The organism is Bacillus sp. YBWC18 (assembly GCF_002998775.1).
Classification (GTDB): Bacteria; Bacillota; Bacilli; order Bacillales; family Bacillaceae; genus Bacillus.
The window spans coordinates 57,672-115,342 of record NZ_PVRI01000005.1; the positions used below are offsets into that span (position 1 = coordinate 57,672).

The 57,671-nt window shown below is 42.7% G+C and carries 60 protein-coding genes and 1 other RNA gene (2 of these 61 cut by a window edge); 53 read left to right on the forward strand and 8 right to left on the reverse strand.

The features are described 5' to 3' along the window. From C6348_RS14040 to C6348_RS14120, 17 genes are all read left to right on the forward strand, one after another. Window positions 1-276 carry the 3' end of a polysaccharide biosynthesis protein gene (locus C6348_RS14040; protein ID WP_034660046.1) on the forward strand. 1,599 nt of this gene lie to the left of the window's left edge, so the window shows 276 of its 1,875 coding nt (coding positions 1,600-1,875); its start codon lies off the left edge, out of view; the stop codon is at window positions 274-276. Beyond that, window positions 242-1,381, forward strand: a complete 1,140-nt coding sequence (locus C6348_RS14045) for a glycosyltransferase family 4 protein (RefSeq protein WP_106043553.1) — start codon at window positions 242-244, stop codon at window positions 1,379-1,381. Before C6348_RS14040 ends, C6348_RS14045 begins: the two co-directional genes overlap by 35 nt. Before the next feature lie 2 nt (window positions 1,382-1,383). Next, window positions 1,384-2,223, forward strand: coding sequence for a glycosyltransferase EpsE (gene epsE, locus C6348_RS14050; RefSeq protein ID WP_106043554.1), 840 nt, complete (start codon window positions 1,384-1,386; stop codon window positions 2,221-2,223). After that, on the forward strand, window positions 2,216-3,346 hold the full coding sequence (locus C6348_RS14055) for a glycosyltransferase family 1 protein (protein WP_106043555.1): 1,131 nt from the start codon (window positions 2,216-2,218) through the stop codon (window positions 3,344-3,346). The genes epsE and C6348_RS14055 overlap by 8 nt, the downstream gene beginning before the upstream one ends. A gap of 14 nt (window positions 3,347-3,360) precedes the next feature. Continuing rightward, a complete protein-coding gene (locus C6348_RS14060) occupies window positions 3,361-4,464 on the forward strand; it encodes an EpsG family protein (protein ID WP_106043556.1) in 1,104 nt (367 codons plus the stop codon). Window positions 4,465-4,491: 27 nt separating this feature from the next. Then, a complete protein-coding gene (locus tag C6348_RS14065) occupies window positions 4,492-5,514 on the forward strand; it encodes a glycosyltransferase family 2 protein (protein WP_106043557.1) in 1,023 nt (340 codons plus the stop codon). 5 nt (window positions 5,515-5,519) lie between these two features. Continuing rightward, window positions 5,520-6,548: a polysaccharide pyruvyl transferase family protein gene (locus C6348_RS14070; RefSeq protein ID WP_106043558.1), complete on the forward strand. Its 1,029-nt coding sequence runs from the start codon at window positions 5,520-5,522 to the stop codon at window positions 6,546-6,548. A gap of 28 nt (window positions 6,549-6,576) precedes the next feature. Next, window positions 6,577-8,091: an MATE family efflux transporter gene (locus C6348_RS14075; protein ID WP_106043559.1), complete on the forward strand. Its 1,515-nt coding sequence runs from the start codon at window positions 6,577-6,579 to the stop codon at window positions 8,089-8,091. A gap of 20 nt (window positions 8,092-8,111) precedes the next feature. Then, a complete protein-coding gene (locus tag C6348_RS14080; RefSeq protein ID WP_034660037.1) occupies window positions 8,112-8,705 on the forward strand; it encodes a sugar transferase in 594 nt (197 codons plus the stop codon). Further along, on the forward strand, window positions 8,668-9,354 hold the full coding sequence (locus C6348_RS14085) for an acetyltransferase (RefSeq protein WP_066030348.1): 687 nt from the start codon (window positions 8,668-8,670) through the stop codon (window positions 9,352-9,354). Before C6348_RS14080 ends, C6348_RS14085 begins: the two co-directional genes overlap by 38 nt. Next, window positions 9,354-10,532: a DegT/DnrJ/EryC1/StrS family aminotransferase gene (locus C6348_RS14090; RefSeq protein WP_060597334.1), complete on the forward strand. Its 1,179-nt coding sequence runs from the start codon at window positions 9,354-9,356 to the stop codon at window positions 10,530-10,532. Before C6348_RS14085 ends, C6348_RS14090 begins: the two co-directional genes overlap by 1 nt. A 149-nt stretch (window positions 10,533-10,681) precedes the next feature. Next, the gene (gene nikA, locus C6348_RS14095) at window positions 10,682-12,304 is read left to right on the forward strand and encodes a nickel ABC transporter substrate-binding protein (protein WP_060597333.1); all 1,623 of its coding nucleotides are present in this window, start codon (window positions 10,682-10,684) and stop codon (window positions 12,302-12,304) included. Between the two features lie 18 nt (window positions 12,305-12,322). Next, on the forward strand, window positions 12,323-13,267 hold the full coding sequence (gene nikB, locus C6348_RS14100; protein ID WP_095285770.1) for a nickel ABC transporter permease subunit NikB: 945 nt from the start codon (window positions 12,323-12,325) through the stop codon (window positions 13,265-13,267). Next, window positions 13,264-14,097: a nickel ABC transporter permease subunit NikC gene (gene nikC, locus C6348_RS14105; RefSeq protein WP_034660032.1), complete on the forward strand. Its 834-nt coding sequence runs from the start codon at window positions 13,264-13,266 to the stop codon at window positions 14,095-14,097. Before nikB ends, nikC begins: the two co-directional genes overlap by 4 nt. A gap of 4 nt (window positions 14,098-14,101) precedes the next feature. After that, entirely contained in the window at window positions 14,102-14,917 is an 816-nt protein-coding gene (locus C6348_RS14110; protein WP_170938419.1) for an ABC transporter ATP-binding protein, read from the forward strand. A 13-nt stretch (window positions 14,918-14,930) separates the two neighbouring features. Beyond that, a complete protein-coding gene (nikE, locus tag C6348_RS14115) occupies window positions 14,931-15,746 on the forward strand; it encodes a nickel import ATP-binding protein NikE (RefSeq protein WP_106043560.1) in 816 nt (271 codons plus the stop codon). Between the two features lie 62 nt (window positions 15,747-15,808). Beyond that, window positions 15,809-17,134 carry an MATE family efflux transporter gene (locus C6348_RS14120; RefSeq protein WP_106043561.1) on the forward strand — a complete coding sequence of 442 codons (1,326 nt, stop codon included), beginning with the start codon at window positions 15,809-15,811 and terminating at the stop codon, window positions 17,132-17,134. Between the two features lie 24 nt (window positions 17,135-17,158). On the opposite strand, the gene yvfG is transcribed toward C6348_RS14120, so the two are convergent. After that, window positions 17,159-17,374 (reverse strand): protein YvfG, encoded by a 216-nt coding sequence (yvfG, locus tag C6348_RS14125; protein WP_003213121.1) that lies wholly within the window; start codon window positions 17,372-17,374, stop codon window positions 17,159-17,161. Window positions 17,375-17,444: 70 nt separating this feature from the next. Here yvfG and rpoN point away from each other — a divergent pair, with 70 nt between their 5' ends. After that, window positions 17,445-18,743, forward strand: a complete 1,299-nt coding sequence (gene rpoN, locus C6348_RS14130; protein ID WP_106043562.1) for an RNA polymerase factor sigma-54 — start codon at window positions 17,445-17,447, stop codon at window positions 18,741-18,743. A gap of 172 nt (window positions 18,744-18,915) precedes the next feature. Further along, window positions 18,916-19,653: a FadR/GntR family transcriptional regulator gene (locus C6348_RS14135; protein WP_034660028.1), complete on the forward strand. Its 738-nt coding sequence runs from the start codon at window positions 18,916-18,918 to the stop codon at window positions 19,651-19,653. Window positions 19,654-19,680: 27 nt separating this feature from the next. Here C6348_RS14135 and C6348_RS14140 read toward each other — a convergent pair whose 3' ends face one another. Then, on the reverse strand, window positions 19,681-21,123 hold the full coding sequence (locus C6348_RS14140; protein ID WP_106043563.1) for a sigma-54 interaction domain-containing protein: 1,443 nt from the start codon (window positions 21,121-21,123) through the stop codon (window positions 19,681-19,683). Between the two features lie 209 nt (window positions 21,124-21,332). On the opposite strand from C6348_RS14140, the gene C6348_RS14145 reads away from it, so the two are divergent. The 13 genes from C6348_RS14145 to C6348_RS14205 all read left to right on the forward strand — a co-directional run bounded on the left by C6348_RS14145 (window position 21,333) and on the right by C6348_RS14205 (window position 34,846). Then, the gene (locus tag C6348_RS14145) at window positions 21,333-22,526 is read left to right on the forward strand and encodes an ornithine--oxo-acid transaminase (protein ID WP_066030356.1); all 1,194 of its coding nucleotides are present in this window, start codon (window positions 21,333-21,335) and stop codon (window positions 22,524-22,526) included. A gap of 139 nt (window positions 22,527-22,665) precedes the next feature. Then, window positions 22,666-24,051, forward strand: coding sequence for an amino acid permease (locus tag C6348_RS14150; RefSeq protein WP_223251584.1), 1,386 nt, complete (start codon window positions 22,666-22,668; stop codon window positions 24,049-24,051). A 314-nt stretch (window positions 24,052-24,365) separates the two neighbouring features. Further along, window positions 24,366-25,403, forward strand: a complete 1,038-nt coding sequence (locus tag C6348_RS14155; protein WP_034660026.1) for a sugar-binding transcriptional regulator — start codon at window positions 24,366-24,368, stop codon at window positions 25,401-25,403. A 31-nt stretch (window positions 25,404-25,434) separates the two neighbouring features. Further along, entirely contained in the window at window positions 25,435-26,442 is a 1,008-nt protein-coding gene (gap, locus tag C6348_RS14160) for a type I glyceraldehyde-3-phosphate dehydrogenase (protein WP_012011304.1), read from the forward strand. Window positions 26,443-26,655: 213 nt separating this feature from the next. Then, complete coding sequence (locus C6348_RS14165) at window positions 26,656-27,840, forward strand: phosphoglycerate kinase (protein WP_106043564.1); 1,185 nt, start codon at window positions 26,656-26,658, stop codon at window positions 27,838-27,840. Window positions 27,841-27,870: 30 nt separating this feature from the next. Further along, window positions 27,871-28,632 carry a triose-phosphate isomerase gene (gene tpiA / locus C6348_RS14170; protein ID WP_106043565.1) on the forward strand — a complete coding sequence of 254 codons (762 nt, stop codon included), beginning with the start codon at window positions 27,871-27,873 and terminating at the stop codon, window positions 28,630-28,632. Beyond that, entirely contained in the window at window positions 28,625-30,160 is a 1,536-nt protein-coding gene (gpmI, locus tag C6348_RS14175; RefSeq protein ID WP_106043566.1) for a 2,3-bisphosphoglycerate-independent phosphoglycerate mutase, read from the forward strand. Before tpiA ends, gpmI begins: the two co-directional genes overlap by 8 nt. A 29-nt stretch (window positions 30,161-30,189) precedes the next feature. Continuing rightward, window positions 30,190-31,482, forward strand: coding sequence for a phosphopyruvate hydratase (gene eno / locus C6348_RS14180; protein WP_003212752.1), 1,293 nt, complete (start codon window positions 30,190-30,192; stop codon window positions 31,480-31,482). Between the two features lie 256 nt (window positions 31,483-31,738). Then, entirely contained in the window at window positions 31,739-32,008 is a 270-nt protein-coding gene (locus C6348_RS14185) for a hypothetical protein (protein ID WP_034660022.1), read from the forward strand. Between the two features lie 58 nt (window positions 32,009-32,066). Next, window positions 32,067-32,834 carry an ATP-binding cassette domain-containing protein gene (locus C6348_RS14190; RefSeq protein ID WP_034660021.1) on the forward strand — a complete coding sequence of 256 codons (768 nt, stop codon included), beginning with the start codon at window positions 32,067-32,069 and terminating at the stop codon, window positions 32,832-32,834. Then, window positions 32,806-34,203 carry a hypothetical protein gene (locus tag C6348_RS14195; protein WP_106043567.1) on the forward strand — a complete coding sequence of 466 codons (1,398 nt, stop codon included), beginning with the start codon at window positions 32,806-32,808 and terminating at the stop codon, window positions 34,201-34,203. Before C6348_RS14190 ends, C6348_RS14195 begins: the two co-directional genes overlap by 29 nt. Then, the gene (locus C6348_RS14200; RefSeq protein WP_106043568.1) at window positions 34,200-34,568 is read left to right on the forward strand and encodes a zinc metalloprotease; all 369 of its coding nucleotides are present in this window, start codon (window positions 34,200-34,202) and stop codon (window positions 34,566-34,568) included. The genes C6348_RS14195 and C6348_RS14200 overlap by 4 nt, the downstream gene beginning before the upstream one ends. After that, on the forward strand, window positions 34,565-34,846 hold the full coding sequence (locus tag C6348_RS14205; RefSeq protein ID WP_106043569.1) for a hypothetical protein: 282 nt from the start codon (window positions 34,565-34,567) through the stop codon (window positions 34,844-34,846). The genes C6348_RS14200 and C6348_RS14205 overlap by 4 nt, the downstream gene beginning before the upstream one ends. 22 nt (window positions 34,847-34,868) lie before the next feature. Here the strand turns inward: C6348_RS14205 and C6348_RS14210 are convergent, their stop codons facing one another. Continuing rightward, window positions 34,869-35,333 (reverse strand): GNAT family N-acetyltransferase, encoded by a 465-nt coding sequence (locus C6348_RS14210; RefSeq protein ID WP_106043570.1) that lies wholly within the window; start codon window positions 35,331-35,333, stop codon window positions 34,869-34,871. A gap of 236 nt (window positions 35,334-35,569) precedes the next feature. After that, a complete protein-coding gene (locus C6348_RS19085) occupies window positions 35,570-35,728 on the reverse strand; it encodes a hypothetical protein (protein WP_223251577.1) in 159 nt (52 codons plus the stop codon). A 180-nt stretch (window positions 35,729-35,908) separates the two neighbouring features. Here C6348_RS19085 and C6348_RS14220 point away from each other — a divergent pair, with 180 nt between their 5' ends. Further along, window positions 35,909-36,541, forward strand: a complete 633-nt coding sequence (locus C6348_RS14220) for a MarC family protein (protein ID WP_106043571.1) — start codon at window positions 35,909-35,911, stop codon at window positions 36,539-36,541. 56 nt (window positions 36,542-36,597) lie between these two features. On the opposite strand, the gene C6348_RS14225 is transcribed toward C6348_RS14220, so the two are convergent. Further along, window positions 36,598-37,134 carry a GbsR/MarR family transcriptional regulator gene (locus tag C6348_RS14225; protein ID WP_034660700.1) on the reverse strand — a complete coding sequence of 179 codons (537 nt, stop codon included), beginning with the start codon at window positions 37,132-37,134 and terminating at the stop codon, window positions 36,598-36,600. Window positions 37,135-37,403: 269 nt separating this feature from the next. Here C6348_RS14225 and C6348_RS14230 point away from each other — a divergent pair, with 269 nt between their 5' ends. Genes C6348_RS14230 through C6348_RS14245 form a run of 4 tightly spaced genes read left to right on the forward strand, consistent with a single transcriptional unit; the run spans window position 37,404 to window position 40,861 of the window. Next, window positions 37,404-38,552: a betaine/proline/choline family ABC transporter ATP-binding protein gene (locus C6348_RS14230; protein ID WP_034660016.1), complete on the forward strand. Its 1,149-nt coding sequence runs from the start codon at window positions 37,404-37,406 to the stop codon at window positions 38,550-38,552. A 13-nt stretch (window positions 38,553-38,565) separates the two neighbouring features. After that, a complete protein-coding gene (locus tag C6348_RS14235; RefSeq protein WP_060698329.1) occupies window positions 38,566-39,219 on the forward strand; it encodes an ABC transporter permease in 654 nt (217 codons plus the stop codon). A 13-nt stretch (window positions 39,220-39,232) separates the two neighbouring features. Next, on the forward strand, window positions 39,233-40,150 hold the full coding sequence (locus C6348_RS14240) for an osmoprotectant ABC transporter substrate-binding protein (protein WP_034660015.1): 918 nt from the start codon (window positions 39,233-39,235) through the stop codon (window positions 40,148-40,150). A gap of 21 nt (window positions 40,151-40,171) precedes the next feature. After that, entirely contained in the window at window positions 40,172-40,861 is a 690-nt protein-coding gene (locus C6348_RS14245) for an ABC transporter permease (protein ID WP_034660014.1), read from the forward strand. An 80-nt stretch (window positions 40,862-40,941) separates the two neighbouring features. Here C6348_RS14245 and catR read toward each other — a convergent pair whose 3' ends face one another. The 3 genes from catR to C6348_RS14260 all read right to left on the reverse strand — a co-directional run bounded on the left by catR (window position 40,942) and on the right by C6348_RS14260 (window position 42,281). Beyond that, window positions 40,942-41,262: a catDE operon transcriptional regulator CatR gene (catR, locus tag C6348_RS14250; RefSeq protein ID WP_106043572.1), complete on the reverse strand. Its 321-nt coding sequence runs from the start codon at window positions 41,260-41,262 to the stop codon at window positions 40,942-40,944. Between the two features lie 82 nt (window positions 41,263-41,344). Next, complete coding sequence (locus tag C6348_RS14255; protein ID WP_034660012.1) at window positions 41,345-41,746, reverse strand: helix-turn-helix domain-containing protein; 402 nt, start codon at window positions 41,744-41,746, stop codon at window positions 41,345-41,347. A gap of 130 nt (window positions 41,747-41,876) precedes the next feature. Then, window positions 41,877-42,281, reverse strand: a complete 405-nt coding sequence (locus tag C6348_RS14260; RefSeq protein WP_034660010.1) for a helix-turn-helix domain-containing protein — start codon at window positions 42,279-42,281, stop codon at window positions 41,877-41,879. Between the two features lie 152 nt (window positions 42,282-42,433). On the opposite strand from C6348_RS14260, the gene C6348_RS14265 reads away from it, so the two are divergent. The 16 genes from C6348_RS14265 to C6348_RS14345 form a co-directional block, all read left to right on the forward strand. Next, window positions 42,434-42,667 carry a helix-turn-helix domain-containing protein gene (locus C6348_RS14265; protein WP_106043573.1) on the forward strand — a complete coding sequence of 78 codons (234 nt, stop codon included), beginning with the start codon at window positions 42,434-42,436 and terminating at the stop codon, window positions 42,665-42,667. Window positions 42,668-42,693: 26 nt separating this feature from the next. Next, window positions 42,694-42,984 carry an AbrB/MazE/SpoVT family DNA-binding domain-containing protein gene (locus C6348_RS14270; RefSeq protein ID WP_106043574.1) on the forward strand — a complete coding sequence of 97 codons (291 nt, stop codon included), beginning with the start codon at window positions 42,694-42,696 and terminating at the stop codon, window positions 42,982-42,984. A 186-nt stretch (window positions 42,985-43,170) separates the two neighbouring features. Continuing rightward, complete coding sequence (secG, locus tag C6348_RS14275; protein ID WP_003212746.1) at window positions 43,171-43,404, forward strand: preprotein translocase subunit SecG; 234 nt, start codon at window positions 43,171-43,173, stop codon at window positions 43,402-43,404. Between the two features lie 124 nt (window positions 43,405-43,528). Further along, entirely contained in the window at window positions 43,529-44,275 is a 747-nt protein-coding gene (locus tag C6348_RS14280; RefSeq protein ID WP_060597313.1) for an alpha/beta hydrolase, read from the forward strand. 19 nt (window positions 44,276-44,294) lie between these two features. Further along, complete coding sequence (gene rnr, locus C6348_RS14285) at window positions 44,295-46,637, forward strand: ribonuclease R (protein ID WP_106043575.1); 2,343 nt, start codon at window positions 44,295-44,297, stop codon at window positions 46,635-46,637. 139 nt (window positions 46,638-46,776) lie between these two features. Then, window positions 46,777-47,247 carry an SsrA-binding protein SmpB gene (smpB, locus tag C6348_RS14290; RefSeq protein ID WP_060597311.1) on the forward strand — a complete coding sequence of 157 codons (471 nt, stop codon included), beginning with the start codon at window positions 46,777-46,779 and terminating at the stop codon, window positions 47,245-47,247. A gap of 176 nt (window positions 47,248-47,423) precedes the next feature. Next, window positions 47,424-47,786, forward strand: a transfer-messenger RNA (tmRNA) gene (gene ssrA, locus C6348_RS14295). A gap of 501 nt (window positions 47,787-48,287) precedes the next feature. After that, a complete protein-coding gene (locus tag C6348_RS14300; protein ID WP_080869546.1) occupies window positions 48,288-48,467 on the forward strand; it encodes a tryptophan RNA-binding attenuation protein in 180 nt (59 codons plus the stop codon). 255 nt (window positions 48,468-48,722) lie between these two features. After that, the gene (locus C6348_RS14305; protein ID WP_106043576.1) at window positions 48,723-49,643 is read left to right on the forward strand and encodes a terpene synthase family protein; all 921 of its coding nucleotides are present in this window, start codon (window positions 48,723-48,725) and stop codon (window positions 49,641-49,643) included. A gap of 1,113 nt (window positions 49,644-50,756) precedes the next feature. Further along, window positions 50,757-52,367, forward strand: a complete 1,611-nt coding sequence (locus tag C6348_RS14315) for a histidine kinase N-terminal 7TM domain-containing diguanylate cyclase (protein WP_034660002.1) — start codon at window positions 50,757-50,759, stop codon at window positions 52,365-52,367. A 254-nt stretch (window positions 52,368-52,621) separates the two neighbouring features. After that, the gene (locus C6348_RS14320; protein WP_034660001.1) at window positions 52,622-53,077 is read left to right on the forward strand and encodes a DUF6376 family protein; all 456 of its coding nucleotides are present in this window, start codon (window positions 52,622-52,624) and stop codon (window positions 53,075-53,077) included. A 101-nt stretch (window positions 53,078-53,178) separates the two neighbouring features. After that, on the forward strand, window positions 53,179-53,484 hold the full coding sequence (locus C6348_RS14325) for a metal-sensing transcriptional repressor (protein WP_034659999.1): 306 nt from the start codon (window positions 53,179-53,181) through the stop codon (window positions 53,482-53,484). Between the two features lie 84 nt (window positions 53,485-53,568). Further along, the gene (copZ, locus tag C6348_RS14330; RefSeq protein ID WP_095285778.1) at window positions 53,569-53,775 is read left to right on the forward strand and encodes a copper chaperone CopZ; all 207 of its coding nucleotides are present in this window, start codon (window positions 53,569-53,571) and stop codon (window positions 53,773-53,775) included. 81 nt (window positions 53,776-53,856) lie between these two features. After that, window positions 53,857-56,292 carry a heavy metal translocating P-type ATPase gene (locus tag C6348_RS14335; RefSeq protein ID WP_106043577.1) on the forward strand — a complete coding sequence of 812 codons (2,436 nt, stop codon included), beginning with the start codon at window positions 53,857-53,859 and terminating at the stop codon, window positions 56,290-56,292. Next, window positions 56,289-56,423, forward strand: a complete 135-nt coding sequence (locus C6348_RS19180) for a hypothetical protein (protein WP_258182048.1) — start codon at window positions 56,289-56,291, stop codon at window positions 56,421-56,423. The genes C6348_RS14335 and C6348_RS19180 overlap by 4 nt, the downstream gene beginning before the upstream one ends. Before the next feature lie 175 nt (window positions 56,424-56,598). Then, a protein-coding gene (locus C6348_RS14345; RefSeq protein ID WP_003213370.1) for a cation:dicarboxylate symporter family transporter crosses the window boundary here: on the forward strand, window positions 56,599-57,671 show its 5' portion. The gene runs 205 nt beyond the window's last position; 1,073 of the gene's 1,278 nt are visible here — the first part of the coding sequence; its start codon is at window positions 56,599-56,601; its stop codon lies off the right edge, out of view.

A 57,671-nucleotide genomic window follows, 5' to 3' on the forward strand; every position in this document is an offset into this window, starting at 1 on the left:
ATTCGTCCTGGGGAGAAAATGTATGAAGAATTACTCAACCAGCATGAAAAAGCACAGGAACAAATTTTCCCGAAAATTCATATCGGCCATGCGCTGGATGGTGATCCATATGTGCTGAACCGCTTTATCCATGAATTTGACATGATGAGTGAAGAGCAAATGAGAGAAGCATTGTTTGCTGCCATCGAATCGCATGATTTGTTGTCTGAACAGATGACCAGAGAGGAGGAAGCGCTTGCCAATGAAGAAAAAAGTCTTGTTTTGCGCAACGGTTGACTATCATTTTAAGGCATTTCACCTTCCATATTTCCGGTGGTTTCAGGAACAAGGATGGGAAGTGCATACAGCAGCAAATGGTCAGCTGGAGCTGCCCTATGTGGATCAAGCGCACTCAATTCCGATTCAGCGCTCCCCTTTTCATGTGCACAACCGGTTTGCGTATGTGGAGTTGAAGAAGCTGTTAGCGAAAGAGCACTACGACTTCATCCATTGTCACACACCAATGGGAAGTGTCATTGGCAGACTTGCAGCCAAAAGCACGCGCAAAAAAGGGACGAAGGTTCTTTACACAGCACATGGCTTTCACTTTTGGCAGGGGGCGCCGCTTCAAAACTGGCTGCTCTATTATCCAATTGAGCGATGGCTCGCCCGCCATACAGACGCTCTGATCACCATTAATGGAGAGGATTTTAAAAGAGCAGATCGTCTATCAAAAGAGCGTTCATCTGTCTATTATGTTCCGGGTATGGGTGTGGATATGAAACGATTTGCACCAGTTAATCAAAAAGAGAAGCAGCGTCTTCGTGCAGTCTATGGCTTTTCTTCGGAAGATTTTATTGTGCTGTGTGCTGGCGAATTAAATGCGAATAAAAACCAAGGGATGCTCATCAAAGCATGTGCCCAGCTATATAGGAAAATATCAAATGTGAAGATCGTGTTTGCCGGGGAAGGCACAATGAGGCCGATGTATGAAAAGCTGGTTTGCGGGCTCCATCTTGAAAAGCATGTCCACTTTGCTGGTTTTTGCAAACAAATTGAGGAATGGATGCATATGAGTGATGTATGTGTGTCGACTAGTCTGAGAGAAGGCCTCGGCATGAATCTGCTTGAAGCGATGTCTGCGGAAAAACCAGTCATTGCAACAGAGAATAGAGGGCACTGTGAGCTTATCAGACATGGCGTGAATGGTTTTTTAGTCAAACCGCATGATGTAAATGGCTTGGCTGAATATTTGCACCAGCTCTATCACAAAAGGGATCAGCTGCCCCTCATGGGAAAAGCGGGACGCTCCTTAGCGCATGCATTTGCACAGGAGCAGGCGGTGAGTGCTATGGAAGAAATTTATACAACCTATATGGATCAAGCAGAGAAGGTGATGTGAGCATGCGTAAGCCAAAGGTGTCTATCATCATGGGCGTCTACAATTGCCAAGACACAGTAGAAGAAAGTATTGAATCCATTCTTCATCAAACATATGACAATTGGGAGCTCATCATATGTGATGACGCATCAACAGACGACACCTATGAAAAAGTGCTGTCTTATACAAAACGAGACCCTGAAAGAATTCGCCTTATCCGCAATGAGCATAATCAAAGGCTTGCTGCCAGTCTGAATCGCTGTCTAGCTGAAGCAAGGGGAGACTTGATTGCACGGCAGGATGGCGACGATGTATCAGTATCAGTTCGTTTAGAAAAACAGGTTCATTTCCTAGAAACACATCCTGAATATGATGTGGTGGGTACGGCGATGACGGTGTTTGATGAATCGGGTACAAAAGGTGTACGTGCACTTATTTCAGAGCCTGATCGGAAGGTGCTGGCAAAAGGGACTCCTTTTTGTCATGGAACCATTATGATGAGGGATGCTGCATACAAGGCTTTACATGGGTATCGCTCTGTGAAAACAACAAGGCGGATGGAAGATATCGATCTGTGGATCCGTTTTTTTGCTGCGGGGAGAAAAGGCTTTAATTTACAAGAGCCGTTATACCTTGTGAGAGAGGATGAAGCGGCCTTTAAGCGCCGTAAGTTTCAATATTCGATAGATAATGCCTGGCTCGTTTTAAAAGCATGCTGGTTATTAAAATTGTCGCCGGTTCATTATCTGTTTGCAATAAAGCCGGTGGTTCGCGCCTGTTTATCACCGAAGATCATGAAATTTTATCACCAGCGGAAGCTGGAGGCGTCTTTGTTGAAAAGGAGGACGATTCGGGATGAGTGAGCCAAAGCGTGTACTCCATATTGTGGGCGGGATGAACCGCGGCGGGGCTGAAACGATGATCATGAACATCTATCGTGCACTCGATAGAAATGTCCTTCAATTTGACTTCATTACCCACCGAAAGGATGTCTGTGATTATGATGAGGAAATTCAGAGGCTCGGGGGACGTATCTTCTACGTCCCAAGTATTGGGGCATCCTCTCCTTTGGCATTTGTGAAAACATTGACAAAGACAATCAAACGAACAGGACCGTATCAGGCAGTGCATGCCCATACGGATTTTCAAACAGGCTTCTCCGCACTTGCTGCGAAACTGGCGGGTGTGAAGGTGCGTATTTGTCATTCTCATAATACAGCTTGGAAACAGTCGCCAAACTGGGTTGACCATATAATGCTCAAAGGGTTTCGCCAGCTGATCTTTGCATTTTCTACACAGCTTGTTGCATGCGGTGAGGATGCCGGTTCCTTTTTATTTGGGCAGAAAAAAATGAAGAATGGACAAGTTGAGGTGCTGCCGAATGGGATTGATTTATCCCTTTTCTTTCAGCCTGATCCAGACGAAAAGGTGAAGATCAAAAAGCAGCTGGGTCTTCACGAAAAGAGCATGATTATTGGTCATATTGGCCGGTTTCATGAGCAAAAAAATCACGTTTTTTTTATGGAACTGGCACAGACCTTAAAGAAGCAGGGGGTCTCATTTCAACTTGTCCTTGTAGGGGATGGACCGCTGAGGCAGGTGGTTGAATCATATGCGGAGAAGGCAGGCTTGTTAGACGACATTGTCTTTACAGGCGTCGTATCAGACGTTCCGCAGTATATGAAAGCATTTGATGTATTTGTGATGCCATCTTTGTTTGAAGGACTTCCGCTTGTATTAGTGGAAGCACAGGCATCTGGATTGCCTTGTGTGATTTCAGATCATATTACAGAGGAAGTGGATTTAGGCTGCGGTCTTGTGAAAAGAATGTCGCTGCGGGATTCTGCGCATGAATGGATGAAGGCGGTGCTTGAAGAATATCATGCAGAGCCTCCTCTTCAAGAGACCATTACGTCCCAGCTTGAACAAAGAGGATTTGATGTCAAACAGAACATCACACGTGTGATGAATGGATATGGACTGTAAGGAAGGAATGGCAGATGGCGGTTTATTTGGTGAACATGATTTTGGTCTATTTATGGTCGAGCTTTGCCGCATTTTACGGCAGGCGTGATGATACCATTCAAAGCGGATGGCGGCCTAACAAGATTCTGGTGTTATTTCCGTTTTTGTTTCTTTGTATTGTCGCTGGTATTCGGTACAAAGTAGGAACCGATTTTGTCACATATGGACAGATGTATGAGTTCTCCGTCAATTATGAAAAGCCTTGGCATATATTCGGATTTGGTGTGGACAAGGCGGCCACTGACCCAGGATTTACGTTTATTTTATGGATGCTCAATCAACTGTCCCGTGATCCGCAAATCATGTATATCTCGGTTGGGGCGATCACCTATTTTTTTATCATCAAGACGCTCATTCAATATGGCCGTCCCTTTGAGCTGAGTATGCTGCTTTTTCTCGGCACTTTTCATTATTACGCTTCGTTTAATGGCATGCGTCAGTATATGGTGGCTGCGGTTCTTTTTTATGCCATCCGTCTTGTGATCAATGGTCAGTGGAAATTGTATTTTCCGCTTGTCCTCGTATGTTCATTGTTTCATTCATCGGCTCTCATCATGATTCCTGTGTATTTTATCGTGAGAACAAAAGCATGGTCTTGGATGATGCTGGTCTTATGCATGATTTTCTTAGGGTTAACTGCTCTTTATGACCGCTTTGTTTCCGTGTTTGTCGTGATGCTGCAAGGCAGTTCATATGGGCATTACGAGGAATGGCTCACAACGAATACGAATGGAATGAATGTGACAAAAATTGGTGTGTTGGTTTTGCCGCTTTTGCTTGCTTTCCTTTATCGAAAACGACTTCGTGAGCTGACGCCTGAGAGTGATTACGTTGTGAATTTTTGTTTGCTCGGTTTCTTGTTTGGCATCCTTGCTACAAAGGATGTCATTTATGCAAGATTTCATATCTATTTTGGCTTGTATCAGCTTATTTTACTGCCATATTTCACACGTATTTTTGATCAGCGGTCTAATGTCTTTATCTATGTAGGGATTGCTGTTTGCTATATTCTGTACAGCATCATGCTGATGCCGTTCGATTCATCTGTGTTACCGTACAGGACGATATTTACAAAGTAGATTTGGAGAAAGGTGGGGCATGTTGTAATGCCAGCTATCAGTCTATTGGTCGCAGTCTACAATACGAGTCAATATGTGGAGCAATGCCTTCAATCAATTGCAGATCAAAGTTTTTCAGATATAGAGGTCATTCTCGTGAATGATGGATCGACGGATCACAGCGGAGAATATCTTGAAGCGTTTGCTGCGCAAGATCAGCGCTTTCGGGTCATTCATCAAACCAATCAAGGGTTAGGCGCTGTGAGGAACCGGGGCATCGAAGAAGCAAAAGGGACGTATATCGCCTTTATTGATTCAGATGATATTCTCGCGCCTCATTACTGTGAAGCCTTGTATGAAAAAGCTGAAATGACCGGCGCAGATCTTGTTGTCAGTGAGTACTGGATTCAATTTGAACAGTCAAAGCGAACCATACCAACGACGCTGTTAGCCGAGCGATCAGCCGAAAAGACGAGTTTAATTGAAGCGTTATTGCACGGAGACATTACGGGGTTCTCATGGAATAAGCTGTATCGGCGTGCCTTTATCGAAGAACATCACATTCGATTTCCGCTGCGGGGAGAACTTGAGAACATAGAAGATCAATATGTGACGCTGCGCTGTTTTTCTTTATCACGCAGCATCGCCTTTGTTCATGAACCTCTTTATTACTACAGGGTTCATCTGTCATCTATTGTGCAGCGATATCAGAAGCAGTATTTTCATCATGGACTGACCTTTTATCATGCGCAGCGCTTGTTTTTGAAAGAATATGATGACATCTCTCTGTATGAGAAGGCACTTGATTTTTTTATTGTCAATCATACTCTTCATTGTATGCTCAACGAATGGAAGAGCCAAAATGCCCTCTCTATTCGGGAAAAGCTTGATCACATGCGGGAAATGGTGACACACGAGGCCTTTCTGCATGCCGTCAAACAAGTGGAACCATCGAAGCTCACCGCTCGAAAGCGAATGATTTTATTCCTTGCTAAGTGCCGGCTGGTTTATCCGCTTTCTGCCGCCGCTTCAAGCTATCAAAAATGGATCGAATATCAAACAAGGAAATAGGGGTGATGAGATTGACATTGCAGCAATTGAAGGCGCACGCCGCAGAGTGGCTGCTTTTAAAGGTTAAATATCCGCTTGAGTATCGACTGAGCCGCCAAAGCCTGCCAGAGCTGAGTCATCAGAAGAAAATCATTCTCACGCTGCTGCCAGGGCATGATAATTTAGGGGATCATGCGATTGCCTATGCGAGTTATTGTTTTTTAAAAGAGCACTTTCCCGCCTACGACATCATGGAAGTGGACATGAAAGAGATCTATCGCCTCGCCCGTCCGTTAAAGCGTATGCGGCACCCAGAAGACATCGTCTGTATCATCGGTGGGGGCAATATGGGGGACTTATACCGTTATGAAGAATGGACGAGACAATTTATCATGAAGACCTTCAAGTCCTATCCGGTGATTCAACTGCCGGCCACTGCCCATTTTACAGAAACAAAGAGAGGAAAAAGAGAGGAACGCCGCGCCATTCAGACATACAAACATCATCCAAGGCTGCTTCTCATGGCAAGAGATCAAACAACCTATACTTGGATGAAGCAGCACTTCCCTGATCAAGATGTGTGGAAACAGCCTGATATGGTGCTGACATTAGACGAAGCATCAAAGGAACAAAAACGTGAAGGGGTTCTGCTTTGTCTGCGTGAGGATAAGGAAGCCTATCTCACCAAGGAGAGGCGGCAGCAGCTGCAGCAGCATATTCAAGACACGTATGATCAAGTCGGTTTCATCACAACGACAATTGGCAAACGAGTTGATCGAACGACTCGCTTAGATGAATTATCTGCCTTATGGACAGAGTTAAGAAAGGCGCAGGTCGTCGTGACAGACCGGCTTCATGGCATGATCTTTTGTGCGATTACGCATACACCATGTGTTGTCCTCAGGTCGTTTGATCATAAGGTGATGGAAGGGTATGAATGGGTGGCTCATCTTCCGTTTTTGACGCTATTAAAAGAACCGAATGAGGCGGCTGTGAAAGAGGCGATTCATCAGCTGATGAAAACGAGCGGACAAAAGGGAGAGGAAGCTGGATGAAAGCTTTTAAACGCTGCGTGAAAACAAAATGAATCGAGCGTTTCTTTACAATGCCAGTGCAAACTTCATGACGTTTGTCTTGATGATGCTTATGTCTGTTTGTTTAACACCGTACATCGTTCATACACTTGGAGTGGAAGCATTCGGCTTAATTCATCTGACGCAAAATATGATCAACTATTTATCGGTTATTACGGCTTCATTAAGTGCTGTTGTGGTGCGCTTTTTTTCTGTGGCGGCTCATAAAGGAGAAATGGAGAAGGCGCAGCGCTATCTCTCATCTTATTTCGTTAGTTCCATTTTTTTATCGATCAGTCTTTTTCTGTTTTGTCTGTTCATGTCCCGTCAGCTGGTAGAGTGGCTTCATGTGCCTGTTCATCTCGCAAAAGACACACAGACCGCTTTTATATTAGGGGGTCTTTTATTTATGCTCAATTTTGTCATGTCCGGCATTGGGGCTGCGCCGTTTTATGCGAATAAGTTATATGTATCAAGTGTTGGTCAGGCCATTCAGATGTTTTTGAGGGCATTTATGATTATGATGCTGTTTACATGGACGGCACCAGCCATCTGGCATATTCCGCTTGCGGCCGTCATAGGAAGCTTGGCGGCTATGGGAATCGGTATCTATTATTTTAAAAAACTCATTCCTTGGTTTTCGTTTAAGTGGCGGCACGTCTCATTATCTTCTAGTCTCACACTTGTTCGATCAGGGGTCTGGCATTCTTTTGAGCAAATGGGGATTTTGTTGTTTTTACAAATTGACTTATTGATGACCAACCTGCTCATTGGAGCGGAAGCGACGGGACAGTATGCGGCGATTTTACAATTCCCATTATTATTACGCACACTCGCAGGGACACTGGCGGTTGTATTTGCCCCAACGATCACGAAATTTTACTCGAATCAAGATGAAGAAGGTCTCATCCAATATGCAGCCAGTGCCATTAAATGGAGCGGTTTATTTGTCGCGTTCCCAGCCGCTCTACTAGGAGGGCTCGCCGGTCCGCTCATGCTTTTATGGCTTGGACCTGCCTTTGAAGAGCTGAAATGGCTTCTCATGATTCATGCAGCTTATTTATGTTTGACCTTGATGTTTTTACCGCTGACATATGTGCCGACCGCTTTTAATCGATTGAAAGTTCCAGCGGTGGTCACGCTCATATTAGGAGTATCCAATGTGCTTTTTGCCTATGGATTGACTCATATGCTTCAGCTTGGCTTATATGGCATTGCCTCAGCAGGAGCGATAGTTTTATTGATGAAAAATATCGTGTTTCTGCCATTTTATACGGCCCGCATCACGAATCAGAAACGCACCATCTTTTACAAACATACATTGGTTCCACTTGCAGGAGCACTCATGATTTGGGGCGTCTGTGCAGGGATTCAGGCGTTTTATGACGTGAACTCATGGTTGGAGCTGTTTTGTATTGGTGGTCTTTGTTTCATTATCTATATGGGCTACTTGTATCAATTTGCAGGAACAAAACGAGAGCGGCAGCAGCTGGTGCATAAGGTAAAACAAGCTGTTTCCCGCTAGTGAGATAAGGAGATTTAATGATGAAAAGAATGTTAGATGTGATGGTGGCATTGACGCTGCTCATCGCAGGCAGTCTTCTTTTTCTTCTGATTTATGGGCTGATTCGGTGGAAAATTGGGACGCCTGTGTTGTTTCGGCAGAAGCGGCCTGGTCTGTATGGCCGGCCATTTATGCTATATAAATTTCGGACGATGACCGATGAACGCGACGAGCACGGGGGGCTCCTGCCAGATCATCTTCGATTAACAAAAACCGGCGCCTTGATTCGCAAGCTCAGTCTTGATGAATTGCCGCAATTAGTCAATGTCCTAAAAGGAGAGCTCAGTCTCGTTGGACCAAGGCCTCTTCTGATGGAGTATCTGCCGATGTATACAGAGGAGCAAGCAAGGCGCCATCTTGTAAAGCCTGGCATTACTGGATGGGCACAGGTGAATGGAAGGAACACGATCTCCTGGGAGGAGAAATTCACCTATGACCTCTGGTATGTCGAGCATCAATCATTTTGGCTTGATATGAAAATTTTATGGATGACCTTGCTGAAAGTCATCAAAACAGAGGGGGTGCAGCAGCCGCATCATGCCACAGCTGAAAAATTCAAAGGAACCGATATGTAAAGAGCAACCCATAGGTTTAATTGGGGCTGGCGGGCATAGCAAAGTCATTCAGGAAATGATTGTTGCACATCCCGATTACTCATTATGTGCCGTATTAGATGATCAATTTGAAGAGGAGGCCACTCAAAGCGGCATCTTGTATGGACCGATCTCCATGAGTCAACAGCTGAGAGAGACAATGCCTCATATGAAATGGCTGATTGCTATTGGGCAAAATGAGATGAGACAGCTAGTAAAGGAACGCCTCTCATTTGAAAACAAGGCGTTTGCCACACTCATCCATCCAGAGGCGGTCATAAGTCCATCAGCGGTGATTGGAGGGGGAACTGTCGTGATGGCAAGAGCAGTGGTTCAAGCAGATGCAGCAATCGGTGAACATGCGATTATCAACACAGGATCTATCGTAGAGCATGACTGTATACTCGAATCGTTTGTGCACCTATCACCAGGAGCAGTGTTAACTGGCTGTGTGTCTGTACGAATGGGTACCCATATTGGGGCAGGTGCTGTTGTGATACCCGGGATATCGATCGGAAGCTGGACAATCATTGGCGCAGGAGCCGCAGTAACAAAAGATATACACGATCAGAAAGTCGCTGTAGGCATTCCTGCAATAGAAATCAAAGATCGGAGAGAAGGTGGGAAATGATGCAAGAAAGGAAACGAATTTACTTATCACCACCGCATATGAGCGGAAAAGAGTATCTGAAAATAGAGGAAGCTTTCAAGAGTAACTGGATTGCACCGCTTGGACCTCTTGTGAATGAATTTGAGCAGGCAGTCGCACGCTATGCAGGAGTGAATGCAGGAGCGGCTTTATCTTCTGGAACAGCAGCAATTCACCTTGCATTAAAGCTTATTGGCGTTCAAAAAGGTGACATTGTCTTTTGTTCCACCCTCACATTTGTTGCAACTGCAAATCCGATTTTATACGAACAAGCCACACCCGTTTTTATTGATTCTGAAAGAGATACATGGAATATGTGCCCGCTTGCTTTAGAGAAAGCCTTTGTGGAATCAAAACGACTTGGAAAAAGACCCCGTGCTGTTATTGTCGTGCATTTATATGGACAAAGCGCAAAAATGGACGAGATTCTGGCGTTGTGTGAAGCATATGATGTACCAGTCATTGAGGATGCGGCTGAATCGTTAGGTGCTCTATATAAAGGGAAAAAAAGCGGCTCAATGGGCAGGTTCGGTGTCTATTCGTTTAATGGAAATAAAATCATTACAACATCAGGTGGCGGTATGCTTGTGAGTGATGATGAAGCTGCGATCGAACGCTGCCGCTTTCTCGCTTCACAGGCTAGAGAACGCGCCATGCATTATGAGCATCAAGAGATAGGATACAACTATCGCATGAGCAACCTGCTAGCAGGCGTCGGGATTGCTCAGATGGAAATATTGGACGAGCGTGTTGAACAGAAGCGACGCATTTTCAAGCGTTATCAGGATGCTTTATCTAAGGTAGAGGGCCTGTATTTCATGCCAGAATATCAAGGCACCAAGTCCAACCGCTGGCTGACGACATTGACTATTGATCGTGATAAGAGAACGTCTCCAGTGGACATCATTGCTGCACTAGAAAAAGAACAGATCGAAGCAAGGCGTGTATGGAAGCCGCTGCACCAGCAGCCGCTCTTTCGTGATTGTCCTTTTTATTCAGCAGCGAAAGGCACTCCCGTATCTGAGTTGTTATTTGAAACAGGGCTTTGTCTCCCCTCTGGAACAAGTATGACAGAAGCTGAACAGGATCGTATCATTGACACACTTCGTAATGCCCTGCGAGAAAAAACATTCACCTCTTCACAGGCTGCTCATTCGTAAGCAGCCTGTCTCTCTTTCTATCAAATTCATCAATTAATGGAATAAATAGGTATATGTATTGTCAATTCGTTTTAAATATGATATTGACAAAGGGGTCCTTCCTCCTTAAAATGAAAATGATTATCAGCGTCAATTAGGAGGAACATCTTATGTCTATTTGGAGTAAATTTTTTCCGAAAATTAAAATAAATACAGTATTACCTTTCCTGCTAATCTTTTTATTAGTAGGCTGCTCTCAAGCAAACAATGGAGCAGAAGGAAACAAGGATCATCCTGACATGATCACGATGGCTTGGCCGAGAGATATTGGCGAAATGAATCCGCACGTATACAACCCATCGCAATTGTTTGCACAATCAATGATTTATGAGCCATTGGTCAGCTATCAAAAGAATGGAAAGCTAAAACCTGAATTAGCGAAATCATGGGATGTTTCAAAGGATGGCAAGGTGTATACTTTTCATTTAAGAGACAATGTGACGTTCTCAGATGGATCTGAGTTTAATGCTAACATTGTGAAAAAGAACTTTGATTCCATCTTAAAAAACAAGGATATACATAGCTGGTTAGGTGTTATAAAAAAAATCAAAAAGACAGAAGCAGTAGACAAGAAAACGTTTAAACTCACATTAACAGAGCCATATTATCCAACTGTTCAAGAATTAGCAGTTGTCCGCCCGGTTCGTTTCTTAGGCGAAGCAGGCTTCCCTAAAAACGGAGATACGTCAAAAGGAATTGAAAAACCAGTGGGGACAGGCCCTTGGGTATTAAAAACATACCAAAAAGATGACTATGCCATTTTCGAACGAAATGATCATTATTGGGGAGAAAAACCAAAGGTTAAAGAAATTAAAGTCAAGGTGATCCCAGATGCGGAAACGAGAGTCATGGCATTTGAAAAAGGCGATGTAGATGTCCTTTACGGAGAAGGAACCATTAGCCTTGATGCCTACAAACAGCTAGAGGCGAGCGGCAAGTATGAAACAAAAATGTCAGAGCCTGTAGCAACGAGACAGCTTGTCATGAACACAAAAGTGGATCAGCTGTCAGATGAGAAAGTGCGTCATGCCCTTCAATATGCTATTAATAAGAAATCAATGGTAGAAGGTGTCACCTCTGGCTTAGAGGATGAAGCAGATCACATATTGCCGACCAACATGCCTTACACATCTGATATTAAGGTGAAGTCTTTCCAGTATGATGTAGACAAAGCGAAAGCATTGCTGGATGAAGCAGGCTGGACACTTCCAAAAGGAAAAACCGTTCGTGAAAAAGATGGAAAAGCGCTTGAATTTAGTATGATGTATGACTCAGCAGAATCGATTCAAAAAGCGATGGCTGAGACGCTTCAAGCAGAATGGGGAGCCATTGGCGTTGGCGTCAAACTTGAAGGTGTGGAGCTGGCAACACAGGTGCAGCGCTTTAAAGCCAACAAATTTGATATGAACTTCTTTAGCAACTACGGAGCGCCTTATGATCCGCATACATTTATGAACGTCGTCTCATCAGATGGTTTTGGATTCAAAGAAGCCATCTCAGCCTATCCAAATAAGGACAAGCTGATCAAAGAAATGAGCGAAATTCCATCAACAACCAATGAAAACAAACGAAAAGCACTTTATTCGTCTGTGTTATCTTCATTACAGGATCAAGGGGCGATTGTGCCAATCTCTTATTTTAAAAAGACAGCCGTTTATCAAAAAAATGTGAAGGACTTTGAGTTCCCAGCAAATCGCGATGAACATCCATTCACAGGCATTAAGCTGAAGTAATAGAAGGAAGGTAAGGAAATGGGCCGCTATATCGTCAAACGCATGCTATCAATCATCCCTGTATTTTTATTAGCCACACTTTTTACGACTGGTATGATTCACCTTTCACCAGTTGACCCGGCTGAGGCATATTTAGCAGCGGCTCATATCCAGCCTACGGATGAAATTTTAGCGCAAAAACGAAGTGAATTTGGTTTAGACCAACCGTTTTATATGCAGTATCTTCACACCATTGAAAAAGTCATTCACCTTGATTTTGGCCAGTCGTATATGTCGAACCAGCCTGTGCTCAATGAGGTGATCTATAGAATACCAGCGACGATTCAATTGGCGCTGACTAGTCTGCTGATAGCTATTTGTGTCAGCATTCCGCTCGGCTTTTTCAGCGGCATGAGGAAAAATGGCGTCGTTGATCATATGAGCCGGCTTATTTCTTTTTTAGGAGCATCTATCCCGACGTTTGTCTTGGGGTATTTGCTCATCTTCTTTTTTTCAGTGAAGCTCGATCTTTTACCAGTTGAAGGGGTCGGAACATGGGAGCATCTCATCCTGCCGTCGATCACACTGGCCGTCCCTTTAATTGCTACGTATACAAGGCTATTACGATCAAGTGTGAGTGAGGCGCTTCAAGAGCCTTTTGTTCAATATGCGAGAATCAGAGGATTAAAGGAACGGTCGATCATGTTCAAGCATGTATTGAGAATCGCGATATCGCCAATGCTGACAGGGCTTGGGGTGAATCTTGGCAAGCTGCTGACAGGAACCATTATCGTAGAGGCGGTTTTTTCATGGCCGGGGTTTGGGCGCTTCTTTATTGAAGCGATCTTTAACCGGGATCTGCCGGTCATTCAATTCTATGTCCTCATGGCAGCATGTATCTTTATCTTGAGCAGCTTGATTGTGGACTTGCTCCAGCTGATCATTGACCCCCGTATTTCCAGAAAGGAAGGCCGCCACCCATGATGACAAAAGGAAAATATCTCTTCTCTCATCAAAAGATGATCTCGATCTGTGTGGTGCTCCTTGGTCTATTGCTGATTGTGACAGTATGTGCACCGTGGATCGCTCCACATGATCCGGCGGCTGTCAATCTAGCGATGAAGCTAAAGGGGTCTTCGTGGGAGTATCCTCTTGGGACAGATCAATTAGGCCGATGCAATTTATCTCGAATTTTATATGGTGCACGTGTTTCACTAGGCTGTGCGTTATTAATCTTTCTCTCTTCTTTATTGATTGGGTTAATCGTTGGTTTGTTGTCAGGTTATAAAGGCGGCTGGATCGATCACGTCTTGATGAGAATCTGTGACGGGATCATGGCATTCCCGAACCTGGTGCTGATTCTTGGATTAGTCGGCATCTTCGGTCCTGGACTTTCTCAAGTAGTGCTTGCCTTGATGCTGGTACAATGGGTATACTATGCTCGCGTCTTTCGAGGAATGGTGCTGAGTTTAAAAGAACAGAACTTTATTGCTGCCGCAAAAATCAGCGGGACGTCCCACTGGAACATCATGAGAAAGCATATGATTCCAAATGTCCTGCCGCCGCTCGCGGTCATAGGTACACTCGAAATGGGCTGGGCGATTATGGACATTTCTGCGATGTCCTTTCTCGGATTAGGCGTTCAGCCTCCTATGCCTGAATGGGGAGCAATGATCCATGAAGGGAAGTCGTACATTCAAACGAATCCTCAGTTGATGCTGTACCCAGGTCTTGTGATTATGGCTGTCGTGGTCCTCTTTAATTTACTAGGAGAGGCCCTCTCAGAGAAATATGGTATCAAACGCCGTGTGTAAAGGAATGATCGATGTGCAAGAGTCCATTTTACAAATAGAGAACCTGCATGTGCAGACGAAAACGCCTCATGGGACAACCTCTCTTATTCAGGACGTATCGTTTGAAGTAGGGCGTGGTCAAATCGTTGGATTAATAGGTGAGAGCGGCTGCGGGAAAACGGTGACAAGTATGTCGATCTTACATATGCTTGACCGGAAAACAACGGAAGTCACTGGCAGCATCACATTACAAGGACGAGAATTGATCGGTATGAGTGAAAAGGATATGCGCTCTATTCGGGGCAAAGACATCTCATATATTATGCAAAATCCAATGAACAGCTTTACACCAGTATGGTCGATCGGTCATCAGCTGATTGAAACCATCCGCCGGCATACCGCTGTCAGTAAAAGGCAGGCACAAGCGAAGGCAATGGATGCGTTAGCGCAGATGAATCTGCCGCAGCCAGATAAGCTGTTAAACAAGTATCCCTTTGAACTAAGCGGCGGTATGCTGCAGCGTGTCATGATTGCCATGGCTGCCTGCATGCACCCGCCTCTTCTCATAGCAGATGAACCAACAACTGCTTTAGATGTACACACGCAGAAGCTGGTGCTTGAGCACCTAAACCAAATTCGTCATGAGTATGGAACTGCCATTTTGCTCATTACTCACGATCTTGGCGTCATTGCAGAAATGGCAGATCAGGTTGTCGTCATGAGACAAGGAGAAATGGTTGAAAAGGCAGAAGTGCTTGAGCTTTTTGAAAACCCCAAGCATGATTATACAAAGAAACTATTAGCAGCTCGTCCATCCATCCCAGCTGTTTGCCCGATTTGAGGTGAGAAGGCCCTTGAATTTATTAGAAGTGAAAGCAGTTAGTCATTCATACAACAGCCGGTCTTTTCTGATGAGAAAAAAAGGCGCAGACCAAGTCTTAAGCGGCGTCAATTTAATCATTGAAGAAGGCACATGCCTCGGATTGCTGGGGCAAAGCGGCGCAGGGAAAAGTACACTAGGCCGCATCATACTTGGTCTAGAGAAACCAAGAGCCGGTCAGGTCCTTTTTGAAGGGCAGGATATATATTGTGCAGATCAGCGAACACGCAAACATTATCGCCGGCATGTGCAAGCGGTGTTTCAAGATTCATATTCGGCGGTGAATCCAAGGTGGACAGTCGAACAAATTTTATCCGAGCCGCTTGAAAACTATGAAGCTATGAGCCGACAAGAACGCAAAAACGTGTTGATTCACTGGCTGGAAAGAGTCGGGCTCAGTGAAAAGGACTTGTCTAAATATCCGCATCAATTCAGCGGCGGCCAGCTGCAAAGGATCAACATCGCAAGAGCCTTATTGCTGCAGCCAAAGCTCGTCGTACTGGATGAATCCGTCAGCAGCTTAGACATGGTTACACAGGCTGTCATTTTAGATTTATTAGTAGAATTAAAGAAGGAACTGGGTGTCGCTTACTTATTTATTACACATGATATGACGGCAGCCTATCATGTAAGTGATCAATTGGCGATATTGGATCAAGGTGAACTTGTTGCTCAATTTCAATCAAAGGATGATTTCTTTTCATCAGAAGAGACAGCGGTGCAGAAAATGAGAGATGCAATGCTCGCAGACCATCCTTTGTCCCGAACAATTGGCAGACCGGTTCGGTAAATCTTCATTTCATCAACGCCTCTTTTAGAAGAGGCTATTTTTCATGAAAGGCAGGTGGCATCGTGAACCATCGAGCGTATTTAGCTTTGGCCATTCCTTTAACCATCTCAACGATGACCACTCCATTACTTGGAGCTGTTGATACAGCAGTTGTCGGTCAGCTCGCCAATCCCGCTTATATTGGAGGCGTCGCGGTTGGCAGTCTCATTTTCAGTACACTATATTGGCTCTTTGGTTTTTTGCGGGTGAGTACATCTGCTTTTGCCGCCCAGGCAAACGGGGCGCAGAGTGAGGAGCAGGGCGTACTTGCTTTTCTAAGACCTTTTTTAATCGCCATCATTGTCGGCCTTTGTTTTATTGCCCTGCAATGGCCAATTATTCAATCTGCTTTTCTAGTGATTTCTCCCGCTGCGGATGTCCGGCAATTTGCAGCAGATTATTTTCATATTCGTATTTGGGGTGCCCCGTTTACCTTGATGAATTATGTGATATTAGGGTGGCTGATGGGAATGGCAAAAATGAAAGAAGCCCTCTCTTTACAAATCTTGATCAATGTCATGAATATGGTCCTTGCCCTTCTGCTTGTTCATGTGTTTTCGTTTGCAGTCAAAGGGGTGGCGGCTGCGACATTGATATCTGAATTAACCGCCTTTGTGCTAGGCGCATGGATCATCATGAAGCATTCAAAAAACGGGTTCCAGATGCCTTCTCTTAAGAAAATCATGGATACACAGGCAGTTCAGAAAATGTTTCATGTGAATAAAGATTTGTTTATTCGGACGATTTGTCTGCTAGTGGTGATTAACATGTTTACAGCAAAAGGTGCTTCTTTTGGAACAGAGATGCTGGCGGCCAATGCCATCTTATTTCAAATTCACTACATCATGGCTTATTTGTTCGATGGTTTTGCCAATGCATCCAGCATCCTTGTGGGCAGATCAGTTGGTGCAAATGACCGTACCCTTTATGAAAGAACTTTAACTCTTTCGAGACAGTGGGCACTTGTCATGGCATGCGTCATTGCGTCGGTTTATTTTCTCTTAAAAGAGCCGATCCTGAGCTTGTTTACAAATCTTCCCCGGCTTCTTGATGTGACATTAGGCTATGCAGACTGGCTCGTTCTCTATCCGTTTGCCGCTTGTTTCGGTTTGGTCATATACGGCGTATTTACAGGTGCGACAGAAATTGCCCCTGTCAGAAATTCGATGCTGTTTGCGATGATCTTGTTTATCGTTGTTCAAGCAGCGGTCACGCCTATTTGGCACAATCACGGATTATGGTTTGCCTTTATCATCTATACTGTCGGACGGTCTGGGTTTTTGATGATGTACAAATCAAGGCTGGATCAGCAGCTTTTCGCAAATGAAAAACACCCTTTGCCATCATGACAAAGGGTGCTCTTTTTCGTTCATTCATTCGCTTTCTTTTTTCACTTTTTGATATGCTTCATCAAGATGCTGAATACGCTTCAAGACCACAGCGTTTTTGGTCAGCTGGTCTTGTACAAGTGTGGACACCACTGAGCGGTAATAGGCATTCATGGCATGAATCTTGTCTTCATTTTGATTCATGGCGATGTGCTGTTTCAAGTTGTCAACAAAGTATGGAACGGAAAAAAGTTCAGACATGGAAATCACTCCTATTTCGTATATACGGTCCGTCAATCTTCATGTAAAATGATGAGAGGGAGGGGAGACAATGAGCCTTAATCTGCAACAAGAACAAGTATTAAAGCAGGTGCTCACACAAGAACTCAGGCAGGCCATTACGCTGCTCCAGCTGAATAGCGCTGAGCTTGGCGAGTATCTTGACCAGTTAGCGCTTGAGAACCCTCTGATTGAGCGGAAAGACACGGACAGCTATCAACCAGTTTATCATAAAAAATCTCAAGATCGAATGACAGAGCCGTATCGAACGCATCAAAAAGAAAGCCTGCAAATGTATTTAAAGAAACAAGCTATTGATTTGAATCTAAGTGAAAAGAATCAAAGGATCTTTCACTTTATGATCGAGTCCATTGATTCCAATGGCTATTTAAATGATTCGGTTGACGAAATGGCAGCTGTCTTAGAGGTGTCAGCTGAAGAAGTAGAAGCCGTCCTTCATCAGCTTCAATCGCTAGAGCCTGCCGGTATTGGCGCAAGATCATTACAAGAATGCATTCTGCTTCAGCTGAGAAGAAAAAAGGAGCGCTGGTATGAAGCCGAGCTGATCATCGACGAGCACTTCTTTCTCTTTGCAAGAAAGGCTTGGAAGGAAATCGCGGCGAAAACAGGCGTTTCAATGAAAACACTTCAAGCGGTACAAGATGAGGTGTCGCAGCTGGAACCAAGACCGGGCATACATTTCTCATATGAAGAGGACCCTGTGTATATAGAGCCAGATGTGACGATTACTGTCGTGCAGGACCACATCACATTTGAGCTGAATCAGCGCGCTTTTCCAGACGTTGAAATGAATGAAGGATACTTCGCCATGATTCAAGACCAGAAGCGGCATGAAGCATATGTGTATCTAAAGGAAAAAGAGCAGCAATACAATTGGCTTGTCCAAGCGCTGAAGCAAAGAAAACAAACGATGACCCATGTCGTTCGTGAGATTATCTTCCATCAGACAGATTTTTTCCTTACAGGGAAACATAAAATGAAACCGCTTACGATGAAGCGGATCGCAGATATATTGCAAGTGCATGAGTCAACAGTCAGCCGAACGGTGAAAGGGAAAATGGTGCAAACCCCTTATGGTCTCATGGAAATGAAACAATTTTTCCAAGCAAAACTAGAAGGACCTTCGCTGGAAGAGGCGTCCAGCTACACAGTCAAGACGCACATCGCAGAGCTGATCCAAACGGAAAATAAGAAAAAACCGTATTCAGATCAGCAAATGATGACGCAGCTTCAGCAAACCTTTGGTATCCGTGTGTCGCGCAGAACCATTGCGAAATATCGTGAACAAATGAATCTTCCATCATCTACACTGCGGAAGCGCTATGATTGAAAAGAAGTACTTGCCAGAAACAAGGCAGGTGCTTCTTTTTTGTTGAAAGCAAGGCACACAGAAGATTTTTTGGAAATTAAATCGGGGAGACGTCTGAACGGAAATTTTGGGGTAAAGTATAAGATAGGGCATGAGCCGATAAGGATAGACAACAGTGATGAGGTGAGACCAATTGAAATATAAACAAATCAAAACCAAAAAAATATATGAAGAAATTGCGGATGCATTAATCGAATTCATTCGTACAGGTGAGCTTCTTCCGGGGGAAAAATTAGATTCGGTTCAAGCGCTCTCAGAAAGCTTTCAAGTCAGCCGTTCCGCTGTAAGAGAGGCGCTGTCTGCTCTCAAAGCGATCGGATTAATAGAGATGAAGCAAGGGGAAGGCACGTATGTGAAGCAGTTCGATCCTGAACAGCTCGCATTTTCTTTATCTCCTGCATTTTTAATGAAGCAGCATGATGTCAGGCAGCTCCTTGAAGTGAGAACCATCATTGAAACAGGTGCTGTTAAAAAGGCGGCGCTGCTTCGGACGGACGATGACCTTCATCAGCTGCGTGATGCACTCGAACAAATGAAGCTGGCAGAAGCACATGAAGAAATTGGTGAAGAGGCAGATCTCACCTTCCATCTCGCCTTAGCCAAAGCCTCGAAGAATGATGTATTAAAGGTGTTAATGAATCAAGTCTCAACCTTGTTAGTAGAAACGATGCGGGAAACGAGAAAAGTCGTATTATTCTCAACGAAAGCCTCCATTCGGCAGCTTTACGAAGAACATGAACAAATTTACAAAGCCGTCATGGCAAGGCAGCCAGAAGAAGCAGAGAAAGCGATGCTTACGCATTTGAAAAATGTAGAAAATCTGCTGGGTGATGTGCTGCAAGAACCAGCAGAACAGTCAGATACACAATAAGCTGTGCCGAATGATGGCACAGCTCTATTATTGACGAGAAATATGTAGCTTTTTCATTCGATATTGCAGACTTTGCCTGCTCATGCCCAATAACTTTGCAGTCTGTGAAATATTATCGTCCATTTTTTCTAAGTAATGGACGATGTATTGTTTTTCGAATCGCTCCATTTGGGTTTGGAAATCAGTCGTATGTTCTGGGCTTGTATAGACAAAGGTGTCAGCAGCGGCGGTTTGCTGCAGAGAATTTGTTTGCAATTGCGCCTTAGGACGGCCTTCCCCGTGCTTAAATCTAAAATGATAGGGAAGGTGATGCATGCTTAAGTCGTCTTCATCCATCATCATATTCATCCCCGCCTCAATCACATGCTCCAGTTCTCTTACATTGCCTGGCCAATGATACGCTTGGAAAAGGGCAAGTACCTCTTCGTCAGCCGTCTTCACCTTCATTTGAAACAGCTCATTATATTTTTGAATAAAATGATTTACAAACGTAGGAATGTCCTCTTTTCGCTCAGAAAGCGGCGGGATAAATAAGGTGACAATACCGAGCCGATAAAATAAATCCTTGCGCATGCGTCCACCTGCGATCGCATCCACAGGGTCCTCATTCATATTGGCAATGACTCTTACATCAACAGCGATTTCTTTTGTGCTGCCTAGCCTTCTCACGCGTTTCTCCTGTAAGACGCGCAGCAGTTTTGCTTGAAGAGGAGGATTTAATGAGTTGATCTCATCTAAAAGCAATGTTCCTCCTTGCGCCTGTTCAAATAAACCAGGCTGATCAGTTGCCCCCGTAAAAGCCCCTTTTTGTGTACCAAAGAGCAGACTTTCAATCAGATTATCAGGCAGTGCCGCACAATTTTGGGTAATAAATGGTCCAGATGACCGGCTGCTGCCGTTATGAATGCTTTGAGCAAACAGTTCTTTCCCAGTCCCTGTTTCGCCAACAATGAGCACATAGGAAGAGGTGCGTGTCGCTCGTTTCGCATGTTCAATCACCTCTAAAAATGCAGGGCTTTGTCCAATAATGGAATCAAAGGTAAAGCGTGTGCTTCCTTTTTTCTTCATATTGTGATGAATCAGCCGTTCCAGCTTGGTCACATCATTTGAAATTTCAACTGCCCCTTGAATGAGGCCGTCTCGAACGAGCGGGTATGTATGGTTAATCGTTGTGATTTCTTTTCCGTTGTAATTATGATACGTCTGCTTGGCATGAACGGTTTGTTTCCCGGTACGAAGCGCTTGGACAAGTGTACTGTGCATCTCATCTTGAAAGGTGAAGAAGTCGAGTACATTTTTATGGAGAACATCAGAGCGTTTTAAAGACTCAATCTCCATCATTTTTTTATTATAAACAACCGTATGGCCATTCTCGTCAATTGCATGAACCCCGACATCAATTAAATCGAGCATTTGTTTATATAAATCAATCTCATTTTCAAGCTTTGCGGCATGCAGATCTTTTTTCACTTGTGCCACCTCCTGACGTTACCTCTATTTTACATGAAAAATTTTGCGGTTTCCTCTAAAAAATTTGGCATGCGCAAAGAAATTTTGCGCAAATAATGAGGTAGACCCTCATGATCAAGCGGTCAGAAAGTTGGCACGATCCTTGCATAACATATGGATGAAGATGAACCCAATTGAAAGAAGCTACCTTACAGAAGGAGGAATAGATGATGACACAGACAAATGAATTGATTCAACAAACAGAACAATATGGAGCGGCAAACTATCATCCGCTGCCAATTGTGATTTCAGAGGCTGAGGGAGTGTGGGTGACAGACCCTGAAGGCAATCGATATATGGATATGCTCAGTGCGTATTCCGCAGTGAACCAAGGACATCGCCATCCCCGCATTATTGAAGCGCTCAAAAAACAGGCAGACCGTGTGACACTCACCTCTAGAGCTTTTCATAATGATCAGCTTGGTCCTTGGTATGAAAAAATTTGCAAACTGACGAATAAAGACATGGCACTGCCAATGAATACTGGTGCTGAGGCTGTAGAAACCGCTGTAAAAGCAGCAAGACGCTGGGGCTATGATGTTAAGGGAATCGAAGAGAATCGTGCAGAAATCATTGCGTGTGTTGGCAATTTCCATGGGAGAACGATGACGGCTGTGTCTCTTTCCTCTGAAGCAGAATACCAAAGAGGCTTCGGTCCAATGCTTCCCGGAATCAAACTGATTCCTTACGGAGATATTGAAGCGTTACGTGAAGCTATCACACCACAGACAGCGGCTTTCCTCATAGAACCGATTCAAGGAGAAGCGGGAATTGTCATGCCGCCAGAAGGCTTCTTGAAAGATGCCAAGGCGCTTTGTGAGAAAGAACATGTGCTGTTCATTGCGGATGAAATTCAAGTGGGGTTAGCACGAACAGGTAAGATGTTTGCGTGTGACTGGGAAGACATTGAGCCAGATATGCTGATCCTCGGGAAAGCTTTAGGCGGCGGCGTCTTTCCAATCTCGTGTGTCGTAGCAAACCGCGATATATTAGGCGTGTTTAACCCTGGTTCTCATGGGTCTACCTTCGGAGGAAATCCTCTTGCGTGTGCGGTGTCGCTTGCTGCACTGGATGTTTTAATCGACGAAAAGCTTGCAGCACGTTCCATGGAGCTTGGCGAATACTTCAAAGACAAACTATCACGCATTCAAAGCCCTGTGATTAAGGAAGTGCGCGGCCGCGGATTATTTATAGGAATGGAGCTGACAGAGGCAGCTAGACCTTATTGTGAAAAGCTGAAGCAAGCAGGATTGTTATGTAAAGAAACCCATGAGACAGTTATCCGTTTTGCACCGCCGCTGACCATTTCAAAAGAAGATTTAGACTGGGCAATTGGTCATATTGAAGCACTGTTTCAAGCCTAAATGCCAAAGGGGGAGGAACCTTCACTTTCTCCCTTTCTTTTTCAACGAACAGCGAATTTTGTCAAAGGATGATGAATAGAAGAAGGAAAGTGGGGAAGTGGATTTGAAGCAAGAACAGCATAATGAACTAGAGCGTTCCATGAAAAGCAGACATCTCTTTATGATTGCCTTAGGCGGCGTCATCGGTACGGGCCTTTTCCTTGGATCAGGATTGATTATCCATCAGGCAGGACCTGGCGGAGCCATTCTATCGTTTATCATTGGCGGACTGTTAATGTATTTGGTCATGCTGTGTCTTGGAGAATTAGCAGTGGCGATGCCGACAGCCGGTTCCTTTCAGGAGTATGCAACCAAATATATAGGCCCATCCACAGGCTTTATGATCGGCTGGCTGTATTGGTTTAGCTGGGCGTGTACGATTGGACTGGAGTTTACGTCAGCAGGCATATTGCTCCAAAGGTGGTTCCCAGATATCCCGGTTTGGCTCTGGTGCCTAGCATTTAGCGTGATATTATTTGCCATGAATGCCATCTCGGCTCGCAGCTTCGCTGAAACAGAATTTTGGTTTTCAGCCATTAAGGTTGCAGCCATCCTATTGTTTATTATCATCGGAATTGGCGCAATTTTCGGAATGATTCATTTAAAAGGCGGAGAACCAGCCCCTTTATTTCGTCATTTGACGGATCATGGCGGACTATTTCCTAATGGTGTTTTTGCTATTTTATTAACCATGGTCACGGTCAATTTCTCCTTTCAAGGAACAGAACTTGTAGGGATTGCAGCAGGTGAGAGTGAAAGCCCTGAAAAAACATTGCCTCGATCGATACGGAATATTATTTGGAGAACGATGGTCTTTTTCGTTTTATCAATTGCGGTTCTTGCCGCGCTTCTTCCATGGCAGACAGCAGGCGCTGTTGACAGTCCGTTTGTGGTCGTGCTGGACAAGGTCGGCATCCCATATGCTGCAGATATCATGAATTTTATTATCATCACAGCTGTCTTATCTGTAGCAAACTCTGGATTATATGCATCATCACGTATGCTTTGGTCGCTTTCAAAGGACGGGAAAGGACCTGGCTTTACGAAAAAGCTGTCCAAGCGTAAAATCCCGATCAATGCATTATTGGTGACAATGGGTGTATCCGCTTTATCCCTGCTCACAAGTGTTGTGGCACCAAAAACGGTGTATGTGTGGCTCATTTCGATTTCCGGAATGGTTCTAGTTGTGGTGTGGATGTCCATTTGTTTGTCTCAGTATTTCTTTAGAAAACAATTCATAAAAGCGGGTGGAGATGTAAAGGATCTCGTCTTCCGTACACCGCTCTATCCATTTGTGCCATTGGCAGGCTTCATCACATTTGGCATCGTTCTCATCAGCCTATTCTTTATTGAGGATCAGCGGATTGGCCTTTATTGCGGCGTTCCGTTCATGGCTGTCTGCTACATCATTTATTATTTCAAAATCAAACCGAAGGAAGAGGCAAAGCGTTTCGCCGAAGAGGAAGGAACCATCCCAAAAACATAAAAGACCAACTATATCAACAAAATGTGCATGCGGATCTCACACGCATGCACATTTTCAATGGTGAATTCATTGAATATAGAAGAAAATAAATATTTTGAAAAGAAATATCATAGCAAGAACCTTGATGACAAGCAGGTTATCGGTGAAAATGTGTCTATTTTTTGTCTAAATGTGTTTGTAAGAGTTGAAAATGCAAGATTATCCTGTTAAAATAATTAAAGAAAGCAGGGATTGATTTTTTTTGGCTGTGGCGGGACGTTTTTTGTCACAGTGGGACGTTTTTAGTCCAACGTGAAAAGAAAGGGTCGTTAGCCATGAATCGTTTATTGGAAGCTCAAAAAAAATTATTGCCAGATCTTCTCATCGTTATGCAAAAACGCTACGACATTTTGCAATACATCAGGTTAGCTGAACCAATCGGCCGCAGAAGCCTTGCGACGAGCCTAGGTCTCAGTGAGCGCATCTTAAGAGCTGAAGTTCAGTTTCTAAAAGAACAAAACCTGCTGGATGTCAAAACGAGCGGCATGATGCTGACGAATGAAGGCCACGCTTTGCTTGAAATGCTTGAAGGAATGATGAAGGACGTTTTAGGTTTAACCTTTTTGGAAAATACATTAAAGAGGAAGTTAGGCCTAGAAGAAGTCATCATCGTTTCTGGTGACAGTGACGAATCCCCGTGGGTGAAGCAAGAAATGGGAAGAGCTGCTGTCCAATGTATGAAAAAAAGGTTTACTGGAAATAATATCGTCGCCGTCACTGGCGGAACGACGATGGAAGCCGTTGCCGAAATGATGACTCCTGATGCCAAAAACAGAGACATGATGTTTGTCCCTGCAAGAGGCGGTCTTGGGGAGAATGTAAAAAATCAGGCAAACACCATTTGTGCCCACATGGCTGAAAAAGCTTCCGGTACTTACAAACTGCTGTTTGTTCCAGGGCAGCTGTCAGAAGGTGCTTACTCTTCTATTATTGAAGAGCCGTCAGTCAAAGAAGTGCTTCACACGATTAAATCATCCACGATGCTTATTCATGGGATCGGTGAAGCAAAAACAATGGCGATGAGGCGAAATACACCAGCTGAAGATTTAAAAAAGATTGATGAGCATGACGCAGTGACAGAGGCCTTTGGCTATTACTTTAATCGTGATGGTGAGGTCGTCCACAAAGTGCACTCCGTCGGCATGCAGCTAGATGATTTAGAAAGCATTCCACACATCATTGCTGTTGCAGGTGGATCATCAAAGGCAGGGGCCATTGAAGCTTATTTCAAAAAACCCCGCCGAACGGTTCTCGTCACAGACGAAGGAGCCGCAAAAGAGTTATTAAGGGAGTCAATTGATCCCTCAATATAAAACATTGTGACCTATAAAAGGAGGAAACATCATGGCAGTAAAAGTCGGTATTAACGGATTTGGACGTATTGGACGTAACGTATTTCGTGCAGCATTAAACAATCCTGAAGTTGAGGTAGTAGCGGTTAACGATCTAACAGACGCTAACATGCTTGCACACCTTTTACAATATGACTCTGTTCACGGAAAACTAGATGCAGAGGTTTCTGTAGACGGTACAAACTTAGTAGTGAACGGTAAAACAATCGAAGTATCAGCTGAGCGTGACCCTGCGAAATTAAGCTGGGGTAAACAAGGCGTAGAAATCGTTGTTGAATCTACTGGATTTTTCACAAAACGTGCAGACGCTGCAAAACACTTAGAAGCTGGCGCTAAAAAAGTCATCATCTCTGCTCCTGCTAACGAAGAAGATATTACAATCGTTATGGGTGTAAACGAAGACAAATACGATGCAGCTAGCCACGATGTCATCTCTAATGCATCTTGTACAACAAACTGCTTAGCTCCATTTGCAAAAGTACTTAACGATAAATTTGGTATCAAACGCGGTATGATGACAACTGTTCACTCATACACAAATGACCAACAAATTCTTGATCTTCCGCACAAAGACTACCGTCGTGCTCGTGCAGCTGCGGAAAACATCATCCCAACTTCTACAGGTGCTGCGAAAGCTGTTTCACTTGTATTGCCTGAACTTAAAGGTAAATTAAACGGTGGCGCTATGCGTGTTCCAACACCTAACGTTTCTTTAGTTGACCTTGTGGCTGAATTAAACCAAGATGTAACAGCTGAAGATGTAAATGCAGCACTTAAAGAAGCAGCTGAAGGAGAACTTAATGGAATCCTTGGCTACAGCGAAGAGCCATTAGTATCTGGTGACTACAATGGTAATGCAAACTCTTCAACAATCGATGCTCTTTCTACAATGGTGATGGAAGGCAGCATGGTGAAAGTCATTTCTTGGTACGATAACGAGAGTGGATATTCTCACCGCGTTGTTGACCTTGCAGCTTACATTGCAAAACAAGGTCTTTAATTTGTCACACTGAAGGAACTCACTTGGTTCTTTCCTAGAGACACGATATAATGAAGACGGACAAGGGAAGGGGAAGCATCCCTTTCCCTTTTTCTCTGTTTTTATCCGTTCTGCACGATTTCTCGTTTTGATGAGGGCAAAATGGGAAAAGGATAAAGAGAGACTTGTCCAATGCGTAAGGAAACCAGAATAAAGGAGGATCTCCTGACGAGCATGAATAAGAAATCAGTAAAAGACATTGACGTAAAAGGTAAAGTTGTGTTCTGCCGCGTAGATTTTAACGTTCCAATGAAAGACGGAGAAGTGACGGATGATACTCGTATTCGCGCAGCATTACCAACGATTGAGTATTTAACAGGACAAGGCGCAAAGGTACTGCTAGCTAGTCATTTGGGTCGTCCGAAGGGTCAAGTTACTGAAGAATTGCGTCTGACACCTGTAGCAAAACGTCTGCAAGAGCTTCTTGGACAAGAAGTGGAAAAAGCGGATGAAGCTTACGGTGACAACGTGAAAAAGCAAATCTCTGACTTAAAAGAAGGAGATGTGCTAGTGCTTGAAAACGTTCGTTTCTATCCTGGTGAAGAAAAGAACGATCCTGAACTATCAAAAGCATTTGCTGATTTAGCCGATGTGTATGTCAATGATGCGTTCGGTGCTGCACACCGTGCACATGCATCCACTGCTGGTATTGCAGCATATCTTCCGGCTGTTTCGGGCTTCCTCATGCAAAAAGAGCTTGAGGTTCTAGGAAAAGCCATTTCAAACCCTGATCGCCCATTTACAGCGATTATTGGTGGCGCAAAAGTAAAGGATAAAATCGGTGTGATTGAAAGTCTTCTTGATAAAGTGGACAACCTCATCATCGGCGGCGGACTTGCTTACACATTTGTGAAAGCACTAGGCCACGAAGTAGGAAAATCTTTATTAGAAGAAGACAAAGTCGATTTAGCGAAATCCTTTATGGACCGTGCAAAAGAAAAAGGCGTGAACTTCCTGATTCCAACAGATGTTCTGGTAGCCGACGACTTTTCAAATGATGCGAATACAAGCATTGTGCCAATCTCTGAAATTCCAAGTGATCTAGAAGCACTTGATATTGGAACAGAGACAAGAGAGAAGTACGCTGATGTTATTAAAAACAGCAAACTTGTTGTTTGGAACGGACCAATGGGTGTATTTGAAATCGACGCATTCGCTAAAGGGACAAAAGCAATCGCAGAAGCACTGGCAGAAGCAAAAGATACATATTCTGTCATTGGCGGTGGAGATTCAGCAGCAGCTGTTGAGAAATTTGGTCTTGCTGATCAGATGAGCCATATTTCTACAGGCGGCGGCGCTTCACTTGAATTTATGGAAGGCAAAGAGCTTCCAGGTGTTACTGCATTAAACGATAAATAAGACCAAAACTGCTATAAGGAAGTGTCAATCATGAGAAAACCAATTATAGCTGGGAACTGGAAAATGAACAAAACACTTGGCGAAGCAGTTAGCTTCGTTGAAGAAGTCAAGTCATCCATTCCATCTCCTGACAAAGTGGAAGCAATTGTCTGTGCGCCAGCACTTTTCCTTGAAAAGCTCAACAGCCTTTCTAACGGAACAGACCTTAAAATTGGTGCACAAAACATGCACTTTGAAGAAAATGGTGCATTCACTGGTGAAATCAGCCCTGCTGCGCTAAAAGATCTTGGCATCGGCTACTCAGTGATCGGTCATTCAGAGCGCCGTGAATTCTTCGCTGAAACAGATGAAACAGTGAACAAAAAAGCACATGCTGCATTCAAGCATGGCATCGTTCCAATTATCTGCGTAGGTGAAACGCTTGAAGAGCGTGAAGCTGGCAAAACAAATGAACTTGTCGCTGATCAAGTGAAGAAAGCACTAGCTGGTTTAACGACTCAGCAAGTCGCTGAATCTGTCATTGCATATGAGCCAATCTGGGCGATCGGTACAGGGAAATCTTCTACAGCGAAAGATGCAAACGACGTTTGCGCGCATATCCGTCAAATCGTTGCAAGCGAATATGGTCAAGAAGCGGCAGACAGCCTTCGCATTCAATATGGCGGAAGCGTGAAGCCGGCGAATATTAAAGAATATATGGCAGAATCCGATATTGACGGTGCTTTGGTAGGCGGCGCAAGCTTAGAACCTCAGTCTTTCGTTCAATTATTGGAGGAAGGTCAATATGAGTAAGAAACCAGCTGCATTAATCATCTTAGATGGATTCGGTTTAAGAGGCGAAACAGTCGGTAACGCTGTTGCCCAAGCAAAGAAACCGAACTTCGACCGCTACTGGAATGAATTCCCGCATCAAACCTTAACGGCTTCAGGTGAGGCAGTAGGCCTCCCGCAAGGTCAAATGGGGAACTCTGAAGTTGGGCATTTGAACATCGGTGCAGGACGCATTGTGTATCAAAGCTTAACAAGAGTGAATGTTGCCATTCGTGAAGGGGAATTTGAGAAAAACGAAACGTTCCTAGAGGCAATGACTTATGCAAAAGAGAATGACAAGGCCCTTCATTTATTCGGTCTCTTGTCAGACGGCGGTGTGCACAGCCACATCCAGCATCTCTTTGCCCTGCTGAAGCTGGCGAAAAAAGAAGGCTTAACAAAGGTATACATTCATGGCTTCTTAGACGGACGTGATGTTGGTCAAAAGACAGCCAAAGTGTACTTAAAACAGCTTGAAGAACAAATCAAAGAAATCGGTGTCGGAGAAGTGGCAACACTTTCTGGACGCTATTACTCAATGGACCGTGACAAACGCTGGGATCGTGTGGAGAAAGCATATCGCGCGATGGCGTATGGTGAAGGCCCAAGTTATCAAAACATTTATGATGTCGTTGATGACTCCTATGAAAATGGAATCTACGATGAATTCGTTATTCCATCTGTCATAACGAGAGAAAATGGTGAGCCAGTTGCAAAAGTAAACGACGGAGACTCTGTGATTTTCTATAACTTCCGTCCAGACCGTGCGATCCAAATTTCGAACACCTTCACAAATGAAGATTTCCGCTCATTTGACCGCGGGGAAGCACATCCGAAGGATTTACACTTCGTCTGCTTTACACACTTCAGTGAAACGGTTGATGGCTATGTTGCCTTCAAACCAGTGAATTTGGATAACACAGTAGGAGAAGTGCTTTCTCAAAATGGATTGAAACAGCTGCGGATTGCTGAAACAGAGAAATATCCTCATGTGACGTTCTTTATGAGTGGTGGGCGTGAAGAAGAATTTCCTGGTGAAGACCGCATCTTGATCAATTCGCCAGATGTGGCAACCTATGACCTCAAGCCAGAAATGAGCGCTTACGAGGTAAAGGATGCACTTGTTGCAGACATCAATGCTGATAAGCATGATGCGATCATCCTGAACTTTGCTAACCCGGATATGGTTGGTCATTCAGGTATGCTCGAGCCAACAATCAAAGCCATTGAAGCAGTAGATGAGTGCTTAGGAGCTGTTGTCGACGCAATCCTAGCAAAAGGCGGACATGCCATCATCACGGCAGACCACGGTAACGCAGACGTGCTGATTACCGAAGAAGGAAAGCCGCATACTGCACATACGACAAACCCTGTTCCAGTCATCGTAACGAAAAAAGATGCAACGCTTAGAGAAGGCGGCATTCTAGCCGATCTATCTCCAACGCTTTTAGACTTACTTGGTCTTGAAAAACCAAAAGAGATGACAGGAACATCATTGATTCAGAAATAACAAATTGATTCAAAAGGAGAGAAATAACGATGCCATACATTGTTGACGTATATGCACGCGAAGTATTAGACTCTCGCGGTAACCCAACAGTTGAAGTAGAAGTTTACACAGAATCTGGCGGCTTTGGCCGTGCATTAGTACCAAGTGGTGCTTCTACTGGTGAATATGAAGCAGTAGAACTACGTGACGGAGACAAAGACCGTTACCTTGGAAAAGGTGTTCTGACAGCTGTAAACAACGTAAATGAAATCATTGCACCAGAACTTTTAGGCTTTGATGTAACAGAACAAGTAGCGATTGACAAAATGTTAATCGAACTTGATGGAACAGAAAACAAAGGGAAATTAGGCGCAAACGCAATCCTTGGCGTATCTATCGCTGTAGCACGTGCGGCTGCTGATTTCTTACAAATTCCACTTTACCAATACCTTGGTGGATTCAACTCCAAAACGCTTCCAGTGCCAATGATGAACATCGTCAACGGCGGAGAGCATGCGGATAACAACGTAGACATTCAAGAATTCATGATTATGCCTGTAGGTGCACCGAACTTCCGTGAAGCACTTCGCATGGGCGCACAAATCTTCCATAGCCTGAAATCTGTATTAAGTGCAAAAGGCTTAAACACAGCTGTAGGTGACGAAGGCGGATTCGCTCCAAACCTTGGTTCTAACGAAGAAGCACTTCAAACAATCGTAGAAGCGATTGAAAAAGCTGGTTTCAAACCAGGTGAAGAAGTGAAACTTGCAATGGATGCTGCATCTTCTGAGTTCTACAACAAAGAAGACGGTAAATATCATTTATCAGGCGAAGGTGTTGTGAAAACATCTGCTGAAATGGTTGACTGGTATGAAGATATGGTATCGAAATACCCTATCATCTCTATCGAAGACGGCCTTGATGAAAACGACTGGGAAGGTCACAAACTATTAACTGAACGCCTTGGCAGCAAGGTTCAGCTAGTAGGAGATGACTTATTCGTTACAAACACGAAGAAGCTTTCTGAAGGTATTAAAAATGGTGTCGGTAACTCTATCCTGATCAAAGTAAACCAAATCGGTACATTAACTGAAACATTTGATGCAATCGAAATGGCAAAACGTGCAGGATACACAGCAGTCATCTCTCACCGCTCTGGTGAAACAGAAGACAGCACAATTGCAGACATCGCTGTTGCAACAAACGCTGGACAAATCAAAACAGGTGCTCCGTCTCGTACGGACCGTGTTGCGAAATACAACCAATTACTTCGCATCGAAGATCAATTGGCTGAAACAGCACAATATCACGGCATTGCAACATTCTATAACTTGAATAAATAATGCCAGCTACTCGCTGCGTCCCGCTCTTTCATGAGAGCGGGACGCAGCGTTTTTTTTGTTGAGCGAAATCCGATAGCTAATTCATTTGACTTATCCTATTTTTGTAAAAAATCCTCCTTCAGTTAGAGAAGAAGTCAAAATCCCCTCCATTTATAAGCACTAAATCATGAAAAATCGACTAAAAATATGATCTGAAATGAACTTATGCTTTCTGTAAGGGGGTGGTATCATTTTACATATATTAGGGGGTGATGAGATGCTGAATCCTTTTAGCCTTCGTTTTCCAGTAGGTGTGTATATGTATGTCCTTCACCTATTGGCGGCATATGATGAAAGGAAGCAACGAATTCTGACTTCTAAGAATGTACAGAAAAACGCATTTTGGATTTATGTCCTTGCCGCTATATTGGGCATTATTTCACTTGGAGCATTGATTTGGGCATGTAAGACCTTTGGAAAGGGCTCCAAATTTTTAGGAGAGTTCAAATTATTAGGCATGTACGTTAAAATCCAATGCGGGTTCTAACAGGGATGAGAACAGATGCAAGGTCATCTGTTCCATCTGAAACAAACGGAGGGATATGATGCTGACATTACAATTACAAGAAAAAACGTATAGCCGCACCTTCTCTCTCCGCAATATTCAAATGAACGTGGAGAAAGGCCGGACGATGCTTCTTTTAGGGCATAATGGTGCAGGAAAGACAACGATGATCCAAGCCATGTTTGGGCTGACGCCATTTACTGGGTACGTTTCCTTACATGGCGAACAGCTGAACCTTCAATCCTCAGCTCATATTTCCCTTTTGAAAAAACATGTTTCCTATATTCCTGACGATCATGCGTTGTTCGATTATTTAACACCGAGGGAATACTTTCAATTACTTCAGCTGCCAAATGAGCAAGATGTCACACGAGAAGAGACATTCACCGATTTGTTTGAGCTGAGTCCATATATGGATCAGCCAATCGCTCAGCTGTCCCATGGCAATCAAAAGAAAACACAGATCATTTCGCAGCTCCTCAGACCATGTGATTATTATGTGTTCGACGAGCCAACAAACGGACTTGATCCAGATATGATGATCATCTTAAAAAAGGTGCTCATGAAGCTGAGAGATCAAGGCGCTGGCATTCTTATATCAACTCATCATTTGAGCTTTGGTGATACATTATATGACCATCTCATGATCTTAAGAAATGGTGACGTCAAGCTGAATATGTCCCGCCAAGAAACGACTCAGACATTTCCTCATCAGGCACTTGAAGAGATTTATAAAGAAGTGAATCGAGATTACTATATGCAGGTGGAGAGGTTACTCAATGATTTGGACACGACACGTTCTTCATAAACTAGAATGGGGCATGCTGACAACGAAAGGAAAACAGCTTGGAAAAAAATATCCTTTACAGCTTCTCGCAGCTGCCGTTTTTCTCTTACTGATCTATGCGATATACGTCGTCATCAGCCTGCGCTTTTTCATGCAGGCAGGTGAAAGCGAGCCTACTGCGCTATACCTCCAATTTGTCAAAATGTCGCTCTTACTATTAGGGGCAGGTATTGTGTTATCCCGCAATAAATTGAAGCGCCAAGAATATCAATTCTACTTTTTAAACAGTGCGATTCAGAGTGTGCCATTTATCCTTTGCGTGTATTTCTTTCCAGTGCTCTTTTGCTTCCTCATGGCTGGACTGCTTTTTTTACCGATTGTATTAGGTCTTTTGATCACGGGTGTCACCCCATCTCTGTATTGGATCATCGTTGTTTGCATCACTTGCTACATATTGGCGCTGTATACGCTCGCTTCTTGGATGCTGCTGCGGATCGGTGTGAGCCATTTCGTATCAAAAACAAAAGAGCATTTGCTGCTTCAAACGATCGGCTTTGGGGCGCTTCATGTACTAATATTTCTCCTTTTTCAAAAAGCGGTGGAGATGATCCGTGTATGGCCGGCTGTCTATCTGTTGTTACTTGTGATCATCCTAAGCGCTGGATGGCTATGGGTGAAGGGTTTAGCAGCTTGCTATGTTCATCAGATGTTTTTGCAGCTGAAAACAGAGGTGAAGTCGTTTTCCTACCAGAAAATCAGAACGCACTCTTCCTTTCTGACACATCTGCGGCAGGAATTGGTCTATTTCAGCCGATCAGCTGTTTTTAAAGAGCAAGGCATTTTGTTTCTCTTTCTCATTTGTTTGACGGTGGGGCTGCCATTTGTTTTTACACCGGCAGAAACTGGCTGGCTGTATGCCTTTATTGTGCAGTTTGCGTTAAAGGAAATATTGATCATGCTTCCGCTGATGATTGGCAGGGAATATCATATCAATCAAAGGGCCATCTTTATGTTAAATACCTCAAAGGGCGCTTATTTAATGTCGAGAATGTTATTTTATTACACCATTAATCTGCTGACATATTTTGTGTATATTGGGCTTGCCTATTTGGTGATCGGTATTGAAAGTGAAGGTCATGGATTGGCGAGTTTGTCCATTTTATTGATTACCGCCATGGCGGCCTGTACAGGGTTTGTCGTGAAGATCAGTGATTTTAATAAGCTGTTTGTGATCGTGTTGATGATTGCTGTATTCAGCTTTATCGATATGCTTTTATTAGAATGGCTTTCATATGATGTGTCTCTTCTCGCCACCGCTTATCTGCTTGGTTCACTTGCCTTTTTCAGTTGTATATATGCTGCGATGTTAAAAAGGCCTGTATTGCGATGATGGGGCTTGTCATTAGTTTACTAGCTGTTGTGCTAATTCACGAACTCGGTCATATGCTGATGGTCATGGTGTGTAACAAATTCGAAAAAAGACCCCTTTTTGATTTTGTGATGATGATTGATTGGAAGCAAGTGGCGATCGTCCATGAGACATTTGCCCGGCCGAGCTTTAATCTGATGGTAGCACTTGCGGGTCCACTGTTTCCGGTGCTCTGCTCGATTGTGCTTTTTTTGATGTGGAAGCATCCGGTGAGTCATCAGCTGCTGTTTTTTTCTTTACTGAACACTGTGATGCTGCATCCAGCTTGCCCAGACGGGAAAAATATCACAGCCAGTTTAAAAGAGATGAAGGAGAGAAAAAGATGATCAAAGTATTTCATTCGTTTTCTAGCGGCTTAACACTTGCGATGCTGTATATATTTGCTGTGTTTATGACCCCTGTCTTTTTAATGCTGCTAGAAGTCAATCATATTGAATCAAGTCCGACTCTGTTTGGCATGCCATTTTATATCATGAAAATTGAAGAGTATCAATTCAGCTCAGAGGCGACGTTTTTTGGATGCGTTGTCTGCTTTTTAGCTGGCGCTGTGCTTTACTTTTTGATTCAATATGTGATTCAAGCTGTGAAAAAGCGAAGAGCATAAAAAAAGCAGGCTGAGCAAATAGTCAGTCTGCTTGAAAAGTGAGAGACAGCCGTACCATATCCATACATTGAATCCCGTTTTCATAAATCGGTTCATCATAATGCTTAAGGAAGAAATCGCGATCGATCGAAGTCAGGCGGAAGCCGCATTTTTGATAAAGTGCGAGCTGCTGAATACTCGAGTTGCCTGTGCCGATTTCAATCCTATGGAAACCAGCGGCTTTCGCTTCAGCGATCGCATGACGGATCAGCTGTTTCCCAATTCCCTTTCCTTGCCATGACTCCTTCACAGCAACATTCATGATTTCGACTGTATGCTGAGATAGCGATGATAGAACATAAACACCAATCACATCCTCTTCATGAAAGGCGGCATAACAAGAGCCGGATTGCACATAAACGAGAACCTTTTCCTTTGAAGGGTCAGCTAATAGTAAAAGATCCATAGGGAGAGATTGATCACGAGACAATGGCTGAATTTGTATCACATTTTTTCATCCTTTCTATTCTTTCATATACCCTTGTTTCACGCCCCAATCATATTGGTCCTGTACCCACCTGAGAGGGAGGGTGATGAGTGACATTCGGGTCTTTTTTGTCAGTTGGTTTTCTTGTACCCTGTGCAGTCTGCTTATTCGCTTGAGCAGCAGTTTTTGCTGCTGCCAGCTCTTTTTGAAGCTGGTCGACTTTCACCTCAAGCGCTTTACGCTGTTTGACCTTTTTTTCATAGCCTTTCTTTTTTGAGCTTTTTTGTGACGGTGGCTATTTGCTTTTTTTGATCATCGTTTTCATGCTTCATATCCGTTTGATCTGATTTTAACTTCGAAAGCTGCTTAGTGTTCGTTTTGCTTTCTTGCTGATGTTTTTCCTCTGCTGCTGCCAAACAATCCAGCCAGCTGCGCCTAACACCGCAACAGACAGAAGAATGATCGTAATGGTTTTTTCAAGTGTGAACCCCTTTCTTTAAACCTCTATTATCATCGGTTAAAGATAAACAGGTTTTAACATCAAAGGGAATATTCACATCAGATTGGCAGACACTATGAAAAAAGGAGGGTGTCTGTTGATTTCCTTTATGATTCATGTTGTGGTCTCATTATTTGCTGTATCAAACCCCATTGGAAACGTGCCTCTTTTCATCACCTTAACAGAAGGCTATACAGAGAAAGAACGCGCTCAGACAGCCAAAAAAGCCATCGTGGTCTCTTTCATTATTTTGATTGCCTTTCTATTGGCAGGCAGGCTCATATTCAAATTGTTTGGGATCGATATTCATGCACTCCGCATCGCCGGAGGTATTTTTATTTTTGGTATCGCTTACAATTTGCTGAATGCAAAAGAATCACACGTCCAAAATCCTCATTCGGAGGAAAAGGCAGAAAGCAAAGAGAAGGCAGATATCTCCGTTACGCCGCTGGCAATCCCGATCATCGCTGGGCCCGGTACAATCGCTACAGTAATGAGTTTAACCCCGGGAAGTCAAGGGATGCTCCACATGTTTGCGATTCTAATCGGCATTGTCATCGTTCTTGCGATGACGTATTATGCCTTTCATTATTCCAGTTTCATTATGCGGAAAATGGGGAAAACAGAGATGAATGTTGTGACGCGTTTGATGGGATTAATTCTTGCTGTAGTGGCAGTTGAGATGATCGGCGCAGGCTTAAAAGGGATGTTTCCGATGTTTATGTCATAAGTGTATATAAAAAAGCTGTTTTTTTTCTACAATGATGTAAAATAAAACAGCTTTTTTTAAGGTTTCGGCACATGCTTAAATACTTCTTCACTTTCAAAGAATTCAATTAAGCGGCTAATCCAATCATAGTAATCAAGACTTTCCTTGATTTCTGAAAGAAGCAGATTGATTTTATCCTCTGTTTCTTCAGGTAAGTCGTCCTGTTCAAGCAGCTCTTGCAATTCCTTGCACGTTTTCTTATGTGCTTTACGGTTTTTGCTGACAACTCGGGACCAATTGGCTGCAAACAATGAAATAAACGTTTGGTATTGATCTTGCTCAACTTCATAAAGATCTTTACGTATTCCTTTTTCATAAACCTTTTCCGCAATATTCAAATCGAGCATTTCTCGAACGACTTGACTCATCCTCGTTTTGCTCATGCCGGTCGCCTCTGATAGCTCTTCCAGCGTCATTGGTTTACGGTTCATGTGAATGATACCAAGCACTCTACCCACTGTAGAAGAAAGACCAAAGGCATTCATGTTCTCCGCAGCTTTTTCAATATAATGATCCTGTGCTTTTTGAATGGCGCCTAACGCTTGCTTGTCCACTCCCCGCTTCATCCCTTCACGACTGACAATTTGTAACACAATATATCATATACTTGTTTGTTGATGAAAACAATAAATATTGAGTAATTGCTAGTAATTTGAAGGAAAAAGGAGAGATCTCTAGATATTACAGCGTTAACTGAAAATTTTATATAAATCTTATGCAATACAAACACATCATAAACTTTTTATTTTATAAAGTTTGCACTATAATGAATAAGGTGTAAATTTTCTGAATATATAGATCCAACTAATTGGAGGTGTCTCATTTGCTGAAACTAGAGAATGTATCTAAGACGTATAAAGGCGGAAAAAAAGCTGTCAAAAATATTGATTTAGAAATAGCAAAAGGAGAATTTATTTGTTTTATTGGACCGAGTGGCTGTGGTAAGACAACAACCATGAAGATGATCAACCGACTCATTGAACCTTCCTCAGGAAACATTTTCATCGAGGGAGAAAATATTATGAAAAAAGATCCAGTTCAATTAAGAAGAGAAATCGGTTATGTGATTCAGCAAATTGGACTGTTCCCCCATATGACCATCGCGCAAAACATCTCACTTGTGCCGAAGCTCTTAAAATGGCCGGAAGAAAAACGGAAAGAACGAGCTCGCGAACTGCTGAAGCTCGTCGACATGGGCCCGGAATTTTTAGAGCGCTATCCTCATGAACTCAGTGGAGGACAGCAGCAGCGCATCGGAGTTCTTCGCGCACTGGCAGCAGAACCCCCTCTGATCCTCATGGATGAACCATTTGGTGCACTTGATCCAATTACACGAGATACATTGCAGGAAGAATTTAAGAAACTGCAAAAAACGTTAAATAAAACCATCGTATTCGTCACACATGACATGGATGAAGCCATTAAACTCGCTGACCGAATTGTGATTTTAAAAGATGGAGAGATTGTCCAAGTAGGCACACCTGAAGATATTTTGCGTAACCCCGCCAACGAGTTCGTAGAAGAATTCATCGGAAAAGAACGCCTGCTTCAATCAAATCCGAATATGGAACGTGTAGAACAAATGATGAACACGTCACCAGTCACCATTACAGTCGAACAAACGTTGACTGATGCCATCTACATCATGAGAGAAAAGCGGGTCGATTCCTTGCTTGTAGTAGATGAACATCATGTGCTAAAAGGCTATATCGATATTGAAACAATCGATGCGAACCGCAGAAAAGCGGCTTTCGTTGGTGAGATCTTAAATACAGAGTTCTATACTGTACAAGAAGGCGCACTTCTAAGAGACACCGTTCGGAAAATCTTAATACGCGGTATTAAATATGTACCGGTTGTGGATGCCAAAGGGCATTTAAAAGGCATTGTAACACGGGCAAGTCTTGTAGATGTTGTGTACGACTCTATTTGGGGAGACGATACGCCGGCGTCTGCCATTGAAATGAACTAAGGGAGGTGGACACATGGATCAAATCATCGATTTTCTAGAGAAAAATGGTGGGGAACTCCTCACAAAAATGTGGGAGCATTTATATATTTCCTTAATTGCCGTCGTGCTAGGAATTATCGTTGCCGTTCCTTTAGGCGTCGTTCTCACACGAATGAAACGAGGCGCAGGTTTTGTCATCGGTGTCGTGAATATCTTTCAAACACTCCCTAGTTTAGCGATTCTTGCATTTTTTATTCCTATTTTGGGGGTGGGGAAAATACCTGCAATCGTTGCGCTCTTTTTCTATTCGGTATTGCCTATTTTGAGAAATACGTATGCGGGCGTCCAAGGTGTGAACAAAAACTTGCTTGAATCCGGTAAAGGGATCGGCATGACCACATGGGAACAAATTCGTCTTGTGGAACTTCCGCTTGCTGTACCGATCATTATGGCAGGTGTCCGAACGTCAACGATTTATTTAATTGGCTGGACAACACTTGCTGCTTTTATCGGTGGAGGAGGTCTTGGTGACTACATTTTGATTGGACTTCAGCTATACCAGCCGGAATACATTATTGCAGGTGCCATCCCAGTCACCATTTTAGCGGTCATCATCGACTTTTCATTGATGAAGCTGGAGAAAAAAGTAACACCAGAAGGCTTAAAAGGATTGAAGGAAGTTTCATAAGGAGTTGGCTTATGTGAAGAATCGAAAAACAAGATGGATCAGTGCACTGCTTGCCGGATGCTTGCTATTGATAAGCGGCTGTTCACTACCTGGACTAGCCGGCTCCTCAGGCAATACGCTGCGAATTGGAGCACAAAACTTTACCGAATCAGAAATTATGGCCTACATGGTTAGCGATATCATCGAACATTACACAGATAAAAAGACAACCATTGTGAAAAACCTAGGCTCTAATACCGTACAGCAGAAAGCAATGGAAAACGGAGATATCGACATTTCTGCCACAAGATATACAGGGACAGATTTGACGAGTACGCTTGGAATGGATGCGGAAAAAGACCCGGAGCGTGCGATGGAGATCGTCCAAAAAGAATTTAAGAAACGCTATGATTACAAATGGTTTGATTCCTATGGCTTTGATAATACGTATGCCTTTGCCGTGACGCAAAAGATGGCGAAGGAAAACAAGTTAGAAACCGTCTCTGACTTGAAAAAGAATGCGAAAAATTACCGGTTCGGTGTCGATAATATTTGGCTCAAAAAGAAAGGCGACGGTTATGAAGGATTCGTGAAAACATACGGAATTGAATTTGGAAGCACGTATCCAATGCAGATTGGTTTAGTCTATGATGCATTAAAAAATGAAAAAATGGATATTGTGCTTGCCTATTCAACAGATGGACGAATCAAAGCCTATGACCTCAAAATTTTAAAAGATGATAAGCGGTTTTTCCCGCCATATGATGCATCGCCAGTTGTCCCGGAAAAAGTCCTAAAAGAGAACCCAGGGCTTGATAAGGTGATCAACAGGCTGATCGGAAAAATCGATACAGAGCAAATGCAAGAGCTGAACTATCAAGTCGACGGGGAGCTTCAAGAACCAGCCACCGTTGCGAAAAATTTCCTAAAAAAGCACAATTACTTTGAGTAAGATGGGGAGGTGTCACGGCTGATGGACACACTGCAGCAATTATGGACGTATTATCAGCAGAACGGTTCATATGTGTTAGAAGAATTTTATCGGCATTTTCTCATGTCAGCGTATGGGGTGCTGTTTGCGGCGATTGTCGGAATTCCAGTAGGCATCTTTGTGGCGCATTACCGTAAGCTGAGCAATTGGATCTTCGCCATTACCAATGTTATACAAACCATACCGGCGTTAGCGATGCTTTCCGTGCTGATGCTTGTATTAGGACTTGGCGCAAATACAGTCATCTTATCACTCTTTCTGTATTCGCTTCTGCCGATCATCCGCAACACGTATACAGGGATTGTCAGCATTGAACATGCTTATTTAGAATCGGGTAAAGCGATGGGCATGACGAAATGGCAAGTGCTGAGAATGGTTGAATTACCGCTTGCTTTATCGGTCATTATGGCTGGTTTAAGAACCGCCCTTGTCATCGCCATCGGCATTACAGCGATTGGGACATTTGTTGGTGCGGGAGGTCTAGGTGATATCATCATCAGAGGATCAAACGCCACAAACGGAACAGCCATCATTTTAGCAGGTGCTATTCCAACTGCGCTCATGGCCATTATCGCTGACCTAGTCATGGGCTGGCTCGAACGCTATTTAAGCCCAACTAACAAGAAAAAAGAAAGAAAAGCATTAGCTGCAAAAAACATCACATCTGCTTAAGCGGTTAAAAAGACAAAACCTCCCTTACATCTGTAAGGGAGGTTGTTTTATGATGATCAGGCGGTTCACATGCAGGTATTTTATGATTCAAGCGTGATCCATTCAGAGGACCACTTCGAAATTTCCTCAAAAACGGGTGCAAGGGAACGCCCCATATCAGTTAAAGAATACTCAATGCGCACAGGTGTTTCAGCAAAAACCCCCCGTTTTACAATGCCTGCTGCTTCCAGCTCTTTTAATCTCTCAGATAATACTCTTCCGCTTAAATTTGTCAGAGCGGCCTCAATTTCACTAAAGCGCTGCGGACCTGAGAGAAGCTGAAAAACAATCAGTGCGACCCAGCGTTTACTCAATAACTCAACTGCTTTTTCAAACCGCGGGCACATGTCAGATTGATTCATCTTTCTTCACTCCAATCTGAACCCATTATACCGTAAATCTGTCATAAATCAGCTCAAAAAGCTTGTCAATGCTCAAAACAATCTATGATGACGAACGGCTGTTTAACATAAATAACAGATAGCGGTTAAGATCCTCTATTTCTTTTTTCGAAAGAGTTGACCAAATGTCTCCATCAAATATTTCGAGATCACCCAGTTCATATTGCGCTGCAGCTTCCTTTATTTTGGATAATGCCATTTCCTCTTCCTTCAACTGATGGACAGAAGAGGCTTCCTCAATATAGCCCGCAGCCTGCATCATTTCCTCATAAGGGACCTTTAATGCACCGGCTAGTTTTTTAATCGTAGGAGGCTTTGGAATACCGCGTTTCCCGTTTTCAATACGAGAAATACCAGCAGCGCTGACCTCTGAATACATCGCTAATTGGTTCACTGACAGCTTCTTTTCCTCACGTAATGCTCTTAAATATGCACCAAAGTTCATCAAGGCAAAACCTCACATGGTTATAGATTAGATATGTCTATTTTACCTGATTTGTTGACTATTGGCAACAAGTATACCATGAAAATATTGACATTAGTTAATAGTGGATGTACATTAGGTTTATGCCCCGCTATTTGTTCGCCTTTTTTTGGTTGATGAGCGTGAGAAAGTATTCATTCAGCTGGCTGATGTCTTGTGCGGAGAGCCTTTCCCATTTGTCCCCATCAAAAATGGGAAGATGTTCTACATCCTTTTGAAGCGCCGTTTGATAGATTTTCAACATGGATTCATATTTTGGTTTCATTTCATGAACTTGCTCCTGTTCAATATGACCGGCAAGCAGCATTAAATCCTCATAAGGCACCTTCAAGGCATGTGCTAATTTTTTGATAGTCAAAGGTTTTGGCACACCGCGCTTTCCATTTTCAATACGAGAAATACCAGCAGCGCTTACACCTGAATACATGGCGAGTTGATTGACAGACATTTTTCTATTTTCTCTTAAAATGCGTAATTGTTCACCAAAGTGATTCATGACATCGAACCTCACATTTCAGTATATGACTTATTTTAGTATGATCATTGACCAAAGGAAATAGCAGAGGGGTAAAAGTGTTGACTTAAGTTAATGGTCTGTTTCAAGTGAGCACCTGCACGTTGTACATATTGATTCAATAGGAGGTTGTAATGATGGTCCAAAAGATTCAGATCAGGCGGGCTTTTGTCATGCAGTATATGATCGAAAACGATATGTCTTTAAATCAGCTCGCTGATGAAATTGGTATATCTCCTGCCACACTCAGCAGGGTATTAAATGGTCATCGGAAACCAGGCCAGCTTGTCATTGGCAAAATGATTCATTACTTTGATAAAAAATTTGAAGATCTATTTTACTATGAAGATATTGACAAAAGTCAATGAATGAAATGATCAAGGAGGCAATGTCGTTGAAAAGAACTGGGATGGTCAGACATATTGATTCACTAGGCAGAATTGTTCTGCCTTCAGAAATGCGCAAGGTACTCAATATTAAAGAAGAGCAGCTCTTAGAAATTTTCATTGAAGATCAAACCATTATGCTAAAAAAATATGATGCAGATAAGAGCTGCCTGTTAACTGGAAAAGTGACGAAGTACAATAAAAGCTATGGAAATGGGAAAGTGATGCTGAGTCCTGAAGGAGCTGAACGTTTGTTAGTAGAATTAAAACAGCTATTGAAAGAAGAAGCAACCCGTTAAAAACGTATTTTTAACCGAAAATTGCATATAAAAAATGCTGCATACTACTCTTTGGAATGAAATTGAATCAAAATAACGAATAAAGTCGACAATATAGAGGGAATCTTTATTTTGATGTTTCGTGACATGCACCTTGTTTTCATGTAAAATAAAGTTATGTGTACCAGTTTGTCTGGAGGTGTTTTCATGCACGCATTTGTTATCACATTACTCGTAATTGTCAGTATCGCACTTATCATCGTTGTATTGTTACAATCAAGTAAAAGTGCTGGACTGTCAGGCGCTATTTCAGGTGGAGCCGAGCAGCTTTTCGGTAAGCAAAAAGCGAGAGGCCTTGACTTGATACTTCACCGATTAACGGTTATTTTGTCAGTGCTTTTCTTCATCTTAACACTTGCATTGGCATATCTAGGCGTGTAAGGCGCGAGTAACAGAAGGTCTGATCTTTTTTCAGACCTTTTTTTATTATCAGCACTCTTTTGTGTTTGTTTCATACATACAAGTGGAAAATATAAACCATATCGGAAGGAAAGGAAGTCACATCATGAAAGTTGTTACACCGAAACCATTTACGTTTAAAGGTGGAGAAAAGGCGGTGCTTCTTCTTCACGGTTTTACTGGGAATACAGCCGATGTTCGAATGCTAGGCCGTTATTTGAACGAAAGAGGGTATACATGCCATGCACCTCAATATAAAGGACACGGTGTGCCGCCAGAAGAGCTTGTCCAATCTGGCCCGGCTGACTGGTGGAAAGATGTAGAAGAAGGCTATCAATTCTTAAAAGATGAAGGCTATGAGGAAATTGCGGTTTGCGGACTATCCCTCGGAGGAGTTTTTTCATTGAAATTAGGTTACACTGTACCTGTAAAGGGAATTGTACCTATGTGTGCACCTATGTACATAAAAAGTGAAGAAGTCATGTACCAGGGTGTACTAGAATATGCCCGTAACTATAAGAAATTCGAGGGTAAGTCAGAGGAGCAGATTGAACAGGAAATGGAAGAGTTCAAGAAAACGCCAATGGATACACTCAAAAGCCTGCAAGAACTGATTGCAGATGTCAGAAACAATGTCGACATGATTTATTCACCTACTTTTGTTGTTCAGGCACGTCACGATCATATGATTAATACAGACAGTGCGAATATCATTTATAACGAAGTAGAGACAGATCAAAAGCATTTGAAATGGTATGAAGAATCAGGCCATGTGATCACGCTTGATAAAGAGCGTGAGAAGGTTCATCAGGATGTATATGCATTCTTAGAATCACTTAATTGGTCAATTTAAATATATAGGGGGTTAGAGTGTGCAAAAAGAAGAATTTATGGATGAATTACTCGCTTTTATGAAAGATGAAGCTTATAAACCGTTAACCGTTCAAGAGCTGGAAGTGATGATGGAGATTACCAATCCTGATGATTATAAAGAGCTCGTCAAAGCACTTGTGATGCTGGAAGATCAAGGACTCATCGTTCGCACGCGCAGCGATCGCTACGGTGTACCAGAAAAAATGAACTTGGTAAAAGGAAAGCTGTCTGCTCATGCAAAAGGTTTTGCATTTGTGACACCAGAAGAGTTTGGACAGGATGATATTTTCATTCCGCCTAATGAGCTAGGCACAGCGATGAATGGTGATACGGTCATGGTTCGTGTCAGCCACAAATCAAACGGAACAAAAAAAGAAGGAACTGTCATCCGAATTCTGGAGCGTAATACTCAGACGGTTGTCGGTACCTACACAGAAACGAAAAGCTTTGGCTTTGTCATTCCTGATGATAAAAAAATCACAACCGATATCTTCATCCCGAAATCCGCTAAAAATGGAGCGGTCGAAGGGCATAAAGTGGTCGTGACGCTGACAAGCTACCCAGAAGGAAGAATGAGTGCAGAGGGCGAAGTGACTGAAATCCTCGGTCATAAAAATGACCCTGGCATTGATATTTTATCGATCATTCATAAACACGGCCTGCCAGGTGAGTTCCCAGAAGAAGCGCTTCAGCAGGCAGTAGACACACCTGAAACGATTGATGAAAAAGACCTGGAAGGCAGACGTGACTTGCGCAACGAAACAATTGTAACAATTGACGGAGCAGATGCGAAGGACTTAGATGATGCCGTTACGGTGCAAAAGCTGGATGATGGCAAATATAAGCTAGGGGTGCATATTGCAGATGTCTCTCATTATGTCACAGAGAACTCCCCGATTGATCAGGAAGCTTATGAGCGTGGAACGAGTGTGTATCTCGTAGACCGCGTCATTCCGATGATCCCGCACCGCCTGTCAAACGGTATTTGCTCATTGAATCCGAAGGTCGATCGTCTCACACTGTCTTGTGAAATGGTCATCGATCGAAATGGGAAGGTCGTCAAACATGAGATTTTCCAAAGTGTGATCAAAACGACGGAAAGAATGACCTATTCTGATGTGAATAAGATTTTAGTCGACCAAGACGAAGAGCTTTTAGACAAATATGAGCCGCTTGTGCCAATGTTCCAAGAGATGGAGAAGCTTGCAGAGATTCTTCGAGACAAACGGATGGAGCGCGGGGCAGTAGACTTTGACTTCAAGGAAGCAAAAGTGCTTGTAGATGGTGAAGGAGCGGCGAAAGACGTTGTCATTCGTGAGCGATCTGTCGCAGAGAAATTAATTGAAGAATTCATGCTTGTTGCAAACGAAACGGTTGCAGAGCATTTCCACTGGTTGAATGTACCTTTCATATATCGAATTCACGAAGAACCAAATCCTGAGAAGCTTCAGCGCTTTTTAGAGTTCGTGACAACGTTTGGTTACATTGTGAAAGGAACGTCGACAAACATCCACCCGCGTGCACTTCAAAGTGTACTTGATGCTGTGAGGGATCAACCAGAAGAAGTTGTGATACAAACCGTGATGCTTCGTTCTATGAAACAGGCGAAGTATGATCCAGAAAGCATCGGCCATTTTGGGTTATCAACGGAATTCTATACGCACTTTACATCACCGATCCGCCGTTATCCGGATTTAATCGTGCATAGACTGATCAGAACCTATTTGATTCAGAAAAAGACAGACGAAGCAACCCTAGAAAAGTGGGGCCAGCTGCTGCCTGAAATCGCAGATCATGCGTCTACAATGGAGCGCCGTTCAGTCGATGCAGAGCGTGAAACAGATGACCTCAAGAAGGCAGAATTTATGCTTGATAAAATCGGTGAAGAGTTTGATGGCATGATTAGTTCCGTGACGAACTTTGGGCTATTTGTTGAACTGCCGAATACAATTGAAGGTCTTGTCCATGTCAGCTACATGACAGACGACTATTATCGTTTTGATGAACAGCATTTTGCCATGATCGGTGAGCGGACAGGAAATGTATATCGCATCGGTGACGAAATCACTGTCAAAGTGGTTAGTGTTAATAAAGATGAGCACTCCATTGATTTTGAAATCGTCGGCATGAAAGGCACCCGCCGTAAATCGCCAAAAGATTTCAAGTTCAAAAAACGGACAGATTCACCAGCGAAAAAAGGGCGCGGAGGTCAAAATGCCTCTGGGGATAAACCAAAGGAAGATAAAGGCGGAAGTGACTGGTTCACAGGCAGTAAGAAGAAAAAAAAGAAAAAACGCGTATTTGATAACGCTCCAAAACAAAAGCGCAAAAAGAAAAAGTAACGTGCCAAAAAGCAAATAGGGCATCACGCTCTATTTGCTTTTTGACCACATGGCGTCAGCATTGTCGAAAGCTGGATTGTTTGATAAAATAATCCGTACGATTTGGACCGTGTTTGTGTCAAAAGGAGGGTGTACGCCAATGCCAAAGGGAGAGGGAAAGGTTGTTTCCCAAAACAAAAAAGCAAATCATGACTATTTTATAGAAGAAACGTATGAAGCCGGCCTTGTGTTACAAGGAACTGAAATCAAATCGATTCGTGCAGGAAAAGTGAATTTAAAAGATTCCTTTGCCAAAATCGAGCGAGGAGAAGTGTTTCTTCACAACATGCACGTAAGCCCATACGAGCAGGGGAACCGTTATAACCATGATCCGCTGAGAACGAGAAAGCTGCTGCTTCATCGCAAGCAAATCAGCAAATTGATTGGTGCGACAAAGGAAGAGGGCTACTCACTCGTGCCTCTGAAACTCTATTTAAAAAATGGCTTTGCCAAAGTGCTGATCGGAATTGGTAAAGGGAAAAAGAAATATGATAAACGTGACGATCTGAAGAAAAAAGATGCAAAACGTGAAATCGAGCGTGCTTTCCGTGATCGCCAAAAGCAATTCTAGATTCATGCAGATGTCTTGCTGAGAGCGGAAGCATTATGCTACAATATGTTATGCAGTAAACAATCATTGCTTTTCTTACAGAAACCACCAGTTGTTTCAAGCGAAGAGATTGTTATAATAGTTATATACGGAAGCAGTTAAGCTGAACGTTTCCATCCCGTATATCCCTTTTACAAGGGGACGTTACGGATTCGACAGGGATGGTTCGAGCTTAGGCTGCGAGCCGAGAGGCGATCTCGTTAACACGCACTTAAATGTAACTGGCAAAACTAAAAGTTTTAACCAAAACTTAGCACTAGCTGCCTAATAAGTGCAGCGAGCTCTTCCTGACATCGCCTATGTGTCTGTGAGGAGCCCAATGAAGTAGGCTACGCTTACGTTTCCGTCTGAGGACGTAAGAAGAGATCCATCAGACTAGCTCTCCAAGCGCCCGTCAGCAGGCATGCGGATGAGTGAACACGAAATATGTTGACTACGCTCGTAGACGCTTAAGTAATCGATGTCTCTGGACGTGGGTTCGACTCCCACCGTCTCCATCAAAACTTTTAGAATGCAGTCGGGTATCAAGGGTTTGGCATCATTTTAGAAGTTCCAAAACTCTATCATCATTTTTAAAAGGCGCTATTTTATGAGCGTCTTTTTTTATGCTCTTTAATAGATCTCCATCACTTGATTTGACAGACTTTGTGAAGCGTATGTCGGAGCAGAATCTAATGGTGCAGTTTATAGAGGAGCAAAAAATGATAAATATTTAATTACTTCGCTAAAAACATCCTTAATCATTGTGGTGTATTGAGATTCCTTAATTGTTCAGGGCTTTATGTTGGTCGCTCAATTAATGGTTTGCACGATGCAGCTCTCTTAAAGCCTCCTTAATAGATTAATTTGTCACTCAAACATTGAGCACTTTAATTATGTTATAATATGATATCTTTATTGCCAAATAGAAATTTTATTTAACAAAATGTATGTTTATGGATCTTATTAGATTTAAGGTTTGGCCAAGAAACATCATTATTCTATAAGTTGAGGTGAAAGAGATGTCAGTCATTATATCAACAGACGATTTAGAGCATGTTTGTCCTAATTGTAATGGAACAAGTCATATTTCTATTAAGAACGAAGAAAAAATATGCCCAAAATGTGATGGGAAAGGTGTTATCCTAACTGCTTTAGGCCAAACATTACTTCATTTTATGAAGAAGCATATACGCAATTAATTCAAAGAGATTCTGTACAAAGACAAGAACAAAGTTAAACCAACTGTTTGTTTAATAATGGAATATTGTTCAAGTCTCTTTATAGTTTACCCTGCGGAAACAGGTAAATGGTATTTTTTTGTTAATTATTCTGTTGAGATAAGCATTTTTCTGTTTACCTTTTTTTAGACAGAAAAACAAGATTATTAACTGCGTTTTTTGAAAATTTAAACAGGGTAAATACATAAAAAAGAAAATAATTTTTAGGAGGACGAAATGTTAGAAGTAAAAAACATACCGAAAATAGAAGAATGTTTCGAAAGTTCTATCAATCCTTATGTTAAAAAAGTACATGAAGACACAGTTAATTGGGCTGAAATTAATAATTTAATGAATGATTCAAACATAAAAAGATATGAAAGACAAAAAATTTCATACTTGGCAGGACGTTCTCAACCTTATGACTCTTACGACAGTGTAAGATTGTCTTCTGATTATCTTTTATTGTTTTGTATATTGGATGATTATAGCGACAATTTGAACAATCAAAAGTTATATGATATATATTCTAAAAAGATAATTGAAATTCTTAATGAAAGAGCATTTTATGATGATGATACTTTTTTATATGCGTGGCATGATTGGTGGAAACGTCTTAGTATAGGAATGCCTGATGAATGGAAAAAAAGAATTATTCAAAGTATTCAAAATTGTTTTAATTCTATTAAATGGGAAATTAAAAATGAAAAAGAAAAGTACATACCAACTCTAGAAGAGTACGTCAATCATAGGATGCATAGTGGAAGTGTTTTTGTCTGTTTTGATCTAATAGAAAGAGGAGGTAGAAGTTTTATTCCTGCTTCTAGTCGTAGTATTTTACTGAGAGATTTAATTAACTCTATCAATAAAATAGTAAATTGGACAAATGATTTATTATCTTTTAAAAAAGAATTTGAGAATGATGAAATTCATAATTTGGTTATCATTCTGCAAAAACAAGAAAATTGTTCAATAGAGACAGCTTTAGATAGAGCAAAGGAAATGTTAAACATAGAAATTAATACATTCATTGAACTTAAAAATAAAGTCTTTATCAGTAATGAGCCTTTTGATAGTGGTATGATTAAATTCATATCTAGGTTGGAGAATGGTGTTCGAGGACATTATGAATGGAGTATGAAGACTAAAAGGTTCTAATTTATTATTCTTAAATGATAACTGCTACCCTTATAGTGCTATTAAATAAAAATATGTACTGTATATTTATGATAACTATTACCCCTCATTATATATGTGGCTCCGCTTTATAAAAAGAGGTTATATTATGTTTAATATGAGGGAGGTTTTGTATGACTAATATATGAAAACGTTTTAGATCCATTGCTTCATGATAAGGAACAGGGTCGTGGATATTTATTGATGTTGTTTGCATTTCTTTAAGTTGGGGTGAATCGGTTTAAAAGAACGTGGCCTCTACCACTAGATCAATTGGCATAGCATAGAATATTGATGTTTTTAGGTTTGAGCATCAATGACCCCGTTCCTTATCATTTGGCATCGCCTTACTCGATTTAAAGATACAACGATTTTCCAGGACATTTTCAATGAAATTATTCTTCAAGCCATTAATCGGAATAAACTAGCAATACAAAATCGGCTTTGTGTTGAGAAGGATTTCTAGAGTGGAATATGAGAGCAACACCTTGCTTTAACGAGAAATTTCTCTATTATAAAATGGATGGAATTAAGAAGAAAATAAGACTGACGAGATTTTCTCGGAAAACTTAAAGATGCCGATAGCCAGCATCTTTTTTTAATGTATTGGTCAACTTATGTTCCCCGAAACAACTGTAAAAATCGAATTAACAAAGGACAAACAACTATAATAGCAATGATGAGTAAGAGCTGATTAGATAAGAGTTCCACAAACGTTGTTTGAATCACATAAACTGCAATCAGTAGTAAATAACTCACCAAAAATATCAACCCAGAACTTCTCTTCTCAAATGGTTTCTCTAAGAGAATCAGCATAAATAGCCCCGCCATAATAATCAAAAAAGTCATATACTTTGTAAGCCTCCTCGTCATTGATCCCCGATTTCCACATTGTACAGATATTTCACCTACCGCAACATACTTCTCCCTCAAATTAAGCAAAAAGTAGTGAAAATATAAGGGATCACGAACAGATAACGACCGAAACTTTACAAAAAACCTCCAACCAAATCAAATTCACACCTTCCCATTTGCGACGTCCTCATATATAGTAAGATTAGACTAGTTCTAAATAACTGAAATTGGGGCGTTTACATGGATTCGATTGTTTTACATTTTATTGTGATCATGAGTGTTTCTGGCATTCTGTCCGTGATATTATCAATCATTGCTCATGCGAACCGCCGCCGGTATATTGGCTGTCAATTGTTTATGTACATGTCTGGAGCAACTGCGATTTATATCTTTGGGCACACGTTTGAATTATTGGCAAGTACACCTGGACAGATCATGTTCTGGGTTTGTTTTCAATACATAGGTCTTCCGTTCATCGCACCATTCAGTCTGATGATTGTGCTGCAATTTACGGGATTCCATCAATATTTCACAAAGCGCCGCGTGCTTCTCATCTTACTGATTCCAACTCTCACCACCATTATGGTGTTCACCAACTCTTTTCATTCACTCTTTTATCGTAGCATCACGATGAATCCAGTAGACGGTTTTTTATTGGCTGATTTTACGATTGGCTATTGGTATATCATTCATGGCGTCTATACATTTGGCTGTTCGATGCTCGCTATTTTTATGCTGGTTTGGTTTTTACGTGTCACAAAAAAAGAATATTTAAAGCAGATCCTCATTTTGCTAGTGGGAATGTTACTGCCAATCACGACATCTTTTATCTATTTATTAGGCGTTACGCCTCTTCATATTGACCCGGTCCCTGTGGTGATGTTTTTAACCAATGCACTCTACTTATGGGCGATTATGTCGTTCCAGCTCTTTAAGCTCTCTCCCATTGCAATGGAGCGTGTGTTTGAGCATATGTCTGAAGGGGTTCTCATTTTAGATCGATACCGGACACTCATAGATTACAACCCCGCTGCTGCATCGATCATTCCAGCACTTTCTAATAAAAAGGGCATTGGCTATAAAATTGACGATATTTTCTCAGGGATCATCAAAGATACCGCGTTCATTCAGTGGCTGCGTTCTCCGCAGGATCATTCGCAATATGATTTAATGTGGAAAAAGGAAGAAGATCAGTCCAGCTATTATCACCTGACCGCTTCATCGTTATTTAATAGAAGAGGAGAGATCGAGGGCAGGCAAATTGTGATCAGTGATGTAACAGAGCAGCGTTTGCTGCAGGAAGAGCTGGAGCGTCGTGCGTATATTGATGGGTTGACGAATATCTTCAATCGTTCTTCTTTTATTGAACGAACGCAGATGATCTTGGAAGAGGATGCGCAGGATACGGCGATCTTGCTGTTTGATATTGATTTCTTTAAACAAATCAATGACACGCATGGACATCATATTGGAGACGAGGCGCTGCGTCATGTTGTCACCATTTGTCAGCAGCATTTACAGATGGACGATTTATTCGGACGATATGGCGGAGAAGAGTTTGCTATTTGTCTGCCGCATCATTCATTTGAAGAGGCATGTCATATTGCGGAGCGAATGAGACATTCGTTTGAGACGAGTTTCTTTGAGACTGATGAGGAAAAAGTGCGAGTGACAGCGAGCTTTGGAATCGCTCATACAGCTTATGATCCCAATGTATTAGAAACTCTTCTATTTGAAGCGGACCAAGCCTTGTATATGTCAAAACGCCAAGGGCGCAACCGGATTTATGCGTCAACTGGAGCGGACTATATGCTGTATGAAGAGCATGATCTACCGCCAGCTTCTCATTGACTGTTGTCCTGACATTCGATATGATAAACATAACATTTGAACGGTTTCCTAAAGGGGAGTAGCTTTTACGGTTTGGTCGTCATTACAGAAACTCACGTTGTTTCTCGGCCATTCCGGCATGAACATGTTAGCCAGACCTTTGCCTATCACACATGAGGCAAAGGTCTGGCTTTTTTAAGGTCTTATTGCATCTGTGTGATGGGGGAGCGGGACAAATGATGTTTTCAATACCGCAGATGAAAGGATGATCGATCTTGAAAAAATATGTGATCTCTTTGTTATTTTCGGGCACGCTTGTATTAAGTGGATGCTCCGGTTTGCTTGACCAAGTAAGTGATACAACGACATATGTCACAGAGGCAAATGAGTATGTGACGGACATTCAGCAATTTACGGAGGACTTTCCACAGCTCGCAGAAGAAGCTGTAAAAAACGCCGCCAAAAAAGCAGAATTAACCCAGCAGCTTGAATCATTGAAAGCAGACATTCAAGAATTTAATGAACTGACAGCACCAAAAATAGCAGAAGACCTGCATGTGCAGATCATTGAAAAAAATAAGGTGCTGTCAGAGGAAATTCAAACGTATTTACAGCAATTGAAAGCGGACAACATCGACGTTGCTGCTATGCTTGAGGACCAGCAAGGGTTGATCAAGCAGCTTCAGCAGTCCGTCAATCTATTGCAGGACATTGAACAATTAACAAACTAAGGCAAACACTAGAGAGTGTGTTCAGCATATCTTTGCCTTTTCCGGTGAAGATATGCTTTAATTTAAATAAAAACAAGTCTTATTAGAAAAAAGGTGATTACATGACAGAACATGAAGAAAGACATATGGCTTCGCCTAGAGCCGAGAAGGATAAAGATCAATTGATCAATCGGTTGAAACGAGTGGAAGGACAAGTGCGCGGGATTCAGCAAATGATTGAAAACGATCGTTACTGTATAGATGTTGTCAATCAAATCTCCGCTGTCAATGCGGCTTTGAAAAAAGTTAGTCTTCAATTGATGGAAAAGCATACACATCACTGCGTAGCGGATGCCATTAAGAGCGGCAACGGGGATGAAGCCATTGAAGAGTTAATGAACGTCTTTACGAAACTGGCAAAATCGTAGCACATTAAGAATTATTTATGTTTACATCGATACCCTACTAGGGTATAGTAAGTTGTAGTAAATGATTGAAGGAGGCGATGAGAAGTGGAACAAGCAACACTTCAAGTGCAGGGCATGTCTTGTGGACATTGCGTGAAAGCAGTCGAAGGAAATGTAGGAGAATTAACAGGTGTTGAATCGGTGAAAGTCCATTTAGACAAGGGACAGGTGGATGTTTCATTTCATCCTGATCAAGTCACGTTACACCGAATCTCTGATGTGATTGAAGAACAGGGATATGATGTCGTATAAATGATATACGTGCTGCATGTGTCAGCGCGTATTTTTTTCAAAAAAAGATACCCCTATGGAGTATGTGGAGAGGTGAGATCAATGAAAAAGGAAATCGACTTTCAAATTACGGGGATGACCTGTGCTGCCTGTGCAGGCCGCATCGAAAAGGGATTGAACAGGCTGGAAGGTGTGGAGGATGCCAATGTGAATTTGGCGCTGGAAACATCTCATATTGTGTATGAAACAGAACAACTAACACCAGATGATCTGAAGCAAAAAATTCAATCCTTTGGCTACGGTGTGGTGATGGAGCAAGCAGAGTTTGATATAGAGGGAATGACGTGTGCGGCTTGTGCCAACCGAATCGAGAAAAAAATTAACCGGATGGATGGTGTTGATCACGGATCTGTGAACTTTGCGCTTGAGACACTTCAGGTCACGTATCACCCTGGCCAAACGTCTACAAGTGATATAAAGGAGGCGGTTCAGTCCATTGGATATTCTTTAATTGAACCAGCTGCAGACGAAGCAGAAGAAGGAAAGAAAGATCATCGCCAAGCAGCAATAGAGAAGCAGACGGCACGCTTTTTATTTTCAATGATCCTGTCACTGCCGCTTCTTTGGGCAATGGTCAGCCATTTTTCCTTCACGTCTTTTATTTGGCTGCCAGAAGCGTTCATGAATCCATGGGTTCAGCTGGCTTTAGCAGCGCCGGTTCAGTTCATTGTCGGCTGGCCCTTCTATGTAGGAGCATATAAAGCTTTACGTAATAAAAGTGCCAACATGGATGTTCTTGTCGCACTTGGGACATCAGCTGCGTTTTTCTATAGTTTATACGAAAGCATTCAGTCAGCGGTTCAAGGCACACGTGAGGCAGCCCTCTATTATGAAACAAGTGCTGTGCTTATTACGTTGATCGTGCTCGGAAAATTAATGGAAGCAAGAGCAAAAGGGAGATCATCAGAAGCGATTCAAAAGCTGATGGGCCTACAAGCGAAAGAAGCGGTCATCGAGCGAGATGGAAAAGAGATGACCGTGCCTATTTCCGAAGTAAAAGTGAATGATCTTGTGTTTGTCAAACCGGGTGAGAAAGTGCCGGTAGATGGAGAGATCGTGGAGGGAACAACCGCAATTGATGAGTCCATGATTACGGGAGAAAGTCTGCCTGTTGATAAAACGGCTGGTGATGCGGTCATCGGGGCAACCATCAATAAAAATGGGTTTGTGAAAGTGAAAGCGACAAAGGTTGGGAAAGAGACCGCCCTTTCACAGATTATCAGAGTCGTAGAACAAGCACAGGGCTCAAAAGCACCGATTCAAAGGATGGCAGATCAAATATCAGGGATATTTGTTCCTATCGTTGTAGGAATTGCTGTGCTCACGTTCCTGATATGGTTTTTCCTTATTGACCCAGGAAATGTGACGTCAGCCCTTGAAACGTTTATCGCAGTCATCGTCATCGCATGTCCGTGTGCGCTCGGTCTTGCCACACCAACCTCTATAATGGCTGGAAGCGGCCGTGCAGCTGAATCAGGCATTTTGTTTAAAGGCGGGGAGCATTTAGAAGTGACCCAATCACTTGACACGGTGGTTTTAGATAAAACAGGGACTGTGACAAAAGGGGAGCCGAGTCTGACAGATGTGATGGTATCTGACAATTGGACAGAAGATACGCTGCTTCAGCTAGCAGGATCGGCAGAACAGCAGTCGGAACACCCGCTTGCCAGAGCGATCACAGACGGAATGAAGGAACAAGGTCTTGAAGCGGTCGAGATCGAAGCCTTCCAAGCAGACCCAGGCCATGGAATTGAAGCAAAGGCCGCAGGACACAAGCTTTTGATTGGAACGCGTAAGCTATTACAGAAACATCATATCCCATATGATCAAGTCGAAGCATCCGTCACACTACTGGAGCAGCAAGGGAAAACAGCTATGCTTGTCGCGATTGACGGCGAAGTCGCCGGCATTGTCGCAGTGGCAGATACGATCAAATCATCCTCACCTCAAGCTATCAAGCGTCTGAAAGAGCAAGGGATTCACGTTGTGATGATGACAGGTGATAACAAGCTGACGGCAGAGGCGATTGCGAAACAGGCGGGCATTGATCATGTCATTGCGGAAGTCCTGCCTGAGGAAAAGGCTGCTCACATTGCGGCGCTTCAGGAACAAGGAAAGAAAGTCGCCATGGTCGGAGATGGCATCAATGATGCCCCGGCTCTTGCGACAGCGAATATTGGGATGGCAGTTGGAACAGGGACAGATGTTGCCATGGAAGCAGCAGATATCACGCTCATGACAGGAGACCTCCATGCCATTGCAGATGCGCTTGAATTTAGTAAAAAAACAATGAGAAACATCAAGCAAAATCTATTTTGGGCGCTTGCTTATAACTGCATTGGGATACCGATAGCTGCTTTTGGACTTCTTGCGCCATGGCTTGCAGGAGCAGCAATGGCCTTTAGCTCCGTGTCGGTTGTATTGAATGCGCTCAGATTGCAGCGTTTGAAACCGGTTAGAGAGGGAGTGGCACAATGAAGCTGAATGTCAAATGGATTTGGACGATTAGTGCATTGTTCTATGTTGCTCTTGTTCTTATTGGATATGCTATGTATGATGAATTTTATCCAAAGCAAGAACCGCCAAGTGAACAAATGCAACATCATTAAGACTTCGCCAAAAGCGAAGTCTTTTTTTAACAATTTTGTGGAAAAACCCACCTTTTAAAAGATTTTTCATAAAAAATTCACTTCTTTTTGTTCCTTTTTGTCGTTTTTTGTAGGTTCATCGTTAAGATGCGATTAAGCAACAAAGAAAGCGTTATCAAAAAAAGGGGGTTCACGTATGAAAAAGTTAGGGTTAGCTTCTCAAATACTCATTGCACTTGTTCTGGGTGTTATCGTGGGAGCGCTGTTTTATCAAAATGAAACCGTTATTAATGTGTTAACGCCGATTGGCGATATATTCATCCATTTAATTAAAATGATCGTTCTTCCAATTGTTATTGCTGCGTTGATTGTAGCAGTAGCTGGTGTAGGGGATATGAAAACCATCGGAAGACTCGGCGGAAAAACGATTCTTTACTTCGAAATTGTGACAACGATTGCATTAGCAGTGGGACTGCTTGCAGCAAACGTCTTCCATCCTGGTACAGGAATTGACATGAGCAACATGGAAAAAGGCGATATCTCTAAATATGAAGAGACATCGAAAGCTTCTTCCGAAAAAGCGAGTTTCTCTGAAACCATTGTGCATCTAGTGCCAACAAACGTTTTCCAATCCATTGCAGAAGGTGATCTATTACCAACGATCTTCTTTACAGTCTTATTCGGATTAGGAATTGCCGCAGTAGGAGACAAAGGGAAACCAGTATTAGGATTCTTTGAGGGTATACTCGAAGCCATGTTCTGGGTGACCAATAAAGTGATGAAGTTTGCACCATTTGGTGTATTCGCGCTCATCAGCGTGACGGTGATCAAATTCGGGGTCGGAGCGCTTCTCCCGCTAGGTAAACTGGTACTTGTCGTTTACGGTACAATGGCATTCTTCGTTATTGTCGTACTTGGCATTATCGCAAAATTAGCTGGAACAAGCGTCTTTACACTATTTAGAGTGCTAAAAGAAGAAATCATTCTTGCATTCTCAACAGCAAGTTCAGAAGCTGTACTGCCTAGACTTATGGATAAAATGGAGAAGTTCGGCTGCCCGAAAGCGATCACGTCGTTCGTTATCCCAACAGGCTACACCTTTAACCTAGATGGAAGTGCCATCTATCAATCCATTGCCGCCATATTTGTTGCACAAATGTACGGCATGCCGCTTTCCATCTATGAGCAAATTACGTTACTATTAATCTTGATGCTGACATCTAAAGGAATGGCTGGTGTACCAGGTGCATCAATCGTTGTTGTCATCAC

Excerpts from the sequence above, each read along its gene's own strand:
- secG (WP_003212746.1), top strand. The coding sequence starts at position 43,171 with ATGCACGCATTTGTTATCACATTACTCGTAATTGTCAGTATCGCACTT.
- C6348_RS14045 (WP_106043553.1), top strand. The coding sequence starts at position 242 with ATGAAGAAAAAAGTCTTGTTTTGCGCAACGGTTGACTATCATTTTAAG.
- C6348_RS19180 (WP_258182048.1), top strand. The coding sequence starts at position 56,289 with ATGAAGCTGAATGTCAAATGGATTTGGACGATTAGTGCATTGTTCTAT.
- C6348_RS14185 (WP_034660022.1), top strand. The coding sequence starts at position 31,739 with ATGCTGAATCCTTTTAGCCTTCGTTTTCCAGTAGGTGTGTATATGTAT.
- C6348_RS14145 (WP_066030356.1), top strand. The coding sequence starts at position 21,333 with ATGACACAGACAAATGAATTGATTCAACAAACAGAACAATATGGAGCG.
- C6348_RS14085 (WP_066030348.1), top strand. The coding sequence starts at position 8,668 with ATGCCACAGCTGAAAAATTCAAAGGAACCGATATGTAAAGAGCAACCC.
- C6348_RS14325 (WP_034659999.1), top strand. The coding sequence starts at position 53,179 with ATGACAGAACATGAAGAAAGACATATGGCTTCGCCTAGAGCCGAGAAG.
- gap (WP_012011304.1), top strand. The coding sequence starts at position 25,435 with ATGGCAGTAAAAGTCGGTATTAACGGATTTGGACGTATTGGACGTAAC.
- C6348_RS14235 (WP_060698329.1), top strand. The coding sequence starts at position 38,566 with ATGGATCAAATCATCGATTTTCTAGAGAAAAATGGTGGGGAACTCCTC.
- C6348_RS14300 (WP_080869546.1), top strand. The coding sequence starts at position 48,288 with ATGTCAGTCATTATATCAACAGACGATTTAGAGCATGTTTGTCCTAAT.
- C6348_RS14190 (WP_034660021.1), top strand. The coding sequence starts at position 32,067 with ATGCTGACATTACAATTACAAGAAAAAACGTATAGCCGCACCTTCTCT.
- tpiA (WP_106043565.1), top strand. The coding sequence starts at position 27,871 with ATGAGAAAACCAATTATAGCTGGGAACTGGAAAATGAACAAAACACTT.
- smpB (WP_060597311.1), top strand. The coding sequence starts at position 46,777 with ATGCCAAAGGGAGAGGGAAAGGTTGTTTCCCAAAACAAAAAAGCAAAT.
- C6348_RS14065 (WP_106043557.1), top strand. The coding sequence starts at position 4,492 with ATGCCAGCTATCAGTCTATTGGTCGCAGTCTACAATACGAGTCAATAT.
- nikC (WP_034660032.1), top strand. The coding sequence starts at position 13,264 with ATGATGACAAAAGGAAAATATCTCTTCTCTCATCAAAAGATGATCTCG.
- nikB (WP_095285770.1), top strand. The coding sequence starts at position 12,323 with ATGGGCCGCTATATCGTCAAACGCATGCTATCAATCATCCCTGTATTT.
- C6348_RS14260 (WP_034660010.1), bottom strand. The coding sequence starts at position 42,281 with ATGAATCACTTTGGTGAACAATTACGCATTTTAAGAGAAAATAGAAAA.
- C6348_RS14155 (WP_034660026.1), top strand. The coding sequence starts at position 24,366 with ATGAATCGTTTATTGGAAGCTCAAAAAAAATTATTGCCAGATCTTCTC.
- nikA (WP_060597333.1), top strand. The coding sequence starts at position 10,682 with ATGTCTATTTGGAGTAAATTTTTTCCGAAAATTAAAATAAATACAGTA.
- C6348_RS14245 (WP_034660014.1), top strand. The coding sequence starts at position 40,172 with ATGGACACACTGCAGCAATTATGGACGTATTATCAGCAGAACGGTTCA.
- C6348_RS14265 (WP_106043573.1), top strand. The coding sequence starts at position 42,434 with ATGATGGTCCAAAAGATTCAGATCAGGCGGGCTTTTGTCATGCAGTAT.
- catR (WP_106043572.1), bottom strand. The coding sequence starts at position 41,262 with ATGAATCAATCTGACATGTGCCCGCGGTTTGAAAAAGCAGTTGAGTTA.
- C6348_RS14150 (WP_223251584.1), top strand. The coding sequence starts at position 22,666 with ATGAAAAGCAGACATCTCTTTATGATTGCCTTAGGCGGCGTCATCGGT.
- rpoN (WP_106043562.1), top strand. The coding sequence starts at position 17,445 with ATGAGCCTTAATCTGCAACAAGAACAAGTATTAAAGCAGGTGCTCACA.
- C6348_RS14165 (WP_106043564.1), top strand. The coding sequence starts at position 26,656 with ATGAATAAGAAATCAGTAAAAGACATTGACGTAAAAGGTAAAGTTGTG.
- C6348_RS14110 (WP_170938419.1), top strand. The coding sequence starts at position 14,102 with ATGATCGATGTGCAAGAGTCCATTTTACAAATAGAGAACCTGCATGTG.
- C6348_RS14205 (WP_106043569.1), top strand. The coding sequence starts at position 34,565 with ATGATCAAAGTATTTCATTCGTTTTCTAGCGGCTTAACACTTGCGATG.
- yvfG (WP_003213121.1), bottom strand. The coding sequence starts at position 17,374 with ATGTCTGAACTTTTTTCCGTTCCATACTTTGTTGACAACTTGAAACAG.
- C6348_RS14195 (WP_106043567.1), top strand. The coding sequence starts at position 32,806 with ATGATTTGGACACGACACGTTCTTCATAAACTAGAATGGGGCATGCTG.
- C6348_RS14070 (WP_106043558.1), top strand. The coding sequence starts at position 5,520 with ATGAGATTGACATTGCAGCAATTGAAGGCGCACGCCGCAGAGTGGCTG.
- C6348_RS14335 (WP_106043577.1), top strand. The coding sequence starts at position 53,857 with ATGAAAAAGGAAATCGACTTTCAAATTACGGGGATGACCTGTGCTGCC.
- C6348_RS14315 (WP_034660002.1), top strand. The coding sequence starts at position 50,757 with ATGGATTCGATTGTTTTACATTTTATTGTGATCATGAGTGTTTCTGGC.
- C6348_RS14090 (WP_060597334.1), top strand. The coding sequence starts at position 9,354 with ATGCAAGAAAGGAAACGAATTTACTTATCACCACCGCATATGAGCGGA.
- eno (WP_003212752.1), top strand. The coding sequence starts at position 30,190 with ATGCCATACATTGTTGACGTATATGCACGCGAAGTATTAGACTCTCGC.
- C6348_RS14060 (WP_106043556.1), top strand. The coding sequence starts at position 3,361 with ATGGCGGTTTATTTGGTGAACATGATTTTGGTCTATTTATGGTCGAGC.
- C6348_RS14255 (WP_034660012.1), bottom strand. The coding sequence starts at position 41,746 with ATGAACTTTGGTGCATATTTAAGAGCATTACGTGAGGAAAAGAAGCTG.
- C6348_RS14080 (WP_034660037.1), top strand. The coding sequence starts at position 8,112 with ATGAAAAGAATGTTAGATGTGATGGTGGCATTGACGCTGCTCATCGCA.
- C6348_RS14280 (WP_060597313.1), top strand. The coding sequence starts at position 43,529 with ATGAAAGTTGTTACACCGAAACCATTTACGTTTAAAGGTGGAGAAAAG.
- gpmI (WP_106043566.1), top strand. The coding sequence starts at position 28,625 with ATGAGTAAGAAACCAGCTGCATTAATCATCTTAGATGGATTCGGTTTA.
- C6348_RS14055 (WP_106043555.1), top strand. The coding sequence starts at position 2,216 with ATGAGTGAGCCAAAGCGTGTACTCCATATTGTGGGCGGGATGAACCGC.
- C6348_RS14305 (WP_106043576.1), top strand. The coding sequence starts at position 48,723 with ATGTTAGAAGTAAAAAACATACCGAAAATAGAAGAATGTTTCGAAAGT.
- C6348_RS14075 (WP_106043559.1), top strand. The coding sequence starts at position 6,577 with ATGAATCGAGCGTTTCTTTACAATGCCAGTGCAAACTTCATGACGTTT.
- C6348_RS14200 (WP_106043568.1), top strand. The coding sequence starts at position 34,200 with ATGATGGGGCTTGTCATTAGTTTACTAGCTGTTGTGCTAATTCACGAA.
- epsE (WP_106043554.1), top strand. The coding sequence starts at position 1,384 with ATGCGTAAGCCAAAGGTGTCTATCATCATGGGCGTCTACAATTGCCAA.